At 63.6% G+C, this 55,621-nt stretch carries 56 protein-coding genes (2 of these 56 cut by a window edge); 20 read left to right on the top strand and 36 right to left on the bottom strand.

Annotated features, from left to right (window positions below):
* Both KP001_RS10480 and KP001_RS10485 read left to right on the top strand, forming a co-directional pair.
* On the top strand, positions 1-401 hold the end of the coding sequence (locus tag KP001_RS10480) for an ammonium transporter (protein WP_217289445.1). Its footprint begins 820 nt before the window's first position; 401 of the gene's 1,221 nt are visible here — the last part of the coding sequence; its start codon lies off the left edge, out of view; the stop codon is at positions 399-401.
* A gap of 134 nt (positions 402-535) precedes the next feature.
* Entirely contained in the window at positions 536-1,381 is an 846-nt protein-coding gene (locus tag KP001_RS10485; RefSeq protein WP_217289446.1) for a response regulator, read from the top strand.
* 54 nt (positions 1,382-1,435) lie between these two features.
* On the opposite strand, the gene KP001_RS10490 is transcribed toward KP001_RS10485, so the two are convergent.
* Positions 1,436-2,737 (bottom strand): aspartate aminotransferase family protein, encoded by a 1,302-nt coding sequence (locus tag KP001_RS10490; RefSeq protein ID WP_217289447.1) that lies wholly within the window; start codon positions 2,735-2,737, stop codon positions 1,436-1,438.
* A gap of 198 nt (positions 2,738-2,935) precedes the next feature.
* On the opposite strand from KP001_RS10490, the gene KP001_RS10495 reads away from it, so the two are divergent.
* On the top strand, positions 2,936-3,208 hold the full coding sequence (locus KP001_RS10495) for a PilZ domain-containing protein (protein ID WP_217289448.1): 273 nt from the start codon (positions 2,936-2,938) through the stop codon (positions 3,206-3,208).
* Positions 3,209-3,265: 57 nt separating this feature from the next.
* Here KP001_RS10495 and hypE read toward each other — a convergent pair whose 3' ends face one another.
* From hypE to KP001_RS22010, 16 genes are all read right to left on the bottom strand, one after another.
* The gene (hypE, locus tag KP001_RS10500; protein ID WP_217289449.1) at positions 3,266-4,276 is read right to left on the bottom strand and encodes a hydrogenase expression/formation protein HypE; all 1,011 of its coding nucleotides are present in this window, start codon (positions 4,274-4,276) and stop codon (positions 3,266-3,268) included.
* A gap of 43 nt (positions 4,277-4,319) precedes the next feature.
* Positions 4,320-5,411, bottom strand: a complete 1,092-nt coding sequence (gene hypD / locus KP001_RS10505) for a hydrogenase formation protein HypD (RefSeq protein WP_217289450.1) — start codon at positions 5,409-5,411, stop codon at positions 4,320-4,322.
* The gene (locus KP001_RS10510) at positions 5,408-5,638 is read right to left on the bottom strand and encodes a HypC/HybG/HupF family hydrogenase formation chaperone (protein WP_217289451.1); all 231 of its coding nucleotides are present in this window, start codon (positions 5,636-5,638) and stop codon (positions 5,408-5,410) included. Before KP001_RS10510 ends, hypD begins: the two co-directional genes overlap by 4 nt.
* A 203-nt stretch (positions 5,639-5,841) precedes the next feature.
* Positions 5,842-8,112 (bottom strand): carbamoyltransferase HypF, encoded by a 2,271-nt coding sequence (hypF, locus tag KP001_RS10515; protein ID WP_217289452.1) that lies wholly within the window; start codon positions 8,110-8,112, stop codon positions 5,842-5,844.
* A gap of 21 nt (positions 8,113-8,133) precedes the next feature.
* Positions 8,134-8,997 carry a hydrogenase nickel incorporation protein HypB gene (gene hypB, locus KP001_RS10520; protein ID WP_217289453.1) on the bottom strand — a complete coding sequence of 288 codons (864 nt, stop codon included), beginning with the start codon at positions 8,995-8,997 and terminating at the stop codon, positions 8,134-8,136.
* A 17-nt stretch (positions 8,998-9,014) separates the two neighbouring features.
* Entirely contained in the window at positions 9,015-9,188 is a 174-nt protein-coding gene (locus tag KP001_RS10525) for a twin-arginine translocase TatA/TatE family subunit (protein WP_217289454.1), read from the bottom strand.
* 219 nt (positions 9,189-9,407) lie between these two features.
* The gene (locus KP001_RS10530; protein WP_217289455.1) at positions 9,408-9,893 is read right to left on the bottom strand and encodes a HyaD/HybD family hydrogenase maturation endopeptidase; all 486 of its coding nucleotides are present in this window, start codon (positions 9,891-9,893) and stop codon (positions 9,408-9,410) included.
* Between the two features lie 286 nt (positions 9,894-10,179).
* Positions 10,180-11,859: a nickel-dependent hydrogenase large subunit gene (locus KP001_RS10535; protein WP_217289456.1), complete on the bottom strand. Its 1,680-nt coding sequence runs from the start codon at positions 11,857-11,859 to the stop codon at positions 10,180-10,182.
* 35 nt (positions 11,860-11,894) lie between these two features.
* Positions 11,895-13,232, bottom strand: a complete 1,338-nt coding sequence (hybB, locus tag KP001_RS10540) for a Ni/Fe-hydrogenase cytochrome b subunit (RefSeq protein ID WP_217289457.1) — start codon at positions 13,230-13,232, stop codon at positions 11,895-11,897.
* Positions 13,232-14,158, bottom strand: coding sequence for a hydrogenase 2 operon protein HybA (gene hybA, locus KP001_RS10545; protein ID WP_217289458.1), 927 nt, complete (start codon positions 14,156-14,158; stop codon positions 13,232-13,234). The genes hybB and hybA overlap by 1 nt, the downstream gene beginning before the upstream one ends.
* The gene (locus KP001_RS10550; RefSeq protein WP_217289459.1) at positions 14,142-15,248 is read right to left on the bottom strand and encodes a hydrogenase small subunit; all 1,107 of its coding nucleotides are present in this window, start codon (positions 15,246-15,248) and stop codon (positions 14,142-14,144) included. The genes hybA and KP001_RS10550 overlap by 17 nt, the downstream gene beginning before the upstream one ends.
* Positions 15,249-15,462: 214 nt before the next feature.
* Positions 15,463-15,795: a hydrogenase maturation nickel metallochaperone HypA gene (gene hypA, locus KP001_RS10555; protein ID WP_217289460.1), complete on the bottom strand. Its 333-nt coding sequence runs from the start codon at positions 15,793-15,795 to the stop codon at positions 15,463-15,465.
* A gap of 63 nt (positions 15,796-15,858) precedes the next feature.
* Positions 15,859-16,779, bottom strand: a complete 921-nt coding sequence (locus tag KP001_RS10560; protein WP_217289461.1) for a sensor histidine kinase — start codon at positions 16,777-16,779, stop codon at positions 15,859-15,861.
* 360 nt (positions 16,780-17,139) lie between these two features.
* A complete protein-coding gene (locus tag KP001_RS10565; protein WP_217289462.1) occupies positions 17,140-18,510 on the bottom strand; it encodes a sigma-54-dependent transcriptional regulator in 1,371 nt (456 codons plus the stop codon).
* Between the two features lie 23 nt (positions 18,511-18,533).
* On the bottom strand, positions 18,534-19,532 hold the full coding sequence (locus KP001_RS22005) for a PAS domain-containing sensor histidine kinase (RefSeq protein WP_367620611.1): 999 nt from the start codon (positions 19,530-19,532) through the stop codon (positions 18,534-18,536).
* Entirely contained in the window at positions 19,529-20,377 is an 849-nt protein-coding gene (locus KP001_RS22010; RefSeq protein ID WP_239027967.1) for an MEDS domain-containing protein, read from the bottom strand. The genes KP001_RS22005 and KP001_RS22010 overlap by 4 nt, the downstream gene beginning before the upstream one ends.
* Before the next feature lie 216 nt (positions 20,378-20,593).
* On the opposite strand from KP001_RS22010, the gene KP001_RS10575 reads away from it, so the two are divergent.
* Entirely contained in the window at positions 20,594-20,878 is a 285-nt protein-coding gene (locus KP001_RS10575; RefSeq protein WP_217289463.1) for a hydrogenase maturation nickel metallochaperone HypA, read from the top strand.
* Between the two features lie 196 nt (positions 20,879-21,074).
* Here the strand turns inward: KP001_RS10575 and KP001_RS10580 are convergent, their stop codons facing one another.
* Together KP001_RS10580 and rsgA are read right to left on the bottom strand one after the other, a co-directional pair.
* Positions 21,075-21,797: a spermidine synthase gene (locus tag KP001_RS10580; protein ID WP_217289464.1), complete on the bottom strand. Its 723-nt coding sequence runs from the start codon at positions 21,795-21,797 to the stop codon at positions 21,075-21,077.
* 18 nt (positions 21,798-21,815) lie between these two features.
* Entirely contained in the window at positions 21,816-22,736 is a 921-nt protein-coding gene (gene rsgA / locus KP001_RS10585) for a ribosome small subunit-dependent GTPase A (RefSeq protein WP_217289465.1), read from the bottom strand.
* A gap of 303 nt (positions 22,737-23,039) precedes the next feature.
* Here rsgA and KP001_RS10590 point away from each other — a divergent pair, with 303 nt between their 5' ends.
* Complete coding sequence (locus tag KP001_RS10590) at positions 23,040-23,477, top strand: GSU0071 family protein (protein WP_217289466.1); 438 nt, start codon at positions 23,040-23,042, stop codon at positions 23,475-23,477.
* On the opposite strand, the gene KP001_RS10595 is transcribed toward KP001_RS10590, so the two are convergent.
* The 6 genes from KP001_RS10595 to KP001_RS10620 form a co-directional block, all read right to left on the bottom strand.
* Positions 23,441-24,085, bottom strand: a complete 645-nt coding sequence (locus KP001_RS10595; RefSeq protein ID WP_217289467.1) for an HAD family hydrolase — start codon at positions 24,083-24,085, stop codon at positions 23,441-23,443. The genes KP001_RS10590 and KP001_RS10595 overlap by 37 nt on opposite strands.
* 41 nt (positions 24,086-24,126) lie before the next feature.
* Positions 24,127-26,307: an alpha/beta fold hydrolase gene (locus KP001_RS10600; RefSeq protein ID WP_217289468.1), complete on the bottom strand. Its 2,181-nt coding sequence runs from the start codon at positions 26,305-26,307 to the stop codon at positions 24,127-24,129.
* Positions 26,304-27,065 (bottom strand): glycerophosphodiester phosphodiesterase, encoded by a 762-nt coding sequence (locus KP001_RS10605; RefSeq protein ID WP_217289469.1) that lies wholly within the window; start codon positions 27,063-27,065, stop codon positions 26,304-26,306. Before KP001_RS10605 ends, KP001_RS10600 begins: the two co-directional genes overlap by 4 nt.
* 90 nt (positions 27,066-27,155) lie before the next feature.
* Positions 27,156-28,643 carry a phosphate acyltransferase gene (locus tag KP001_RS10610; protein WP_217289470.1) on the bottom strand — a complete coding sequence of 496 codons (1,488 nt, stop codon included), beginning with the start codon at positions 28,641-28,643 and terminating at the stop codon, positions 27,156-27,158.
* On the bottom strand, positions 28,627-29,712 hold the full coding sequence (buk, locus tag KP001_RS10615; RefSeq protein WP_217289471.1) for a butyrate kinase: 1,086 nt from the start codon (positions 29,710-29,712) through the stop codon (positions 28,627-28,629). The genes KP001_RS10610 and buk overlap by 17 nt, the downstream gene beginning before the upstream one ends.
* 22 nt (positions 29,713-29,734) lie before the next feature.
* Positions 29,735-30,199: a pyridoxamine 5'-phosphate oxidase family protein gene (locus tag KP001_RS10620; RefSeq protein WP_217289472.1), complete on the bottom strand. Its 465-nt coding sequence runs from the start codon at positions 30,197-30,199 to the stop codon at positions 29,735-29,737.
* 422 nt (positions 30,200-30,621) lie between these two features.
* On the opposite strand from KP001_RS10620, the gene KP001_RS10625 reads away from it, so the two are divergent.
* Complete coding sequence (locus KP001_RS10625) at positions 30,622-32,658, top strand: HAMP domain-containing methyl-accepting chemotaxis protein (protein ID WP_217289473.1); 2,037 nt, start codon at positions 30,622-30,624, stop codon at positions 32,656-32,658.
* 258 nt (positions 32,659-32,916) lie between these two features.
* On the top strand, positions 32,917-33,411 hold the full coding sequence (locus tag KP001_RS10630) for a chemotaxis protein CheW (protein ID WP_183347891.1): 495 nt from the start codon (positions 32,917-32,919) through the stop codon (positions 33,409-33,411).
* A gap of 324 nt (positions 33,412-33,735) precedes the next feature.
* Here the strand turns inward: KP001_RS10630 and KP001_RS10635 are convergent, their stop codons facing one another.
* The 10 genes from KP001_RS10635 to KP001_RS10680 all read right to left on the bottom strand — a co-directional run bounded on the left by KP001_RS10635 (position 33,736) and on the right by KP001_RS10680 (position 43,199).
* Positions 33,736-35,445, bottom strand: a complete 1,710-nt coding sequence (locus KP001_RS10635) for a methyl-accepting chemotaxis protein (protein WP_217289474.1) — start codon at positions 35,443-35,445, stop codon at positions 33,736-33,738.
* A 302-nt stretch (positions 35,446-35,747) separates the two neighbouring features.
* On the bottom strand, positions 35,748-36,383 hold the full coding sequence (locus tag KP001_RS10640) for a response regulator (protein ID WP_217289475.1): 636 nt from the start codon (positions 36,381-36,383) through the stop codon (positions 35,748-35,750).
* A 123-nt stretch (positions 36,384-36,506) separates the two neighbouring features.
* A complete protein-coding gene (locus KP001_RS10645) occupies positions 36,507-37,157 on the bottom strand; it encodes a response regulator (protein WP_217289476.1) in 651 nt (216 codons plus the stop codon).
* A complete protein-coding gene (locus KP001_RS22225; protein WP_217289477.1) occupies positions 37,157-38,248 on the bottom strand; it encodes a PAS domain-containing sensor histidine kinase in 1,092 nt (363 codons plus the stop codon). Before KP001_RS22225 ends, KP001_RS10645 begins: the two co-directional genes overlap by 1 nt.
* 2 nt (positions 38,249-38,250) lie before the next feature.
* On the bottom strand, positions 38,251-39,141 hold the full coding sequence (locus KP001_RS10655; RefSeq protein ID WP_217289478.1) for a Rossmann-like and DUF2520 domain-containing protein: 891 nt from the start codon (positions 39,139-39,141) through the stop codon (positions 38,251-38,253).
* A gap of 176 nt (positions 39,142-39,317) precedes the next feature.
* Positions 39,318-39,542: a hypothetical protein gene (locus tag KP001_RS10660; protein WP_217289479.1), complete on the bottom strand. Its 225-nt coding sequence runs from the start codon at positions 39,540-39,542 to the stop codon at positions 39,318-39,320.
* A gap of 189 nt (positions 39,543-39,731) precedes the next feature.
* Complete coding sequence (locus tag KP001_RS10665) at positions 39,732-40,004, bottom strand: DUF3553 domain-containing protein (protein ID WP_217289480.1); 273 nt, start codon at positions 40,002-40,004, stop codon at positions 39,732-39,734.
* Positions 40,005-40,242: 238 nt separating this feature from the next.
* Positions 40,243-41,121 carry a L,D-transpeptidase gene (locus KP001_RS10670; RefSeq protein ID WP_217289481.1) on the bottom strand — a complete coding sequence of 293 codons (879 nt, stop codon included), beginning with the start codon at positions 41,119-41,121 and terminating at the stop codon, positions 40,243-40,245.
* 179 nt (positions 41,122-41,300) lie between these two features.
* Entirely contained in the window at positions 41,301-41,942 is a 642-nt protein-coding gene (locus KP001_RS10675) for a hypothetical protein (RefSeq protein WP_217289482.1), read from the bottom strand.
* 339 nt (positions 41,943-42,281) lie between these two features.
* Complete coding sequence (locus KP001_RS10680; protein WP_217289483.1) at positions 42,282-43,199, bottom strand: PLP-dependent cysteine synthase family protein; 918 nt, start codon at positions 43,197-43,199, stop codon at positions 42,282-42,284.
* 222 nt (positions 43,200-43,421) lie between these two features.
* On the opposite strand from KP001_RS10680, the gene KP001_RS10685 reads away from it, so the two are divergent.
* Together KP001_RS10685 and KP001_RS10690 are read left to right on the top strand one after the other, a co-directional pair.
* Positions 43,422-46,142 carry a carboxypeptidase regulatory-like domain-containing protein gene (locus KP001_RS10685; protein ID WP_217289484.1) on the top strand — a complete coding sequence of 907 codons (2,721 nt, stop codon included), beginning with the start codon at positions 43,422-43,424 and terminating at the stop codon, positions 46,140-46,142.
* 72 nt (positions 46,143-46,214) lie between these two features.
* On the top strand, positions 46,215-46,958 hold the full coding sequence (locus tag KP001_RS10690; protein WP_217289485.1) for a substrate-binding domain-containing protein: 744 nt from the start codon (positions 46,215-46,217) through the stop codon (positions 46,956-46,958).
* Between the two features lie 16 nt (positions 46,959-46,974).
* Here KP001_RS10690 and KP001_RS10695 read toward each other — a convergent pair whose 3' ends face one another.
* Positions 46,975-47,421, bottom strand: coding sequence for a DoxX family protein (locus KP001_RS10695; RefSeq protein ID WP_217289486.1), 447 nt, complete (start codon positions 47,419-47,421; stop codon positions 46,975-46,977).
* 477 nt (positions 47,422-47,898) lie between these two features.
* Here KP001_RS10695 and KP001_RS10700 point away from each other — a divergent pair, with 477 nt between their 5' ends.
* The 11 genes from KP001_RS10700 to KP001_RS10750 form a co-directional block, all read left to right on the top strand.
* Positions 47,899-48,309 carry a YbjN domain-containing protein gene (locus KP001_RS10700; protein ID WP_217289487.1) on the top strand — a complete coding sequence of 137 codons (411 nt, stop codon included), beginning with the start codon at positions 47,899-47,901 and terminating at the stop codon, positions 48,307-48,309.
* 220 nt (positions 48,310-48,529) lie between these two features.
* Complete coding sequence (locus tag KP001_RS10705) at positions 48,530-49,636, top strand: enolase C-terminal domain-like protein (protein ID WP_217289488.1); 1,107 nt, start codon at positions 48,530-48,532, stop codon at positions 49,634-49,636.
* Positions 49,633-50,802, top strand: coding sequence for a DUF819 family protein (locus tag KP001_RS10710; RefSeq protein ID WP_217289489.1), 1,170 nt, complete (start codon positions 49,633-49,635; stop codon positions 50,800-50,802). The genes KP001_RS10705 and KP001_RS10710 overlap by 4 nt, the downstream gene beginning before the upstream one ends.
* The gene (locus tag KP001_RS10715) at positions 50,781-51,128 is read left to right on the top strand and encodes a hypothetical protein (RefSeq protein WP_217289490.1); all 348 of its coding nucleotides are present in this window, start codon (positions 50,781-50,783) and stop codon (positions 51,126-51,128) included. Before KP001_RS10710 ends, KP001_RS10715 begins: the two co-directional genes overlap by 22 nt.
* 18 nt (positions 51,129-51,146) lie before the next feature.
* Positions 51,147-51,806, top strand: a complete 660-nt coding sequence (locus KP001_RS10720) for a hypothetical protein (protein WP_217289491.1) — start codon at positions 51,147-51,149, stop codon at positions 51,804-51,806.
* Entirely contained in the window at positions 51,807-52,517 is a 711-nt protein-coding gene (locus KP001_RS10725; RefSeq protein ID WP_217289492.1) for a retropepsin-like aspartic protease family protein, read from the top strand.
* A gap of 17 nt (positions 52,518-52,534) precedes the next feature.
* Positions 52,535-52,981, top strand: a complete 447-nt coding sequence (locus tag KP001_RS10730) for a hypothetical protein (protein ID WP_217289493.1) — start codon at positions 52,535-52,537, stop codon at positions 52,979-52,981.
* 26 nt (positions 52,982-53,007) lie between these two features.
* Positions 53,008-53,775: a M23 family metallopeptidase gene (locus KP001_RS10735; protein ID WP_217289494.1), complete on the top strand. Its 768-nt coding sequence runs from the start codon at positions 53,008-53,010 to the stop codon at positions 53,773-53,775.
* Between the two features lie 72 nt (positions 53,776-53,847).
* A complete protein-coding gene (locus KP001_RS10740) occupies positions 53,848-54,264 on the top strand; it encodes a hypothetical protein (protein ID WP_217289495.1) in 417 nt (138 codons plus the stop codon).
* Positions 54,264-54,752: a nucleoside 2-deoxyribosyltransferase gene (locus tag KP001_RS10745; RefSeq protein ID WP_217289496.1), complete on the top strand. Its 489-nt coding sequence runs from the start codon at positions 54,264-54,266 to the stop codon at positions 54,750-54,752. Before KP001_RS10740 ends, KP001_RS10745 begins: the two co-directional genes overlap by 1 nt.
* Before the next feature lie 311 nt (positions 54,753-55,063).
* On the top strand, positions 55,064-55,621 hold the 5' end (the start) of the coding sequence (locus KP001_RS10750) for an MFS transporter (RefSeq protein WP_217289497.1). Its footprint extends 702 nt past the window's final position; 558 of the gene's 1,260 nt are visible here — the first part of the coding sequence; it begins with the start codon at positions 55,064-55,066; its stop codon lies off the right edge, out of view.

A 55,621-nucleotide genomic window follows, 5' to 3' on the forward strand; every position in this document is an offset into this window, starting at 1 on the left:
CCGTCTGCGCCGGCTCGGACATCATGCATCCCGTCTTCGCCTTCGTCACCGGCGCCATCGCCTCGGTCATCTTCGTGTACGGCTTCCACATCGAGCAGGAGAAATTGAAGATAGACGACGTCCTCGGCGTCTGGCCGCTGCACGGGGTGATCGGCTCCTGGGGGGGGATCGCCGCCGGCATCTTCGGACACGAGGCGCTGGGCGGCCTGGGGGGCGTAACCTTCGTTTCCCAGCTCATGGGTTCGCTGTCGGCCATCGTCTTCGCCCTGGTCAACGGCTTCGTGGTCTACGGCATCCTCGCCAAAACCGTGGGGATCAGGCTGAGCCAGGAGGATGAATTCGCCGGCGCGGACATCTCCATCCACAGCATCGGCGCTTACCCGGAGCAGCATATCCGCTGATCCACGACAAAGAGAGTTGCAAAAAAAAGAGGCCCCGAAACCCGGGGCCTCTTTTTTATTTTGTAATTTTCCGTGAAGAATGTATTATTTCCGATGTTAACAAATTCTCATTACACCAAAAGGCGTACCTTATCATGAAGATACCCTTGGGACAGTTGCTGGTTCGCTCCGGCATCATAACGGTAAAGACACTGGACCGGGCCCTCGCGCGGCAGCAGAGCTGCAGCATGAGGCTTGGCGGTGTGCTCCTGGAAATGGGGGTGATTACCGATGAGGAACTGCTCGAGGCGCTGGGCCAGCAGTCGGGACTCGATACGGTGCAGAGAATCCCGCAAGATCACTTCTCGCCCGAGCTTCTGTCCCTGGTTCCGGGCGAACTCGCCCTGGCGAAGCAGGTGTTTCCGCTCAGGCAGCAGGACGGCGTGCTGATCGTCGCGGTGGAGGACCCGCTGGACAAAGAGGCGCTGGGGCAGCTGGAGCGCTGCAGCTCTCGGCGGATCGTCCAGCTGTTGGCCACTCCGGAAGAGATCCGCAACGCGGTGAAGCAGTACTACCGCCAGGCCCGGGCGCTGGCTCAAATGAAGATCCTGCTGGTGGACGACCCGGCGGCCGTGAACTGCGATGTGGAAGGGGCTCTCAAGAAGGAGGGATACCAGGTTTTCATCGCGCGGGACGGGGTTGAAGGGTTACGGATAGCCTTCTCGCAGAAGCCTGACCTGATTCTTTGCGACGCCGGCGCGTCGAGGATGGACGGCTACGCCTTGATGCGTGCCGTCAAGGCCAATCCCGCCAGCGCGGGGACGCCGATGATCCTGCTCACCTCCAAGGCGTCCCCGGAGGAGGAGCACCGCGCGCTCAAGGCGGGGTTCCACGATTTCATCGCCAAGCCGGTCATGACCCTCCGCGTGGTGTCGCGCGTGAAGCGCGCCTTTGAGATCATGGATAAGGGACGTGAGCCCCAGGCCGCTCCCCCGGCCTGAAAGCGATCCACTCTGTGCACCCGGCAGCGCCTCGGGTTGCTGCCGGAGCCCTGCCTAACCTTTCCTCTTGCTGGTCAACTCGACCAGCGCGTCCGAAAAGATCCCCAAAGCCTCCTTCAGTTCCGCATCGCTCACATTCAGGGGGGGTATCAGACGGACCACGTTGCGTTTCAGGCCGCAGCCGATCAGGATCAACCCTTTCGCCAGGCACTCATCGATCAGGTTCTGGCAAAGCCTGCCGTCAGCAGCACCCACCTCGTCCACGAACTCCACGCCCACCATGCACCCCATTCCCCTGACCTCGCCGACGCTCGGGTTGTGCATGGCCACCTCCTGCAGGTAGGACATCATCCTGGCGCCAGTCACACGGGCCGCCTCCAGGAGCCCCTCTTCCTTGATCACCTGAAGGGTCGCGACCGCTGCCGCGCAGGAGACGGGATTGCCTCCGAACGTGGAACCGTGGGAGGGGGAGTCCCATTTCGACATGAGCTCTCTGGAAGCCACCACCGCCCCCAGCGGCAAACCCGAAGCCACCGCTTTGGCGGTCACGATGATGTCCGGCTGTACCCCGGCATGTTCGCAGCAGAACCACTTCCCGGTCCGGCCGATTCCGGACTGCACCTCGTCAAAGACGAGGAGGATGCCGTACTGGTCGCAGATCTTGCGTAGCCCTTTCAGGTACGTCCTTGGTGCCGGGTAGTAGCCCCCTTCACCCAGGAAAGGCTCGATGATGATGGCGGCGACCTCCTCGGGGGGAACCTGGCGCTGGAAGAGCCGGTCGATCTCCTCGAGGCATTTCCCGCCGCACGCCTCGGCGTTCATCCCGCACGAGCAGATGAAGCAGGCAGGATAGCTGACGTGGTACACGGAGGGGAGCAGCGGGTGGTAGCGCCGGCGGTACGCGGAGGAGCTGCTGGTAAGGGACAGGGCACCCATGGTGCGGCCGTGGAAGCCGCCTGTGCAGGCGATGATGGTCTGGCGACCACTGGTGTACCGCGTCAGTTTCAAGGCGCCCTCGACCGCCTCGGCACCCGAGTTGCCGAAGAAAAGCATGTCCAGCCCGTGGGGCGTGACCGAGGTCAGCTCCTCGGCAGCGGCGACCGTCGCTTCGCTGTAGTAGATGCCGCCGCCATGGAGGTAATGGCCCACCTGACTGGTGACGGCCTCGATGACCTTGGGATGGTTGTGCCCAAGGTTCAGCACCGCGAGCCCGGAGGAGAAGTCAAGAAAGCGCCTGCCATCTTTGGATACGACCTCGGTTCCCCTGCCGTGGGCGATGGTGATCGGGTAGTAGTGATGCGCCGGTGGCGCGATGACCGCCAATGCCCTTTGAACCAACCTGTCGTCTTCAGTCATGGTGCACCCCCTTACAAATCATTAACAACGGCACATGAAGACTAGATGATAGCAGAGTCATGAGGGTGCGCAAGGCGGGCGCTAATCCCGCTGGAGAACTTTTTTCGCAGTTGTTGCAAACGAAAAAGATTAGACTACACTAACGTCTGTGCCAAAACCGCCGGTCAAAAAACCAATGAAAGACGCAAAGGAGGGGCGATGTACAAGGAAAAAAGAAACTTCGCCAGACTGGCCTTACATGCGAAAGCGAACATTCACCAGGGGGATCGCACCATCGAGGGAGAGGTCGAAAACCTCAGTATGAAGGGGGTGTTCGTTACGGTGGCACGGAAGCTCGAACTTAACGATATGGTAGCCGTGACCATTTACCACACGCTGACCCCGCAAGTGCTCTGCGACTTGAAGGCGAAGGTGGTAAGGATCACCGACCAGGGGATGGGACTTCAATTTGAAAGGACCCTTCTCGACTGAGAAGGGTCCCAAATATTCCTGCCACAAAGGGGGAGTTGGTCGAGGCCGTCCAAGACCTCAACAGATGCGGGGAAGCTGCTCACCCGCCAGCATCTCCACTCCCCTCACGCCTCCAACCATGGTTTCCATCTGAACCTTGCCGGCGGAGGTCCCGGTGACCTCGCCGATGATGGCGGCGTCCTTTCCCAGCGGGTGCCGGTGCATCACCGCCAGGGCCTCCTCGGCCCGGTCCGGCGCCACGAATGCCAGCAATTTCCCCTCGTTTGCCACGTAGAGCGGGTCGAGCCCGAGGATGGAGCATACCCCCTTGACCCCCGGGTTGATGGGGAGGCTCTTTTCATCCAGGGTGATGGTCACGCCGGACTGCAAGGCTATCTCCTTCAAGGTCGTTGCCACGCCGCCTCGGGTGGGGTCGCGCAGCACGTGCAGCGCGCTGCCCAGCGGCAAGAGGGTTGCCACCATCCCGTTCAGCGCGGCCGAATCCGTCTGGATGCCGCTGTCTATCTCCAGCCCCTCACGGGCCGAGAGAACCGCGATGCCGTGGTCGCCGATACAGCCGTTGACGATGATCTTGTCGCCCACGCATGCCGAGGCGCCGTCGATCTGCAGGTTGTGCTCTACGGCCCCGATCCCCGAGGTGTTGATGAAGATGCGGTCCCCCTTCCCTTTCGGTACCACCTTGGTGTCGCCGGTGACGATGGCGACCCCGGCGGCGTCCGCCGCTTCGCGCATCGAGGCGAGGATCCTGGAAAGTTCGGCCTTGGAAAAACCCTCCTCCAGGATGAAGCCGACCGAGAGGCACAAGGGGCGCGCCCCCATCATGGCAAGGTCGTTGACGGTGCCGTTGATGGCGAGGTCGCCGATGTTGCCGCCGGGGAAGAAGACCGGGTCGACCACGTAGGAGTCGGTGCTGAAGGCAAGCTTGATGCCGCCGATGTTGAGGAGGGCGGCGTCGTTTTGCCCGGCCACCGGCACGCTGGAGAGCTGCGGGATGATCAGCTCATCGAGGAGCTGGTGCGAAAGCCTCCCGCCGCTGCCGTGGCCCAGGAGGATGAGGTCGTTATTCAAGGGGTTCTCCTTTCTTTGTCTGACAGGTCTGACTTGAAATTTTCTAGCGCCCGTACTTGAAGGCGGCCGCGCAGGTCCCCTCGGAGGAGACCATGCAGGCGCCAACCGGGGACTCGGGGGTGCACTTGCCGCCGAAGAGGGGGCAGTCGAAGGGGGAAACCTTCCCCTTCAGTATCTCGCCGCACAGGCACCCCTTGTGCTCCTTGAGCTCCTCCACCTGCACCGGGATGGCCAGCTCCGCGTCGAAGCCGGCATACTTGTCGGCGATCCTCAGGCCGCTGCCGGGGAGCACGCCGATGCCGCGCCACGGGGCGTCAAAGGGGGTGAAGACGTCGGCCAGCATCGCCTGCGCCTTGGCGTTTCCTTCCCAGCGCACCACGCGCGAGTACTGGATCTCCACCTTGCTCTCGCCTGCCAGCGCCTGGCGCACCAGCAGTTCCACGCCCTGCAGCACGTCGGTCGGCTCGAAACCGGTCACCACGCAGGGGACCTTGTACTCCTCGCACAGGAAACGGTAGGCGTCGGCACCGATGATGGCGCTGACGTGAGCCGGGCAGATGTAGCCGTCAACCTGCAAATCAGGATCGGCGGAGAGGATGGCCATCGGCTGCGGCATGGTCTTGTGCGAGGCGAGCACGAAGTAGTTGCTCACCCCCTGCGCCTTGGCCGCCAGGATGCTACCGGCGACGGTCGGGGCAGTGGTCTCGAAGCCGACACCGAGGAACACCACGCGCTTGGCCGGGTTCTTGGCGGCGAGTTGCACGGCATCCAGAGGCGAGTACACCACGCGGATGTCAGCCCCCTTGGCCCGCTCTTCCATGAGAGACGAGCTGGAACCGGGCACGCGGAGCATGTCGCCGAAGCTGGTGATGATCACGTCGGGGAGACGGCACAGGGCGATGGCGCGGTCCAGGTAGCTGTTCGGGGTGACGCAGACCGGGCACCCCGGGCCGGAGATGAGTTTCACCTCCGGCGGGAGGAGGCTTCTCAGGCCGAACTGGTAGATCGCCATGGTGTGCGTGCCGCAGACTTCCATGAAGACCAGGGGCTTGCTCAAGCCCTTGGTCATCCCGGCGATGCGCCGTGCCAGCCCCTGCACCAATTCCTTGTCGCGAAAGCTGTCCGAGTAGTTCATCCCATCAACTCCGGCGAGTAAACTTCACGCATCAGTTCCAGCGTGGCTTTGGCATCTTCCTCGTCCAGCTTGGAGATAGCGAAGCCGGCGTGAACGATGACGAAATCGCCGACCTTAATCTCCTGGTCCAGCATCATGAGGCTTGCCTCGCGCTTCACGCCGTCGATCTCGGTCATGGCGAAATCGCCGTCAATGCTGATCACCTGCATCGGTACACCTACGCACATCTTCAGACTCCTTTTTTGCAAATGGCTGAACCGGCAAAATATCGTTGTAGATCCCCCCTCCCGTCAAGGGAGGGGAGCGTGTGTCTGTAGGGGCGAATAATTATTCGCCCCCCTTGGTGGCACCTGGACCTCTGTCGGCATCTACGGAGGTCAGGCACGGGCGGCTGGGCAAATGATTATTTGCCCCTACAGCCCCTATCGTTTTATTCCCGAAAAATCCTAGCGGCGATGACCGCCTGCCCAAGGGCCACCCCCCCGTCGTTCGGGGGCACCAGCCGGTGGCAATAAACATTGAAATCGCCGGCCGCAAGCTGCCCGGCTACATCCTCTGTCAAGAGGCGGTTCTGGAACACCCCGCCCGACAGGACCACCCGCCCCAGCCCGCTTGCCGTTCTGATCCGCCCACAGACATCCACAATCCCGGCGGCAACGGTGCGATGGAAAGCGCGGGCGATGTCGGCGCGGCCTCTCCCCGCGGCAAGGTCGGCGCAGATGGCGGCGATGGCCGGCCCGAAGTCCAGCACACATCCCGCCTCCCCTGCCACCAGGTACGGGTACGGCTCGCTCGCGCTCCCCGTCTCCGCCAGCGCCTCCAGCTCGATGGCGGCCTGCCCTTCGTAGCTGATCCGGTGCCGCACCGAAAGGAGCGCCGATACAGCATCGAAAAGCCTGCCGCAACTCGAGGTGAGCGGGGCGTTGATTCCCTTCTCCAGCATCTTCAAAAAGAGCGGCCGGTCGGAGACCTGCACCTGTTCGCAGACGGCCAGCGGCTGACTGAACAGCTCAGCGCCATGCACCTGGTACAGCGCCGAAAGCGCCATGCGGTACGGCTCCTTCACCGCCGCATCGCCGCCAGGCATACGCAGTTGAGCGAAGTGGCCGCGCCGTTCAAAGCCTTGGTAGCCGCCCACCAGGAACTCACCTCCCCAGATAGTGCCGTCGCTGCCGTAGCCGGTCCCGTCAAGGATCACCCCGATAGCCTCTCCGTCCAGGCCGTTCTCGGCCATGCAGGAAGCCATGTGGGCGTGGTGGTGCTGCACCGCGACGCAGGGGAGCCCCAGGCCCTGGCCGTACACCGTGGAGAGGTAATCCGGGTGCAGGTCGTGGGCGATCACTTCCGGGGTGATTTCCAGAAGGCGCTGCAGGTGCCCCGCACTATCCTCCAGCGAGGTCATGGTCGCAGCGTTCTTCAGATCACCGATGTGCTGGCTCAGGAATCCTTGTGCGCCGCGGGTAAGGCAGAGGGTGGCCTTCAGCTCCGCCCCGAGCGCCAGCACGCTGGTCTGCTCGCCCGGAAGTGCCAGCGCACGCGGCACGTAGCCGCGCGAGCGACGCAAAAAGAGCGGCTCGCCCCGGTACAGGCGGATCACCGAATCGTCGGTCCGGGTGTGGATCTCGCGGTCGTTGGTCATGAACAGGTCAGCGATCCCCGAGAGCATCGCAAGCGCCTCATCATCACGATAGGCGATCGGCTCATCGGAGAGGTTGCCGCTCGTCATCACCAGCGGGCCGCCGAAGCCGCGCGCCAGCAGGTGTTGCAGCGGGTTCCCCGGGAGCATGAAGCCGAACCAGCAGTTGCCCGGGGCGACCAGCTCCGCTACCGGTGTCTGCGGCAGCTTCCTCATCAACACGATGGGACGTTCCACGCCGGACAGAAGCCTTGCCTCCAGTTCGGAGCAGTGGACGAAGCGGCGCACGGAGTCGAGGTCGGCGGCCAGCATGGCGAAGGGTTTCTCGTCGCGCTTCTTGCGCCGGCGCAAGAGCCCCACCGCCGCCTCGCTGCAGGCATCGACGGCGAGATGGTACCCCCCCACCCCCTTCACCGCGACGACACGTCCCTCGCAAAGCGCGGCGAGCGCCTGTCCCAGGGGATCCCCGGCGACAGCGGCGCCATCACGGTCCACAAGGTTCAGGCGCGGCCCGCAGACGGGGCAGGCATTAGGCTGGGCATGGAAGCGGCGGTCCAGGGGATCGTGATACTCGGCCAGGCAGTCGTCGCACATGGCGAAGCCGGCCATGGTGGTGGCGGGGCGGTCGTAGGGGATACCGGTGATGATCGAGTAGCGCGGGCCGCAGTTGGTGCAGTTGATGAACGGGTAGAGGTAACGGCGGTTACCGGGGTCGAAGAGTTCGGCAAGACAGTCGTCGCAAACGTCACAGTCGGGGGCTATCTCGCCCCCCTTCCCCGCCTTGGCGCTGTCCAGGATGACGAAGCCCTCGCCACCGGCCGGCGCGATCTTCTCGAACTTGAGGGACCCGATCACTGCCAGCGGGGGCGCCTCCTCACGCAAAGCGTGGCTGAAGAGAAGCAGGTCATCCCCCTCTCCCTCGGCCTCGATCTGCACGCCTTTCCCGGTGTTGCGCACCCAGCCGGAAAGCCCGAAACGCAGGGCGAGACGGTACACGAAGGGGCGGAAACCCACCCCCTGCACGATACCGTCGATCTCCAGGCTGGCGCGCTCGCGTGAGGTCATCTCGTTACCGAAAGGTCCGGACTAGGCCTTGGACCGCTCCATCCCTTTCTTGAGCCAGGCGTACCACTCGTCCATTCCCTGGCCGGTCTTGCTGGAGACCTCAAGAATATGGATGCCCGGGGAGACCCGGCGCGCCATCTCCTTGCACTTCTCGACGTCGAAGTCGAGGTAAGGGAGCAGGTCGACCTTGTTGAGCAGCATGATGTCCGCAGCGTGAAACATCTGCGGGTACTTGAGCGGCTTGTCTTCCCCTTCGGTCACGCTCAGCACCACCACCTTGTGGTGCTCGCCCAGGTCGAAGGAGGCGGGGCACACGAGGTTGCCGACGTTCTCGATCAGGAGCAGGTCCAGGTTGTCCAGGTCGAAGCTCTCCGTGGCGTGCAGCACCATGTGCGCGTCGAGGTGGCACCCCGCCCCGGTGTTCACCTGCTTCACCGGGACGCCGGTCGCGGCGATGCGCATGGCGTCGTTGTCGGTCTGCTGGTCCCCCTCGACCACCGCGCAGCGGCAGATGTCGGCCAGGTCCTTCAGCGTCCGCTCCAGGATGGTGGTCTTGCCCGAACCGGGAGAGGAAACGAGGTTCAGCACGAACAGCCCCTTCTCGCGGAACAATGCACGGTTACCCGACGCCATCCTGTTGTTCTTGGCGAGTATGTCGGTCTCGATCAACACCTTCCTGGCAGGCTGCTCCTCGCCGGGATGCTCGTGGTGATGGTGGTGCTTATGCCCCTCGCCGTGGTGATGGCCATGGTCATGGTCATGCCCGTGATGGTGGTCGTGACCGTGGTGGTGCCCATGGTCGTGTCCGTGATGGTCGTGGTCGTGGTCGTGATCATGATCATGTTCGTGGTCGTGTTTCGGGCCGCAGCCGCAGTCTACGCACATATCGGTTCAACCTCCGGCTAATCTTGCTTCTTCTCGTTGATCTGGACCACGTCCTCGCCGTTCATGGCCTTCTTGAAGCCCCTGATGCTGCTCCCCAGCGCCTGGCCGAACTGCGGCAGTTTGCTGGGACCGGCCACCACCAAGAGGATGACGGCTACGATGCACAACTCGGGCAAACCAAATCCAAACATGTCGTTCTCCTTTTCATCGCCTACCCGCTGACCGGATCAGGCGTTTGTCTTTCCTGATTAGCCATGATCTTCCGCAACATACATCCACATCCCCTCTCCCCCTGGGAGAGGGTCAGGGTGAGGGCGTTGGCACAGGGCAAATGGCCGCAGCCGGCAGAGCCCTCCCCCCCCTTCGGGCACCCTCTCCCGGAAGGAGAGGGACTAGGGGAAGATCATCCCTTAATCACTCTTTCTCTTCAGTTCCACGCCGACCTTGGCCAGCTCCTCGACGACCAGCGCCGCCACCTTCTCGAGCCCGGCCTGAAGCGGCGGGGTGAGCTGGTCGCCCGGGTCGAGCGACTTCGCCACGATACCGAAGAAGGTGAGGTCGGGTTTCGGTGCGTCGCGCATCTCGGAGATCAAGAGCATCTCCTGCAACCCGATCTGGTGCGGCGACATCTTGACCGGGATGTTTTTCAGCATGATGTCTTCGCGCTCGTAGCGGAAGATGTCCCCCGGCTCCCCCTTGGCCTGCACCACGTCCACCAGGATGACCTTGTCGGCCTCCTCGAACTTGAAATGCACCATGATGCCGAGGGTCCCGCCGTCGTAGAGTTCGACGTTGTCCGGTATCTGGTAGTGCTGCTCTAAATGTCTGACGAAATGGACGCCGAACCCCTCGTCGGAGAGGATCAGGTTGCCGGCTCCATAGATAAGGACCTGCATGTAACCTCCAGAAAAAAAGAAAGGCCGGGGGGAAAACCAGGGGCTAGGGACTAGGGACTGGGGGCTAGCAAAACCAGGCTATAAATTAAACGAGTACCGGCGGCGGCACAAGCTTTTTTCGCTGCTGCACGCCCCTATAGCCCTTCGGATTGCCGAATCTTTGCCGCCCCCAACCCAAACATCTCCAACCGCTGTTCTTCCAGTCCCGGCCCTGATTCGGAACAGGTCCAGGAGCTAGAGGCGGCTTTTGCCAGCCCCTAGTTCCCAGCCCCTAGTCCCTGCCTTGCTACAGTACCTTCACCTTGGTGATCTCGGCACCTTCCGGGTCAACGGTGTGGACGGCGCAGGCGATGCACGGGTCGAAGGAGTGGATGGTACGGAGCACCTCCAGCGGCTTGCTGGCGTCCGCGATCGGGTTGCCGACCAGCGATGCCTCGTACGGACCGAGCTCACCCTTGTCGTTTCTGGGCGCCGCGTTCCAGGTGGAGGGAACGACGGCCTGGTAGTTCTCGATCTTCTTGTTCTTGATCACGATCCAGTGGGAGAGGGTGCCGCGCGGTGCTTCGTGGAAGCCGACGCCCCTGTACTCGCCTTTCGGGATCACGGTGTGGTTCGCGTAGGTCTGGTCGCCGGACGCGATGTTGGCGATCAGCTTGTCCAGGTTATCCAGCGACAGGTCGGCCATGACGTGCGCGCGCGCGCCGCGGCAGAAGAGACGCCCCATGGTGGAGTGGATGTCCTTCAAGGAGATCCCCAGGGTGGAGACGGCGCCGTCGACGAGTTTCTTCACCTTCGGGTTGCCCGCGGCGTAGGCGGCCATGATCTGTGCCGGCGGGCCGACCTGGACCGGCTTGCCGTCGAGGGTCGGAGCCTTGCACCAGGAGTACTTGCCGTTTTCCTTGAAGTCGGTGTAGTCCGGCTTGGTCTCGCCGTCCCACGGGTGCAGGGTGCCGTTACCCTCGTACCAGGCGTGGGTGACGTTCTCCTTAATGTTCTTGATCAGGTAGTCATCGCGGTGATCCTTCACCATCCTGATGCCGCCGATGTTGCCGCCCATGACCACGCCGCCCGGCAGCATGAACTTGGTGTTCTTGGTGTCCTCCGGGAACTCGGGGACAGCCATGTAGTTGGTGACGCCCGCGCCGTACTTGAACCAGTCCTTGTAGGCGCCGGCGATGGCGAGGAGGTCCGGGTAGTAGACCTTCTGGACGAAGTCGCGGGTCTCTTCCATCAGGGTCCGCAGGTAAATCAGGCGCTCCATGTTGAGGGTCGCGATGTTCTCGGTGTTGATCGCGGTAGCGACGCCGCCGACCACGAGGTTCTGGATGTGCGGGTTCTTTCCGCCGAGGATCGCGGTGGCCTGGGACGCCTTTCTCTGGTAGTCGAGGGCCTTCAGGTAGTGGGCGACCGCCATCAGGTTCACTTCCGGGGAGAGCTTCATCGCCGGGTGGCCCCAGTAGCCGGTGGCGAAGATGCCGAGCTTGCCGCCGGCAACGAACGCCTTCAGCTTGTCCTGCACCGCCTTGAACTCCTTCTCGGAGTTGCCCGGCCAGTCGGAGATGCTCTGCGCGATCTGCGCGGTCTTCTTGGGATCGGCCTTCAGTGCGGAGACGATGTCGACCCAGTCGAGCGCCGAGAGGTGGTAGAAGTGGACGATGTGGTCCTGCACGGAGTGCTGGGCGATCATGATGTTACGGATGTACTGTGCGTTCAGCGGCACCTCGACGTCGAGGGCGTGCTCGACGGCGCGGATGGACGAGATGGCGTGCACGGTGGTGCAGACGCCGCAGAAACGCTGCACGAAGCTCCAGGCGTCCTCCGGGGCGCGCCCCTTGAGGATGACCTCGATGCCGCGCCACATCTGGGCGGAGGACCAGGCGTTGGTGACCTTGCCGCCGTTTGCTTCGACATCGATCCTCAGATGTCCTTCAATTCGGGTGATGGGATCAAGCGTGATTCTAGACATTTATTTCCTCCAAAGGCTGATTGCTTAATTAAAGATTAGTGCGCGTGGGCCTCGCCGGCCGGCAGCGTTTTGTCCGCCTCGCTCCCCTTGTGCTTCTTGGCGTGCCCCTTCTTCTTGTGGGCGCCGTGCAGGTCCATGTTGGGGAGGACCGGGAACAGCGCCACGAAGACCTTGTAGCCCAGGATCTCCAGGGCCACGATACCCACCGTGATCATCACCTCGGCGAAGGAGGGGAAGTATTTCCACCCCTGGCCCGGGTTGAAGCCGATCAGGTAGACGTTGAAGCGGTACAGGGCGCCGCCGAGGACGATCATCGACGCCGAGATGAAGAGCCAGCGCGCAGACCGTCTGCACTTCTTGACGAAGAGGATGAGCGAACCGCAGCCGACCAGCAGGAACTCGGTCATGAACCAGCCGGAATAGAAGTCGCCCTTCAACGCGGCATGGATCTGCCCGCGGTAGGAGAGGTCGCCGATGACGACGGTGAGCCAGATCACGGTCACGAACGGGATCAGCCCGGCCAGGCCGGAGAGTTCCTCGATCTCGAAGGGACGCTTGAAGGAGTAGCTCGAGATGATCGACTCCAGGATGGCGATGGAGTAGCCGATGAAGACGCAGTTAAGAAGGAACAGCAGCGGCAAGAAACCGGTGTGCCAGAGCGGATGCAGCTTGGTCGAAGCGATGAGGAGCAGGCTCCCCAGCGAGGACTGGTGCATGGTCGGCAGCGTGATGCCCAGGACGATGAAGAAAATGAGGACCTTGTTCAGGCGCGGATTGAGCCAGAGTGCGCCCAGGCGCACCATCTCCAGCTTGTCCTCCATGGTCTTCTTGTCCGGCGCGATCTTCGGGTGCAGCCAGTTGCGGATCGCGTTCATGCGCTCCCACTTGCTCTTCTCGATCGAGGTCAGGATCGCCGGGAGGAACTCCAGGATGAGAACCGTGGAGTAGGCCATGACGCAGAGGGCGACCTCGAACATGGCGGAGTTCGCCTGCCACTTGCTCGGGATGAAGAAGTTGTAGGCGTTCCAGGGACGGCCCAGGTCGACCATGACCGAGAAGCCGGCCAGGCCGTAGCCGAACATGGAGGTGAGGATCGCGGAGCGGATCATCGGGTGGTACTGCATCCTGTTCCTGATGTAGACCAGGATGGCGACCGCGTAGCCGCCGCAGGCGATGGCCGTGCCGGTGGCGACGTCGTAGGTGATCCAGATGCCCCAGGGGTAGCCGTCGCTCATGTTGGAGACGGCACCGATACCCTTGACGTAGCGCACGCCCACGAAGTAGAAGCCAAGCAGCACCACGGAGAGGAGGATGAAGAAGGATTTGGTAAAGATCTTACCTTCCAGCTTCTGGTATTCTTCACTGTGTCCCATTACTTATCCCCCTTCTTGTGATCGTCGTCGTGCCCCTGGTGTTTCTTCATGTTCTTCACTGCGATGAAGCAGAGGGTGCTGTACAGGGCCACCGGGGCGATGAAGCCCTTGTAGATGGTGTGCTGGATCTTCTCGGAGAACTCGGCCGGAGCTTCCGGCTTGATCTCGGGGAGGCCGAGCTTGTTGAACGGCATGGAGGCCAGGTAGAGGTGGTTGGTGCCCCCCCCTTCGTGCTCGCCGTAGACGTGGGCCACGTACTTGTCCGGAGCATCCTTCAGGCGCTGGTGCGCCTCCTCCAGCAGGTCCTTTCTCTTGCCGAACTTGATGGCGCCCGCCGGGCAGGTCTCGGCGCAGGCCGTGATCCCCTTCTCGCGCAGGTTGGTCGCCTTGCACAGGTCGCACTTAACGATCTGCGGCACCGCCTTTTCCCACTGGAACTTCGGGATGTTGTACGGGCAGGCGATCTGGCAGTAGCGGCAGCCGATGCAGGTGTTCTTGTTGTAGTCGACGATGCCGGAGATCTTCTCCTTGGTCATGGCGGAAACCGGGCAGACCGAAACGCAGGAGGGCTTCTGGCAGTGCATGCAGGAGTACTTCACGTAGCTCCAGCGCTTCTCGCTCTCCTTGAAGAGCTTGATGAGGGTACGGGTCGAGCCGGAGAGGTCGCTCGGCGCATCCCACAGGCCGTCCTCGTCGAACTTCGCCTTTTCATAAGAGAGTGAGCCATAGTCGGAGTTGACCCTCTTGCAGGCCGACATGCACGCCTTGCAGCCGACGCACTTGGTGGCGTCGTAGAGCATGCCGAGCTCCTCGTTGTTGACCTGGAGTCCCTCGTTGGCCAGGGCGCTGCCCGCGCCGCAGGCCAGAAGGCCCGCGCCGGTTGCACCGGCCAGCTTCAGGAAGTCGCGTCTACTTGTCTTTTTCATGGGCACCCTCCTGCGCCTCACCCGGAAGCTTCTTGGCGAGCATCGCGCCGGCGCCAAGTGCCGCACCCGCCGCGAGACCGACGAAGCCGGTGGTCAGCGGATCCGGACCCTTCCCTTTTTCCTTCAGATCGACCGGAGCGTAGCTGTCGAACGGGGTCGGCTCATGGATCTGCACCTTCTCGGCGATGGCGGTCTTGAAGAGGATGTCCGGCTCGGTGCAGCCGATGCAGGGGTGACCGATGGAGACCGGCCAGGCGCCGACGTCGTTGAAGCGCTGCACGGAACAGTTGGCGTAGGTGGCAGGCCCCTTGCAGCCCAGCTTGTAGAGGCAGTAGCCCTGGGCGTGGGTCGGGTCGCCGTAGGCCTTGGCGAAACGGCCGGCGTCGAAGTGCGGACGACGCTCGCAGTGCTCGTGGATCCTCCTGCCGTAGGCGAACTTCGGACGGCCCAACGCATCCAGCTCGGGCACCTTCTTGAAGGTCAGGTAGTAGAGCACGGTGGAAAGGAAGTTGTAGGGATTCGGGGGGCAGCCGGGGATGTTGATGATCGGCTTGTCCTTGATGATGTCCTTGACGCCGACCGCGCCGGTCGGGTTCGGGGAGACGGACTGGATGCCGCCGTAGGAAGCGCAGGTGCCGATGCTGATGATGGCGGCGGCCCCTTCGGCTGCGTGCTGCAGCGATTCGAGGGCGGTCTTGCCGGAAACCTTGCAGAAGATGCCGTTCTGCTTGGTCGGGATGGCGCCCTCTACGACGAGGATGTACTTGCCGTGGTTGGCCTTCATGGAATCATGCAGCGCCTGCTCGGCCTGGTGGCCGGCGCCGACCATGAGCGTCTCGTGGTAGTCCAGCGAGATCATGTCCAGGATCAAGGTGGAAATGGTCGGGTGGGACGAACGCAAAAGCGATTCCGAACAGCCGGTGCACTCCTGGAAGTGGAGCCAGATCACCGCAGGGTTGCCGTTTTTCTCAACGGCCTCGGCCACCTGCGTATGCATGGCGAAGGGAAGCCCCATCATCGCGGTGGCGGTGACACAGGCCTTCATGAAACTCCTGCGGGTGACCCCTTCGCAAAACATTTCTTCTTTCATAACAAGCCTCCTCGAGATAAATCAAACCGCACGTATACGGCAACACCCGTGCCAATCCGGTAAACAAAAAACTGAAATGTAATACACTGAAATGACTGAATAAAAAAAATGGCGCCCGCGGATGCTTTCCGCGCGGCGCCATTGACTGCTTCATTTTGTTGGGTACTTCTGTCCCGGTTTTGTATCATTTTGTCCCCTGGCCGGACAAAAAGGGTCAGGCGAGTTCCAGTTCCTTCACCCGCAGCTCCTCGCCCGAGATGATGGCGAGGCCGAAGGCGCCGCATCCCGGGCAGGGGGAGAAGAGGCTTTGCAGCGGGAACTCACCGTGGCAGGCGGGACAGCTCCCCCGTCCCGGCACCTCCTCGATGGTCAGCTTGGCTCCCTCCAGCAATGTTCGCTTGGTGCAGGCCTCGAAGCAGAATTCCACGCTCTCCGGTACCACCCCGGAAAGCTCCCCGATCTCGAGAACCACCTCCACCACCTTGCGTCCCGCCGCGTGCCCCTCGCAGATCTCCACCACGCTTTGGGTTATGCTCATCTCGTGCATGCCCGCCTCCGTTTTAATGTGGCGGGATCATAGCAGATCGGGGCGCGCGGCAAAAGGACCTTTTCACGTGATGCACGACTGCAGCGTGAAGAAGAAGGTGGCACCCTTGTCGATTTCCCCTTCGGCCCAGATGCGGCCGCCATGACGATTTATAATGCGCTGCACCGTGGTGAGGCCGATGCCGTTACCGGGAAACTCGCTCGAACTGTGCAGTCGCTGGAAGGCGTGGAACATCCTCTCGGCGTTGGCCATGTCGAAGCCGATGCCGTTGTCCTTCACGAAACAGGTCTTGTCCGCGTCGCTCTCCCGCGCCCCGAACTCGATACGGGCGACCTCCCGCATCTGGCTGAACTTCCACGCGTTGCGCAGGAGGTTCTTCATGGCGATCTCGAGCAGGTTGTGGTCGCCGAAGGTGCGGATCCTGGACTGGATCACGAACTCCACCTTGCGCTCGGGGCACCCCTGCGTCAGGTCGGCCGCGGTCTCGTTGACGATCTCGGAGAGATCCACCACCTCGCGTTTCAGGCTCAGGTACGAGAGCTGGGAGAGCTGTAAAAGCGCCTCGATCAGCTCGTTCATGTGCTGGGAGGACTTGAAGATCCGCTCCAGGTAATCCATCCCCTCCAGGTCGAGCCTCCCTGCGTACTGCTCCTGCAGTGCGCGCGTGAAGCCGCAGATCCTCCTGAGCGGCGCGCAGAGGTCGTGGGCCACTGAATAATTGAAGGCCTCCAGGTCCCTGTTGATCGATTCCAGCCTCTCGGTCTGTTCGGTGAGCAGGCGCTCCACCTGCTGGGTCAACAGGCTGATCTCCTCGTTGTTAGGCCTCTCCAGGAGCATGTTTCGTATGGTTTCCAGGGAGGTGTGAACCGCCGACTTAAGATCCACCGCATACGAGGCGTTCAACATGCTCGACGCTATTTCCTTGTCTATGGTCAAGTACCGGCCCTCCCCGTTGTTCCTCTTTGCCTTGTACGTTTCGGTCATGGGGCACCCCCTGTTGACCTGCCCCCCTGAAGGAGCTCACCAGGCGACGTCTTTCCCGGTGCACCTGGAAGCGGCCGTGGCACGCTTCCCCGGAACAGACGTCCCTGCTACCATGAAAACACCCCCGTCTTCGCCATTGTCGCAGGGTCCATCCTGACACTGCAGCAGCAACCGTGCCCACATCGTCTTTTCTCCGTCTTCCAAGCAATCACAGCCACTTGCCCGGGCCGGCGCCACTGCATTGCGCATTACATCGGCAACAAAGGTTTACTGTTTTCGTGGCGGATGGCGCCGAGGCCTTGCTGGGGCGGGTCACGGGTGGGCAACATTTGTGGCAGGTGCAACGTCCGTTGCAGGGGCTCAGACCGATTTCCTCCTGAGCCGGTTGTTGAGGGCTTGCCTCGAAATCCCCAGCATGCTCGCGGCCTCGCCCTGGTTGCCGTTCGACATCCGTAGCGCCTCGCTGATCAGGTGCGACTGCGCCTCCTTGATGCTGGGAAAGCCGTTGAAGATGACCGTAACGACCTCGTGTCCCTCCACGGTGAGTCCCCTTCCGGAGGGGGTGCTCATATTCGAGCGGAAGGCCGCCAGGGAAAGGGGACCCTTCTCATGCAGAGCGACCGCGTCGTACACCATGGCCTGCAGCTCGCGCACGTTCCCCGGGAAGTGGTACTGCTGCAATAGCCTCGGGAGCCCGGAGGGGTACCAGGGTCGCTTTTTCCCCATCTGCCGCGAGGCGAGCGTGACGAAATGTTCCAGCAAAAGGGGGATGTCCCCCTGCCTCTCCCTAAGCGGCGGGATGTGGAGCCGGTGGCAGCTGAGCCGGTAATAAAGATCCTCGCGCAGCTTCCCCATTTCCAGGAGCGCTTTGAGGTCCCGGTTGGTGGCCACCACGATGCCGGCGTCCGTTTTCGCCGCCACGTCGCAGCCAAGGGGAAGGTACTCGTGTTCCTGAATCAGCCTCAGGAGCTTCACCTGTGCCCCCTCGCGCAGGTCTCCTATCTCATCCAGAAACAGGGTCCCCCCCGCGGCCTTCCTGATCAGCCCCTCGCGGTTTTCCTGGGCACTGGTGAAGGCCCCCTTGCGATGGCCGAACAGGGTGTCGGAGAAGACGGCATCGTCCAGTCCCGCCACGTTGACCGTCACCAGCGACCCTTTCTTGCCGGAACAGCGATGCACAGCCTCGGCAAAGAGCTCCTTGCCGACGCCGGTTTCCCCGGTGATCAGCACCGGCTGTCCGCTGTGGGAGACCGCCTGGGCCCTTTTCATGAGCCTCAGCATCTGCCGGTCCTCGGTGACGAGGTCGGGAAAGGGCATGCGCCGCATGCGCAGCCGGCTCTCGTCCTCCGACGGCCCGAGGGCACGTTCGATGGCGGCGAGGAACAGGGCGTTGTCGATCGGCTTCAAAAGGTAGTCGCAGGCACCGGCTCGCATGCAGGAAACCGCCTGCCCCACCTCCGTCAGCCCGGTGATGATCAGCACGGGAAGATGCGGAAACTCCTCCACAAGGCGAGGCAACAGCTCCCCCCCGCCGATGTTGGGAAGCGCGAGGTCCAGAACCACGAGGGCCGCCTCGTTGCGGCGCAGGTAGGGAATCAGCGCCTCCCCTTCGTCGAAGGTCAGCACCGGCCCGATACCGTGCCCCTGCAACAGCGCCCGGTAGACCTGAAGCATCTCCTGGTCGTCATCCACCACCACGACCGGCAGCGGCGTAGTTTCGTTGCTTTTCATGACCAGCCTCTCTGCCTGTAACGCTAGACCTGGAAGTAGAGTGTCCCCCCCTTCCCTGCCTGCTCCGCGCTCCAAATCCGTCCCCGATGCAGGTTTATGATCCGCTGGACCGTTGCCAGGCCGATGCCGCAGCGGCTTCGCTCCGGCCCGCTCACGCCGGCCGCCGTCTCGCCCAGGGTGGCGGTGAGCCTGGGACCGTTGTCGCTCACGTAGCAACTGCGCTCCCCTTCTACCTGCGCCGTCCCGAACCTGACCACGGGGTGTTTCACGCCGATGGTGCTGTGCCAGGCGTTCTCCAGCAGCTGCTCCATCGCAAGGCGGAGCATCTCCCTGTCCCCGGTGACCGTCACCCCGTCCTCGATCCGGAAGTCAACCGGGTGCTGGGCGTGGTCGCGAAGCTGCGCCGCGATCTCCGACGCCATCGCGCTCAGGTCCACCTCCACCGGCTGCAGCTCCGCCCCCGTTAGCGCGGTCATGCGCTCGAGGGCGGCGATGGCCCCGGAAAGCTCCAGCGCAGCCGTCCTGATGTTCTCCAGGAGCTCGCGCACGGGAGGGTCGAGCTGGCTTTGGTTTAGCTTGTGCAACCTGCCGCAGTCCCCGCTGATCCGTGCCAGCCGCGCCCCAAAGTCATGGGACACCGCCTGACCGATCCCCTCGAGTTCGGCCGTGCGGGCTTCCAGCTCGACCTTGATCGTCCTGAGCCGGTTTTCCGCCTGCACCCTCGTGGTAAGATCCAGTCCGATGATCCAGTTCACCCACCCGGTGATGGGCACGTAATGCGAGAGGTTTGACCATGACATGAGCTTGGGGGAACCATCCTTGCAGCGGAGGTTCCATTCCCGTCCCCGGTAGTCTCCCCCCTGCGGCGGGTGCGCCGACACCACATCCTCGCGCAGTTCCCCGTCGACCTGGAGCAGTTCCAGCATCGGCTTACCCATCACCTCTTCCACCCGGTAGCCGGTCACCCGCTCGAACTCGTGGTTGCAGGCAGCCAGACGGTCGCCGTTGTCAAAGGCCATCATGACCACGGGGAGGTGCTGCAGGATGGTCTGCAGACGCCTGCGGTTGGCAAGGAGAGCCTCGTCCTTCTCGTGGATCTCCTGTTCGCTGGCCCGCAGGGTGTCCTCTTCCTGCCAGTTCTCGTAGATCTTGCGCGCCAGGGCCGCGTAGGCCTGCTCGAGTTCCTGTTTGAGCCGCCCGCTTTCCGCCTCCACCATGGCCATGCGCTGCGATGCGGCCAGGAATACGTCAAGCTCGCATACCGCCGCCTTCTTGCGCGGCTGAAGCCCCGGGGGATGAAAAGGGGGTTCTCGCACACTTTTCCGCCGCTGACCAGGCCGGGGTGCATGCGGGCCAGTTCCAGCAGCAGTTCCGGGTTGAACAGCCGCCGGTCGTACAGGCACAAAAGGGCCGTGTCCTGCTCGGAGGCGAACACGGTCAGGTCGCGCTCGAACCGGTGCAAAAGCTCAAGCGATCTCTCGTCCTTCACGGCCCAGCCCATGTCGCAGATGATGCGGGTCCCGCTGAAACCCTCGGCAGCGGCGCCGGCGCAGATGTTGCGCAACAGTTCCATGACCCGCTCCTGCTTGAAGGTCCCCCCCCTGAGCCAGGTCTGCTTGACGGGCAGCAGGATCAGCGCACCGCCGTCCTGCTTCTGCGCGTCGACTATGTTCTGCAGCAGCCGCTCCAGTTTTTGCGCGGCGGCGTGCAGGTACACGCAGCGCTCCCCGATCGCCACCCCTTTCTGGATGAACGGAAGCACCAGGTTTAACACCTCCGGGTCATCCTGGTACAACAGGCAGAGGTGATCGTGGCTGTTGACCGCTCCAATGTCCGCTATTTCGGCGCTGCGCTTCTCTTCTTCCATCTGGGGTCATCTCCTCGCTCGATGGACATTAAAAAACACCAACACAATATACTGGAACGGAACAGCATTGCAATAACGGCCGGGGCGAATTTAGCGTCTGACGGGGTCGGAAGTCGTGCGGTAAAGCGGTTTTTTTGACCGAGGTCAAGGCGGGCAGGAACGGCGCCATGCTAGCGTGCGGCACGCTGGTGATCCAAAAGGAACAAGGGAGGAAAGATGTGCGATTGCGGTTCGGGTAGTGGCTTAAGGGGCGGCGGCCCCTACGCTACGGGAAAGGAACTGGTTGAGTTTGTGCTGGCGGCACATGGCGGGCGGGTGGCCTGCTCGCCGCTGCCTAACGCGTTGCAGGTGCGGTGTCAGGAGTGCGACAAGGAGTTCGTGCTGCAAACCTTCGTGCAGGGGTGCCCCGCCTGCGGCGGCGTGCACGCGGTGTCCCCGCCGAGGGCCAATGATCCCGCGGCGGTGCAGTACGCGGGGGCTGACTTCGGCGCGGCCGCGTAAGGAATAGCGGCTGCGGTGGGCGGTGCCCCACGGCGGCCAGAAATACGTTCGCCTTCCCCCTCTCCCTCAGGGAGAGGGGCGGGGTGAGGGCGCCGCCATGGGCTCTCTTCTCGCTGCGGGGCACGCCCCCTCCCCCCCTCTCCCGTAAGGCGGGGAAGAGCCGGGGGCGGTTGGAACTGTTACTTGGAGGTACCTGTCACCGGCGGGACTGTCGTTTCGGGCGCCCTTCCGGACGCGATTCGGGACGGGACGCCAGGCGGGCCAGGTAGACCACGTGGCGCAGCCCCCCCCGGCCGGGACGGTCGCAGGTAACCGAGAAACCGGCCTGGCGCAGGCGCTTGTCGAAGCCCTGGTCGTAGTTTTCCCCCCAGACGGCGAACACGCCGCCAGGCTTTAGGGCCCCCTTGCTCATTTCGATGGCGATCTCGCCGTAGAGCGGGTCCATGACCTTGTCGGTCCTGGCATGAGGCCCGGTGTAGAGGTCGAGCACGATGGCGTCGAAGCGGCTTTTCCCCATCGCGCTTCTCCTTATGACATCGGCCACGTTGGCGATCTCCACCTCGACGCGTGGATCATCGGCCGCCCCGGCGGTGAGAGGCGCCAGCGGTCCGCGGCACCACTGCAGCACCACCGGGTTCAGTTCCGCGACCAGCACGCTCGCCTTCTCCGGCAACTGGTCCAGCACCGCCCGCAGGGTGATGGCCATTCCGAGCCCCCCCACCAGCACACGAGGCGCCGCCTCGTTTTTCAAGTGCCCGCAGGCGACCTCTCCCAACGCCACCTCCGAGCGGTGCAGCGAGCTGTTCATCAGCACGAGGCCGTTCACGGTGATGAGAAAATCCCGTTCCCCACGCTGTCTCAGTTCCAGGACCCCGTCTCCGGTAGTCACGCTTTGCAATACTTTCCAGGGTACGGCCATGTATCTCCTCTTTACTCTCTATTTCTTCCAGTTGCGCCGCTGCGCCGCCTCTTCCAGGGCCTCGACCTCGGCCAGCAGGACCAGGTAGGTGAGGTAACGCTCCTCGCTGATGGTCCCCGACCCGACCTCGTCACGCACCGCGCATCCCGGTTCCTGGCGATGGCGGCAGTCGTTGAAGCGACACCGGTGGTCCCGAAGCGCTTCGAAGCCGGGGAACCAGGCGGCGAGTTCGGGAGCGGTGATGTCCACCAGCCCGAAATCACGAAAGCCCGGGGTATCGACCAGTTCGCCACCGCCGGGAAGGGCGTGCAGGGAAGATACCGTGGTGGTGTGCCTGCCGGTCCAGTTGTAATCGGAGAGCGCCCCCACCTTCAGGTTGAGCTCGGGGCAAAGCGCGTTCATCAGCGAGCTCTTTCCGACGCCCGTAGTACCGACGAAGGCGCCGCGGTGCCCCTGGCGCAGATAGTCGCGCAACGGCTCCATGCCGGCACCGGTGGCGGCGCTCAAGGGGAAGATGGGGAGGATGCCGCCGTAGACGCTGCCGGTCGCCCTGCTCTGCTCTTCGGCCTCGGCGAGATCGCACTTGTTGCAGACGACGAAGGGGGCGAGCCCCGCGGCGCGGGCGGCGACGATGGCGCGGTCCAGGAATCCCGATGGGGTGCCGGGGGCGAGCACTATGCCGAGCACGTCGAGGTTGGCGGCCAGGAGGTGAATGCCGCCCCGGGCGTCGCGCCTGCTCAGCTCGGTCCTTCTCGCAAGCCTGGTCAGCACCTCGCCCGACACCGTGACCTGGTCCCCGACGACGTGCCCCGAGTTGCGCTTCACCTTCACCATGCGCCGCTCGCCCGTCTCGAAGAGCACCTCGACCGCCACTCCGAAATGGGAGACGACGAGTCCCTGCTCGGCCTCGTCCTTCCCGTGCTGATTTTTGTTCCCCATACCCCTCCATGACCGAGTATCGATTGCGCCGCGGCTGGCTTTCAGACAGGCTCCGAGAGTACGGCAGGAGCAGAAAGTTGTCAACTAAAGCAAGTTCGCGCCGATATATGGGACAGATGCACGAGGTGACACCCGGTTGACACACGGGCCCTTTTGCACCATAGTTTGCCTTATGTCAGACTTGACACGGCACGGTGCCAGAGTGCCGGCTTCCTACTTGAGCGAAGGGCGACTAAACGCCCCTCACATAGAGATCCGACCGGATGCAGGAACATCGCAAGAGGGCATCCAAAGGTGGCAGCCATGAGTAAAGAGACAGTCGACGAAGCGATCGAAATGTACGTGAAGGAACGGATGGCGAAAGGCAAGGAGAAGGCCATCACCCATTTCCTGGCCAGCCTCTACCTGAAGGAACAAAGCGAAGGGATCATCGAGTGCATGCGCAGGGTGCGGGGCATGACCCGTTACTACATCGATCTCACCAAGGTGATGCTGAACCCGTTCAAGGGGCCCGAGATGGCCTGGCTGTTCTCCATGATCAACATCGCCGCCTACGCCTGCTTCCTGATCTCGGTCGAGGAGCAGAGGCCCCTGGGCATCGCGCTGCTCGCGGGGACGCTGGTGAACGGAGGCTACCTGATCCACAACATGACCAAAAAGTGGTGTGACCTGCACGTAATGCTGGCCATCTACGACGAAATCGTTCAGATCGCCGACCACGAACTGGAAACGCTGGCCTGACGCAGCGCAACGGCCAACTCGGCAAGGCTCGCCACCGCGATGTCGGTAAGTTCGGGCCAGCGGAAGGCGCGGGCCGGGTCGACGTGAATGGTGCCGGCGCCGGCCGCGCGGCCGGTCTGAAGATCGAAGGCATAATCACCTACCATCACCAGTGCCGCCGGGGGGACTCCCCAGCGGCACGCCAGTTTGTGGATGCCGTCCGGGTCAGGTTTCGCCCGCGCGTCGTCCCGCCCCAGCACGTCCCCCTCCCCGATGAACGGAATGAGCCCGATGCGCGACAGGGTGGTCAGCGCGTTCTCCCTGGTGTTCCGGGTGAGTACGCCGATCCGGGTGCCGCGCTCATGCAGGAGCCGCAAAAGTTCCAGCGCCCCATCGGCAGGTTCCGTCCGCCCCGCCAGCTCTTCCTCTATGGACTGCAAAAGCGCCCGGGCCCGCATCCCCTCCGCCTCCGGCAGCCCCTCCAGGTGCCCCAGGATGTCGCTCCCATGCGGAACGCCCAGCACGTTCCTGATGTGGACGAAGTCGTGGATGGCAACGGTGAGGGTCCCGTCCAGGTCGAAGACCCAATGCCTTTTCCGCAATATCCCCTGCCGGCTGTCGTTTTCCATACCACCCTTGTAGCAGATCCCGACAGATCTGGAAAGCCCCGCTACCCCTGGACCGGGGCCTGCCCCGGCACGGGCGGCCCGGTCACGGTATCGAGGAAGGCGCCCACCGCGGCGTGCACCTCCTCGGACCCGGCTCCCGCCAGTATGCCGTGGCGCTTAAGCGGGAACCTCTGGTACGCCTTCTGTTCGCTCCCGAGCATCTCGAAGAGCCGCTGCGAACCGCGCGGGTCGACCACCGGGTCCCCCTCGGACTGCAGCACGAGGACCGGCGTCCGGATTCCTGCCAGTTTCGGTTCCAACTCGCTCATGAACCGCTCCATGGCGCGCAGCGCGCTGACCGGGATCCTCGTGTAGTTCAGCTCCGGGCGCTCCGGGACGCTCTCCACGAACTCCTTCTTGGCCCACTGGTAGCTGAAGACGTCCATGACCTGATTCCAGACCGTGACCGCGGGGGCAAAGCGGGAAGAGATGTCCAGAAGCCGCTGCGGCGGGCAGACCGCGAACACCCCCGCCGCGTCCCCCACCCGGCTGGCGCAGTCCAGCGCCACGCCGCCGCCAAAGGAAAAGCCCCCCACGACGACCCGGTCGCACAACGCCTTCATCAGGGCGTACCCCAGGTCCACCGATTCCACCCAGTCCTTCCCCTTTCTCAGGGCCAGGTCCTCGGGGGAGGTGCCGTGACCTTTAAGGCGCACCAGGTAGACCCACAGTCCCTTGCGCTGCAGGTAGCGGGCGAGATCCAGCATCTGCGCCGGGACCGAGAGGAGGCCGTGCACGAGGACGACACCGAGGTTGCGCGAGGTCCCCTTCAGCAGCACGGGCATCCCCACCTCGCTCTCCTTGCTTTCCCCCTCGCGGAAGTAGTGCCGGTAGTCGTCGTCGAACTCCTCCAGGGCCTGGTGTTCCAGGATCTGTGCCACCTTCTTGCGCACCAGCCACACCGGGAGCCACGCCGTGAGATGCACCTCGCGCTGCAGCACGGTGAGCGGGAGCACCTCGTTCGCTATGACGCCGATGGGGTTGTCGATCCTGGCCCGCTGCATCTCGAACGGTGCCGAGAACTTGGCCCGGTCCTTCACCAGTTCCCCGTTCACTTGCACGACCACCCCCTTCTCCAGCGCCAGCTCGCGGAACTCCCGGTACTTGTGATAGCGGTCATCGGTCAGGAGGGACACCTGGTCGGTGCTGAGGCTCTGGTGGAGCTTGCACTCCATGTTTCTGGGACAGAGCTTGGTCAGGAGAAAGGCTCTGCGCCGGAAGTCATCCTCGTCGATGGCCTTGAACGGGTAGGCCCGCAAAAGCGACGCGAAGAGATGGTCGTGGTTGACCGTGGTGAGGTCGTAGATGCTGCTCATGTAGCGCTGCATCAGGCGGTTCGCCTCTCTCTTCATCTCCGACAGCGACGGAAGGCGGTCGTCGAAGCCGTAGCTGGCGGTGGATACGATATCGGCCTCTACCGTCCTGCTCTTCAGGTAGGCGGAGGGGTCGATGGGGCTTCCGAAGCGGATGTCAATGTCCACGCCGGAAAGGAGCATGCTCCCCTCGGTGAGTACCTCCTCCTTCAGATGCTGGGGGGCCTCCCGCAGGAAGAGCTCGGTGAGGCGACTGAGCGCATTCTCCCGCGCGCGCAGCGGGTAGTAGGTGATGTTGACCGGTACGAGGTGGCACTTCCCCTTCTTAAGCGGCCCGAGGTCGGGGATCTGGAACATCCCCTGCAGCCGCGCGACCTCCTCCGGCGCCACCCCCTGGAGCCTCAGCATCCTCTGGCGGTAGAACTCGGTGCGCAAGGCGAGCGTGGCGGCGCCGGAACGGGGGCGCACCCCGCTTGAGGGAAGCAACATCCTCTTTCTGAACAGTTCCTTGTCCTTCACCATTCTCCCCTCGGGGAAGATGATCCAGCTCGCCTCCCCGGTGAGCAGGGTCTTGACGATGACCCGGTCGCGATCCGGGTTTTTCGTGGAGACCGCCCCCATCAGGTCCAGAAAGCGTCCCAGCGGTCCCGCGAAGAGGGACGAGTCCGCCAGGGACCAGACCGGCACCCGGGTCAGGCGGTAGATGTGGTAGGGGAGCAGCACGGTCTCGATCCGGGTGAAGTGGTTCACGACGAAGATGACCGAGCCTTCCGGGATGTTCTCCTTGCCGTGGACGTTCACCCGCAGCTTGGAGAACCCCTGCAGCATCGCGATCATCCGGCCGGTGGCGAGGTATGCCTTGCGGTTCATGCTCTCTCCCGCGGCAGGTCCAGGGAGCGGCGCAGCCATCCCGGGCGGTTGGTCATGATGGAGTCGACACCGAGGTCGCAAAGCCTGCGGGCGGATTTTGCGGAATCGACGGTCCAGACATGGATCTCCAGCCCCCGCTGCCGCAGCTCCCCTACCAGCGAGGCGTCCAGTATGGCGCGATCCCTGCTGGCCAGACCGTCGGCGCCGATCCCGGCGAGCCGGGAGAGCACCTCGGCGGCCGGGGGGTGCCAGCCGCCGCGCCAGCGATAGTCGCACAGCCAGCAGGTGCGGTAATCGGGAAGACGCTTCTTGAGCGCCGCCACCAGCAGGTGGTCGAAGGCGAGAAAGCGGATCCGGTCCGCCGGGACCCCGGCACGGGCCAGATCGGCGGCGAGGGGGTCGAGGATCTCGGCTCCGCACTTGAGTTCGATGAAGAGCCTCTTGCCGGCTGGAAGCAGCTCGAGCACCTGGGCCAGGGCCGGGATGCGCTCGCCCCGCCACCGGTCTCCCTTCCAGATCCCGGCGTCGAGGCGCTGCAGCTCGGCCAGGGTCGACGCGGCCACCTCCAGGTTGCTCCCTGCGGTGCGGAAAGCGGCGGCGTCGTGCAGGCAGACGATGTGGCCGTCACGGGTGAGCCTGAAGTCCGCCTCGATGCCGTCCGCTTCCTGCTCGAAGGCGAGCCTGAACGAGGCGAGGGTGTTTTCGGGCGCGTCACGGGAGGCGCCACGATGTCCGATGATGAGCGGGGTGCTGGGCATGCTTTCCTCGCGCGGGAGTGATGAAGCGTTCATTAGCATACCCGGCCGCCTTCGGGAAAGCAAACTGCAAAGGGGAGGTTCCCCGTCTCGCTACTCCCGGCGCAGGTAATGCCCGTAGAGGGAGCTGGCGCAGATGGTGAGAAACTTGGTGAGATCGCTGTCGCTTCTGGAGGTGAGGATGATGGGGGCGGAGGCGCCGAGCACCACGTTGGCCACCTCGGCGCCCATGGTGAAGACCCAGCTCTTGTAGAGGAAGTTACCCCCCGAGATGTGCGGCACCACGATGATGTCGGCCTGGCCCGCCACCGGGTTGCCCGCGAGCCCCTTCTTGCGGACCGATTCGGGGTAGAGGGCCAGGTCGTAGGAGAGCGGGCCGTAGACTTCGGCCTGCGGCCAGCTGCGCCGGGATAGCTCCTGTTCCAGGATAGTGGTCGGGATGTTTGCCGAGGGAACCTCGTTCGCCTCCAGGAGCGCCACCTTGGGACGCTCCACCCCCAGGGCGCGCGCCACCTGGATGGCATTGTCGATGATGTCGATGGCGGAGGCGGCGTCCTGGTGCGCGAAGAGCTCGGGGTTTATGGCCGGATCGGTCAGGAAGATGAGCCGTTCCACGCCGGGAAGCTCGAAGATGCTCACGTTGGAGAGCCTCTTGCCGGTGCCGATCCCGGTCTTCTTGGAGAGGACGGCCTTCATCAGGATGGCCGTGTTGATCCCCCCCTTCATGAGGAGATCCCCCTGCCGGGTCGCCACCAGCTCCACACCGGCACGCGCCGCCTCCCGCTCGTGGTCGGCGCCGCCGGGGACGGTGACGAAACGGTACTGCTTCTCGAAGATCAAGGTCTCGGCGCATGATTCCCGCACCCGGTCCGGATCCCCCACCAGGAATACCGTCTCCAGAATCCCCTCCTCTATCCCCTTGTTCACCGCCTTGAGGGACCCGGGGTCCGGGCAGACCAGGACCAGCTTCTGGCGCGGGGCGAGCCTCGCCGCCTCGATCAGGCTCTTCATGCCGTGCCCCTTGGTGAGCTGCAGCATGGACTCGCCCTTGTAGAGCACCGCCATCAGCCGGGAATGTTCACTGAGAGAAACCAGCACGTGCGGCAGCAGGGAGTCGAAGTACAGGGAGTCCCCTGCCTCGAGGTGGAAGGGCTCGCCGTCCACGGTGACCAGCAGCTCGCCGGAGAGGACGAACAGGAACTCCTCCCCGGGGTGCCGGCTCAGGTCCGGCTCGCTTTCCGGGGCGCGGTACAGGTCGACCACGAATGGCTCCAGGTGCCGTCCGGCAAAGGCCTGGGCCAGGCTTTCATAATGCAGGGCGTTGCGCCGGTCCACGCCGACCCGCTCGTCCCTGCCGGTCTTGACCGCCCGTTTCCGCGACTCCTGGTCCCCTCCCAGAAGCCGCGATATCCCGACGCCCAGGAAGGTGGCGAGCCTCAAGAGCTCAGAGATACCGGGCGAGAGCTGGTCCCCGAGCACCCGGTCCAGGGTCTCCCGGTCCCATCCGAGCGCCTCGCGCACCTCGTCCATCGCCACGCCCTTGGCCGCGACCACCGCCCTCAGGTTAGGTCCGATCTTCATCGGCACCTCCCGTGTAACGCCGGGCCTCTTCGGCTCCGGTGAGCACCCTGAGCGCCCCGGCGATCAGCGCCTCGATCTCGAACTCGCCGGGCCGCACGAACAGCGGCGCGATGAACGCCACCCGCTGCCGCACGCCCGCCACCACGGTCGCGCTGAAGGCGAGGCCGCCGGTCAGGACGATGCCGTCCACCTCGCCGGAAAGAGCGGCGGCGAGGGCGCCGATCTCCTTCGCGATCTGGTAGACCATCGCCTCCAGCACCAGGGCGGCCCAGCCGTCCCCACTTTTCGCGCTTTCTTCCGCCTCGCGCAGGTCCACCGTCCCCAGGTAGGAGAAGATCCCACCCTTGCGCGCCACAATGCTCTTCAACTGTTCCGTGGTGAAGGCGCCCTGCTCCACGAGCTGCAGCACCCCGACCACCGGAAGCCCCCCGGTCCTTTCGGGGGAGAAAGGGCCGTCCCCGTTGAGACCGTTGTTCACGTCCACCACCAGCCCCTTGCGATGCGCCCCCACGGTGATGCCGCTCCCCAGGTGCGCCACGATCAGGTTCAGCTCCTGGTAAGGCTTCCCAAGCTCTTGCGCCACCTCGTGCGCCACCGCCTTTTGGTTCAGGGCGTGGAACATGCTGCGCCGTTCGATCCCCGCCATGCCTGAGAGCCGGGCGACCGCCCACATCTCGTCGATGACCGGCGGGTCCACCACGTAGGCGGGCACTCCCTGGCGCGCGGCCACCGCGTGGGCCATAACGCCCCCCAGGTTCGCCGCATGCTCTCCGTTCACCCCGCGCATCAGGTCCCGCAGCAGGGGGTCCTCCACCAGGTACACCCCGCTTGGCACCGGGCGGACCAGGCCGCCCCGCCCGACCACAGCGTCCCAGCGCAGCTGGTCGGCGCCGGTCTCACGCAGGTACCGGACCAGGTGTTCCATCCGGTAATCCAACTGCTCCATCACGCCGTGAAAGCTTTCCATCTCGCGGCGGGGGTGCTCGATCGATGCCTTGACGAGCTTCCCCGCGCGCCGCACCCCTACCTTGGTCGACGTGGAGCCGGGATCGATGGCCAGGATGTTCATGCGGACCTCGCTTGTTACGCGGTCAGAGGTTGCTCTTGGCCGCCATGGAGGAGATGTCCACGGCGAAAACCGTGGTTGCGGCCAGGGTCGCCTCGGGGAACTGGAAACTTCCCGAGGCGTACTGCGCCATGATTATACTGAGCGCTTCGCATTTTTCCCGGTAACCGTCGATTACCCGCGCGGTGCCGTAGCCGACCACGCTACGGTACTTCATGGTGAAGTCGCAGGGCTTCTCCGCCGGCAGCACGGCCCCATGCTCCACCACCGTAAAGCAGACCCGGTTGTTCTGCTCGATGACCTCCAGTTTCCTCCCCGCCGCGGCGCAGTGGAAGTACAGGGTTGAATCACGGTAGCCGTAGTTCATGGTCACCAGGTAGGGCTCCCCCTGTGCCGCCAGTGCCAACTGGCAGACGGTTCCGTTTTCCAGGATCTCGTTCGCCAGCAGTGCCGAGAGCTGCCGGTCCTTCCTTCTCATCGTGTCGTCCATGTCATCCTCCGGTATTTTCTGTAACCCCATTCATGGCAGCAGGTCAATAACTTCAGCGATATCTCGTGACAAAGGCGGCTATAATGCCTGCATTGACCGGCAAAGTCTAGGGCTTTTAGACGGCCCAAAGTCCAATTCCCCTATGATTGCAGGCAAAGTTTCTCTCAATGCGCCCCGTGGGGGGCCGATATATACAGCAGACAAAACACATACCGCCCACCTCTGACATGCGCCCTCCCCCTACCGCCAACGTCCACCGACATTTTGACATTACACGAGGAGGTCCCATGGCAGTTGAGACAATCACACAGAGCGTTCAGTGCCTGACCTTCCATCTCGACCATGACCTGTCGCGCTCGATTTGGCAAGCTGTGTACCGGGTTGCACCAGCGGCCCCACCCCAAAGCACATAGGAGAGAAACATGAAATGGTTCAATGACATGAAGATCGGCGGGAAAATCCTGGCGGTCGTAGCTTCGGTACTGCTGCTTACCACGGCCGTGGGACTCTTTTCCATCTGGCAGCTCGCACGCCTGAACCAGGATACGGTCGAGGTCACCACCAAATGGCTTCCGGGCGTCAACGCGTTGGATGACATCCGCATAGGCATGGGCGACATCCGCAACGCCGAGTTCCAGCACGTCCTGGCTACCTCGCACGAAGATATGAAGAAATTCGAGAAGACCCTTGAAGAGGAACTGACCGCCTTGAGGAAGGTGACGGCACAGTACGAGAAGCTCGCCGCCTCACCGGAGGAGAAAAAGAGCCTGCAGGAGTTCAACACCGAATGGGGCCAGTACCTGGAGACCCATAAAAAGGTGATCGAGCTTTCCGCCCAGAACAAGAAGCAGCAGGCCATGGTGTTGTTGCAAGGGGAAGGGGCCAAGAGCTTCGAGGAGGGTGTCGTTTCCCTGGAAAAGGGAGTTGCCAGCAACGACAAGGGGGCTGAGGTGGCGGCGCAACGTGCCACGGCCACGTACAGCAGTTCCCGCTGGATGATCATCGTCGCCCTGGTCGCGTCGGTCCTCATCGGCGCCTGCCTGGCGCTTCTGGTGTCGCGCATGATAAGCCGCGCCCTCAACACGGGGGTCGATGTGGCGGAAAAGCTGGCACGGGGTGATCTCTCGGTGACCATCGCCGAAACCGGAAAGGACGAGACCGGCCAGCTTCTCCTGGCCATGCAGACCATGGTGGCGAGCATCAAGGCGCTGGTGGCGGATACCATGGACCTCTCCGCCGCGGCCATGGAGGGGAAGCTCGCCAGCCGCGCCGACGCCTCCCGGCACCAGGGCGCCTATCGCGAGGTCGTTGAAGGGGTGAACGGCACCCTCGACGCCGTCATCGGTCCGCTGAACGTGGCCGCCGAATACGTGGAGCGCATCTCCAAGGGGGACATGCCCCCCCAGATCGAGGAAGAGTACAAGGGCGACTTCAACGAGATCAAGAACAACCTGAACGTGCTGATCCGGGCCACCGACACCATCACCGCTGCCGCCAGCGAAGTGGCCGCGGGCAACCTCACCGTCACCATAACCGAACGCTCCGCCGAGGACGAGCTGATGCGCTCGCTGGCAAACATGGTCGGCAAACTCGCCCAGGTGGTGAACGACGTCAAGAACGCCGCGGACAACGTGGCGGCCGGCAGTCAGCAGATGTCCTCCAGCGCCGAAGAGATGTCCCAAGGAGCGACGGAACAGGCTGCGGCCGCGGAAGAAGCCTCCTCCTCCATGGAAGAGATGTCCTCCAATATCAGGCAGAATGCCGACAACGCGCTGCAGACAGAGAAGATCGCGGTTAAATCCGCGGCGGACGCACAGGAGGGCGGCAAGGCGGTGGCGCAGACGGTGACCGCGATGAAGGAGATTGCCGGCAAGATCTCCATCATCGAGGAAATCGCGCGCCAGACCAACCTCCTGGCCCTAAACGCAGCCATCGAAGCGGCCCGTGCCGGCGAGCACGGCAAGGGGTTCGCCGTGGTCGCCTCCGAGGTGAGGAAGCTGGCGGAGCGCTCCCAAAAGGCCGCGGCAGAAATCTCGGAACTCTCCTCCTCGAGCGTCGAGGTGGCGGAGACCGCGGGGGCCATGCTTTCCAACATGCTGCCTGACATCCAGAGGACGGCAGGCCTCGTCCAGGAGATCACTGCGGCCAGCAGGGAACAGGACACCGGCGCCGAACAGATCAACAAGGCTATCCAGCAACTCGATCAGGTAATCCAGCAGAATGCCTCGGCAGCCGAGGAGATGTCCGCCACCGCTGAAGAGCTCGCCTCGCAGTCAGAGCAGTTGCAGCACACTATCAGCTTCTTCAAGGTCGCCCACGTCGCCGCGACGGCCGCCCCAACGCACAAGGTCGCACCCAAGGCCGCCAAGAAGGCTGCGCCGCCTGCTCGCCCGCTCACCCATGCCTCGCGCCAGCCGATCGAGTTGAACCTGAACGACGAGGCATTCGAAAGCTTTTAGCATCCCGTGACAATCGTCGCAGTTGCTCCTGGCCCCAGGACCCGCTGCGACGCTTGCGCCCCCCCACCGAACCTGGGGCGCGGCAGCAGATTATAAGCATTTAACCATCGTTTTTTTGCCTTAATCCAGGGCACTAATGTGTCGATATAATCCATGATTCCAACTGCACAGCCAGCGGAACCGGTTCGAGCCTAGCCTGATTGGTCGTTACTCATAGCGGGGCGCACCGACAGTCAAAACTGAGAGAGGAGAGCAAACATGGCGGTCGAGACAATCACGGAAACCACCCAGTATCTGACCTTCAAGCTGGAGGACGAGTTATTCGCCCTGGACATCGGCAAGGTACGGGAGGTGCTGGATTTCACATCCATCACCAAGGTGCCACAGACGCCGGACTACATGCGCGGTGTCATCAACCTGCGCGGCAGCGTGGTCCCCGTGGTGGACCTGCGTCTGAAGTTCGGCATGGCGATGGCGGAGCAGACGGTCAACACCTGCGTCATCATCGTCGAGGTAGAACTGGAAGGCGAGAGGGTCGTCATGGGCGCCATGGCCGACGCGGTCCAGGAGGTCATGGACCTGGAGCCGGACCAGATCGAGCCGCCGCCGCGCATCGGCACCAAGCTGAACACGGACTTCATCAAGGGGATGGGCAAGCACAACGAACAGTTCATCATCATCCTGGACATCGACAAGGTCTTCACCAGCGGCGAACTGGAGCTGGTTCAGGAGTTGGAAGGGGCCGCCGCCTAAGCGGCTCCCGCCAAAGACCAACAGTCGTAAAGGGGCAGTCGCTTGATGCGACTGCCCCTTTTTTGTGCGCCATCCCAGGTCCATCCGATCCAGGTCCATCCGATCCAGGTCCATCCGATCCAGGTCCATCCGTCCCAGGTCCATCCGTCCCAGATCCATCCGATCCAGGTCCATCCGATCCTCTCCCTTCGACCTTCTCCCTCACCCGCCCTTCGGGCACCCTCTCCCATGGGGAGAGGGTATACGCAAAAAAGCGCCGTCCCGAAGGACGGCGCTGCATGGCATGGCATCACAGACGGCCCTCAGGCCGCGGAATAAGCGAAGTTAGTACTGTTCGAAGTCGGTGTCGCTCATGTTCTTGTCGCCCAGGTCGAGGTCGTGCCCCACGGCCTTCTTCACCGGCGCCGCTGTCGCGCCGTGGGGCGCAGCCTTGGCACGGGTCAGCTGCTTGCCGTGTGGCGCGGCAGGGTGGGCGGCGGGTGCCGCCTTGGCCGACGGCTGCACCTTTCTGATCCGCTCATCGCCGATATTGAAGAAGGAAACCGCCGTCTGAAGCTGTTCGGCCTGGCTGGAGAGCTCCTCGGCAGTGGAGGCCATCTCTTCGGAGGCACCGGCGTTAGCCTGAATCACCTGGTCCAGCTGCTGAATCGCCCTGTTGATCTGATCCGCCCCGGTATCCTGCTCCTTGCTGGCGGTGCTGATCTCCTGCACCAGTTCAGCCGTCTTCTGGATGTCCGGAACCATCTTGGAGAGCAGGTCACCCGCCTTAACCGCGACATCCACGCTGGTAGCGGAAAGCTCACTGATCTCAGCGGCCGCCCTTTGGCTCCGTTCAGCCAGCTTTCTCACCTCGGAGGCGACCACGGCGAAGCCCTTGCCATGCTCCCCCGCCCTCGCCGCCTCGATGGCGGCGTTTAAGGCCAGCAGGTTGGTCTGTCGCGCGATCTCCTCGATGATGCCAATCTTGCCGGCGATCTCCTTCATGGCGCTCACGGTCTCCTGGACCGCCGCCCCTCCTTCCCGGGCGTCCTGGGCCGACTTCACCGCAATCTTCTCGGTCTGCATCGCGTTGTCCGCGTTCTGGCGGATGTTGGAGGACATCTGCTCCATCGACGAAGAGGCTTCCTCGGCCGACGCGGCCTGCTCTGAGGCTCCCTGTGACATTTCCTCGGCCCCGGAGGATAACTGCTGGCTGCCGGACGCCACGTTGTCGGAGGCGCTCTTCACCTCGGCGACGATTCCCTTGAGCCGCCCGACCATGGTATTGAGGGCCGCCGCCAACTGCCCCACCTCGTCCTTCTGATCGACCTCGACGGTCTGTGTCAAGTCCCCCTCCGCCACGGCGGCCGCAAACTCGACGCCGCGCCTGAGCGGGACGCTGATCATGCGCGAGATGATGATCCCCAGCGCCAGGCCAAGCAGGACGCCACCCGCCACCAGGCTCACCATCAGCGTCAGGCTCGCCTTGTAGATCCTTGTGGTCTCAAGGGACGCGTCCTTGGCGTTCTCTTCCTTCAGGCGGGCGAGTTCGGTCAGGGTGTCGTCCACCACGCCCTGCTTGGTGCGCGCCTCGCCGAAGGAGAGTGTCACCGCGGCCGAGCTGTCGTTCAGTTTGTCCCGCGTGCCGAGCTCTATCACTTTCTGCTGCAGCGCGAACCACTCTTCGTTGGCCGCCTCCAGCTGCTTCAGGATCGCCTTCCCCTTCTCGGAATAGAACAGCGGCCTCGCCTTCTCCAGCCACTCCTTATAGCCTGCCTTGTACTTGTTGATGTTGGTGATGTACCTCTCCCGCTCTTGCTGAGTGGTGGCCAGGAGGAAGTTCTTCTCGGCTCGCGAGATGTAGATCAGGTTGATGTTGGCTTCCTTGATGTAGGAGATCCCCAGCAACTCCTTCATGTACATCTGATCAGCCATGTCGTTGATGGTCCCCATGTTGCGGATGCCGATGACGCCTACCACGGCCGTGATGACCGCTACGGCTACAAAGGCCGAAACAAGCTTGGTGCCGACTTTAAGATTGGTGAACCATTTCATGTGCGCTCCGTCCTCTGCATGTGATTGCCACTGCGCGAAGCGCCTCCCCGGGGAGCCCGTCGCGAACTGTCCCATGCCTCATCGACGGGAAGGGCGTCCGGTGAATCAGAAAAAGGCCTGTTTGGGGCGGCATTTTGGCCGAGACGGCGGCGCGACGCAAACGGCTGCGAGAGACCTGGTGCACCGAGGGTTCCGTGTAGTGGTTCGAAGCGGAGGGAGAAAGGAGTAAGGATGGAGAACGGGAGAGAAGAAGAGAGTGGAAGCGGCAGAAGGTCCATGCGGCCGCCCGGGCGGCCAGGTGCTCAATCAAGGAGCAGCAAACCTTCCCTGAGTGCGTACTTGGTGAGGCTGGCGATGCTGGTGAGATTCAACTTTTTCATGAGGTGCATGCGGTGGGTTTCCACGGTCTTGGGACTGATCTGGAGCTGAGCGGCGATCTCCCGGGAAGTCTTCCCTTCGGCCATGAGCACCAGCACCTCCTCCTCGCGGGAAGTGAGCGGCAGCCTCCCGGCCGCCGACTCGAGCTCGTGCTCCAGGACCCCCTGCAGGTGGGAGCTGAGATAGAAGCCGTTGTCAGAAACGATGCTGATGGCGTTGACGATCTCGTCCGCCGGGCAACATTTCACGAGAAAGCCCCTCGCCCCGGCATCCAGCGCCTGGCGCACCGAGCGCGCATCGCCGTACATGGAGAGCATCAGAACCTTCATATCAGGGAATGCGCTCAGGATGCAGCGGCTCGCCTCGATCCCGTTGCCGTCGGGCATCACGAGATCCATGAGCACGAGATCCGGCTGCAGTTCGTAGGCAAGACGCACGGCCTCCATCCCGCTGGCGGCCTGGGCCACGACTTCGAGTCCGGGGGATTTCTCAAGCAGCGCGATCAGGCATTCACGGATCAGCGTGTGGTCATCGGCAAGAAGGATTTTTGTAGTCCGCATCGGTCCCGGTAGTTGCTGCTTCGCGAGGGTTCAAGGTCGCAAATGAGAGGCAACTCTAACAAATAGAAACCGGTCCCGATATCAGGGTTTATATGAGACGAAACGGAGATTTTCCTTACCCGGTCAGTTGTCCAGGCTGGTGAACCCTTCCCGGATGGCGAACTTGGTAAGTTCGGCGACGGAGTGCAGCTTCAGCTTCTTCATGATCTGCTGGCGGTGGGTGTCCACGGTCTTCACGTTGATCTTGAGCAGGAACGCGATGTTCTTGGCGTTGTTCCCCTCGGCGATCAACTGCAGCACCTCCCTTTCCCGCGGGGTCAGCGCCGCCTCCCCCTGCTGGAGGGAATCCGGGATCCTCTTTATGTAGTCCTCGATGACCACGCCGATGATGCCGGAACAGACGTAAATCTCTCCCGCCGCCACGGCACGCACCGCGTGCACCAATTCGGCAGAGGTGCAGTCCTTGAGCAGGTAGCCGCGCGCCCCCGCCCTGAACGCCTGTGCCACGAAACGCTTGTCCTTGTACATGGAGAGGATCAATACCCGTGCCGACGGGCACTCCGTGCCGAGCCGCTGGGTCGCCTCGATGCCGTTCATGCCAGGCATGCTTGTGTCCATGAGAACCACGGCGGGGGACGCTTTCGCGGCCACCTCCACCGCCGATCTGCCGTTGTCGGCATCGGCGACGACCATGATGTCGGGAAACTTTTCCAGCAGGATCCGGATCCCCTCCCTGACTATGCTGTGATCATCGACAATCATCACGCGTATCATCACAAACTCCCTATTAGGTACTCATCCGCTTCGGCGAAAGGGACGCGGACCGTCACCTCGGTACCGCCGGGTCCTGAGGCCAGCTCCAGCTGGCCGCCAAGATGCTGCACCCTTTGCCGGATGTTGAAGAGACCGAACCCGGACATGGCCCGGTCCCCCTCGACCTGCGCCGGAAACCCCTTGCCGTCGTCGGAGACCTTCAGCTCGAGCCGCTGTCCCCGCTGACTGATGGTGATGGATACGCTTTTGGCCTGGGCGTGCTTGACCACATTCACCAGAAGCTCGCGCGCCACGTGGTAGAGGGCCGCCCCCAACTCCTCGTCCGGTTTGGACCGCAGGTCGCTGTCGAAGCTCACCCGCAACTTGTGCTTTGCCTGGAACTGCTCCGCCAGCCAGTCCAGCGCCGCCTCCAGGCCGACCTCGTAGAGCAGCGGGGGGCTGATCTGGAAGGTGAGGGTGCGAACTTCCTGGATGGTCCGCTCCAGCAGAAGCTCCAGTTCCCTGACCATCCGGGTCGCGGCGGCAGGGAGCTTGAAATCCTCCCGGCAATCGGTCAGCTTCAACTTCGCCAGGGCCAGGTTCTGCCCGATCTCGTCGTGCAGTTCGGCGGCTATGCGGCGCCGCTCCTTTTCCTCCGCCAGCGACAGCTCGATCGCCAGTGCCCTCAGTTGCTCCTGGTTGGCGAGCAGCAACTCCTGCGCCTGCACCTGCTCCGTGATGTCGCGGGAGATGCTGAAGATGCCGCTTACCCTGCCGCTGTCATCGAAGAGGGGGCCTTTGGTGGAGAGGAACACGCACGGTCTCCCCTGCCGGTCAACGACCCGCTCCTGCAGTGTCGAGCTGGCGGCAGAAACCAGCACCTGGTGGTCGTTTTCGCGCAGCACCTGCACTATTTCGTCCGGGAAGAGGTCACTGTCGTCCAGCCCCAGGATCTCCTCCGCAGGCTTGCCGTACCACTTGGCCGCCTCCCGGTTGATGAGGAGGTAGCGCCCCTCGAGGTCCTTGGCGTAGATGAGGTCCGGGGTCCCGTTCACCACTGCATCCAGCAGTTCCTGGGTTTTCTCCGGCTCGTCCTTTAACGGATGGGACATGGTTACGGCGCTCCCGGGGTTCCTGGTGTCAAAAGGCGTTCGATCGCCGCGAGCCCCGGCTCCTGCGCCTGCCCCCGCTCGCGGGACAGTTTGAGCGCCACTCCGCCCAGGGCCCGGTAGATGCGCGCCAGTTCTTCATCGAAGTCGTCCAGCGCCTCCAGTTGACGGGCCACCACCCCGGCGTCGCCGCGGGCGATGGGGCCGGTCAGGGCCTGGGCGGTCCCGACGCGAAAGACGTTGTCGACCGTGCCGCGCACCAGCGGCTCCATGACCTGCAGCGCGGTCTCCCGGGGCACCCCCCCCTTTTGGTAGGCCCTGAGCCCCGCCTCCATCAGCGCGGTGAGGTAATTGCAGACCAGCACGGAACCGGTGTGATACAGGGTCTTGAAGCGGGGATCCAGGGTGAAGATCTTCCCGCCGATGGCGCCGAACAGTTCTCCCAGGAGTTCCCGCGCCTGCGGGTCTCCCTCGATGCCGCACCAGGTCCCCGCGAAATCGCCTACGCACACGGCGGGGTCGGCGAAGCTTTTAACGGGATGGACGCTTGCCACCTGCGCCCCCAGGGCCGCGGCGGGAGAGAGCACCTCGCTCCCCAAAGCCCCGCTGAAGTGGCACACCGTCGTGTTCCGGTCCAGGAGGCCGGCGCGGCCAACCAGCCCCTCCACGCAGGCGGCGATGGCGTCATCGGAACTGGCCACCAGGTAGAGGTCGGCGCGCTGGAGCTCCCCGAAACCGGCGAGGGGGCGCCCCGCCCCGATGAAGCCGGCCGCGGCCTGCGCGCTGGCGATCGAGCGGGTCAATACGTCCCTGAGCTCGATGGTGCCCGAGCGGTGCAGCAGGCGCCCCACGGTCTTCCCTACGGCGCCACACCCAATAATGCTGAAGGTTTTCATCACCTCTCCCCCCTGGTCAGGACAACCTGCTCAGGGTAGCTAAATCAAACGGGGGTGTCAACGGTACCAGCGCAGGGGGATGATGAGTTGCGAAAAGGATGAGAAAAGAGACGCATAAAAAGAAGATCCCCCTCCGTGGCGGAGGGGGATCTGGTGGCAGGAGCAGGCGACGGGGGTCAGGACTTGCCGTCCATGCTCAGGCTGTAATCGTCCCCTTCGACACACTCGCTCGATGCCTGCAGGAACGATTCCGCCTGCGGGTCCCTGACGATCTCGATCACGCCGTGGTTCGCGGACCAGATCGTGCCGCAGACGCTGCACTCCGTGATCCCCTCTTTGAATCCCTCCGAATGCAGATTGGTATCGACCTGCGCATGGTTCTTACATACCGGGCATTTCATGGCTCTCCTCCTCCCGCGGCTACTGCGGTCGCTGACCTCATGAGAATGAGTATGCCGGGATTTCCCGGCGTCGCAAGTGGCAATTGTGCCGGCGCCCGCGTCCGGGCCTCGCCCGGCCCCGCGACCAGGCAGGACCGGTGCCATCCCGATGCCGGTAATGAGCCACCCATCCGCGGTCGCCCCCTTACGCTACTGCGCGGTCGCCCCGGCTGCCCCTTTCTTGGGACGGGCCGTTTTGGGACGAGGAGCCTTCCCACGCCCCTTCGGCGGCGCCTTCACCGGAGGGTGATAACCGGCGGGGTCCGCGGGGTGGAGGTCGCCGAAGTGGGAGGAGATGATCTTCCTGACCATGCCATCGCTGAAACGGATGGTGGCCCTGATGTCATTCACCTCGACCACCTTGCCGATACCCCATTGCTGCGCCATTGCGTGACTCACCACGCTGCCGCGTTTGACGATCATCTTTTTATCCTCGCTGGTGACGTATTTCGGTCCAGGGCGGACGCGCCGATTCGCTCCACCGGGAAGGTCGAGAGCGACGGCTGCTTACGTGGATCGATAGTTGGAAAGACAGATGAAGCGATAAAGAGATGTGACGACTGCCGCTGCAGGGAACGGTGTCCTGGGAACCGGGCACCTTCAGAATATACACCGCAAACGGGAAATGGACAGCGGGAGAGGAATATTTCCGGCAGGGGCGCTACGGCCGCGGTGCCCCCGGCAGGGGCGGATTGGCGACGGCCGGGGGTGCGACGGTGACCTCCGCAGCCGGCTTCAGCTGATCGGGCGGCACCTGCGGCTCGCCCATGATGATGACCGCCGGCCCGCGCAGCTTCTGCAAGGTGCCGGTATCGCGGAAACCGACCGCCCAGCGGTAGAGCGTCCTCGCGTCCATGAGCACGGGCTTGGCGGGCTCGCCGTAGTAGGCCAGTTGCATTTCCTCGTCGGTGAGCCCGATACAGCCGTGGGAGGCGGGATACCCGGGGAGGTCGCGGCCGTGGATCCAGTAGGAGGTCCAGCCGTCATCCCTTTTGTCCACGTGGAAGCGCAGACCGTAGTGCATCGGGTACGGCCGGTCGGTCCCCTCCACCGGGTAGAGGCTGGACTCGTGCCGCGGGTCGACGGTATCGACCCGGTAGGTGCCGTTTTTGAGGCGGAATTCCTCCACCCCCACCGCGACCGGAGCGGAAAAGACCAGGACGCCGAATTCATACGCGCCGAGGAACATCTCGTTCTGGTCGATGAGGATCAGCTGCGGCTCCTTCTCCGCGTCGTAGTAGAGGGGGGGCATGGGGTTGAACTCCTTGATGTCCTCCATGTGCCTGGGAACCTTCACCGACATTCCGGCTATGAAGTGACGGCGGTCCATGCGGTTGAAACGCAGGCCGTCCTGCCACTGCTTGCCGAATATCTTATAGGGTGTGTCTTTGCTGGTGACTTTGACACAGTCCCACTCATAGAGGTAATCGGTGGGATAGTGGATTTCACATAAGGATCGTATTTTGTCGGCTGCAGAACAAGGAAGGCTGGTGACAGCAAGGAGAACCAGGATGAACACAGTGTGCAGCAGGGCTTTCATTGTGCGCCTCTTCCTGAGCCAGTGAAGCGGCTGGCAGCCGGCTGTGAGACGACTTTATTGTATCAAACCACCTCATGAAAGTAAAAGACGGCGTCAGAAAGAGCGGGAGCCGGTGTCAAACCAAAAGCCCCGCGGCCTGGGCGCGGGGCTTTTGGTGCTTACAAGGCGGCAGCTGCTCGTCATACCGTCGAGCGCAGCAGGCGGTTCACCTCGCCCCACCCGCCGTTCGCGCCGGTCGCTGCCATGAATTCCTTCACCATCGGCTTCATCTCCTTCGCGATCCTGCTGACCTCGTCGTTAAGGCGGAAGACCCCTTTTCCGGTCACCGCCTGGCTGTCCGCGCCGGCCGACAGGGAGAAACTGAAGCTCCTGCTGGTCAGTTCCGCCGCGTTACCCTGGTAACTGAGGGAAAGGCCGCCGGTACCGGCCTGGAAGGTGGCGGAGTGCTGTTGTACCGAGACATGGTCGTATTGAAGCTGGAGGCCGAAGCTCACCTCTTTGCCGTCCCTGGTGGCAATGGTCCCGCTAAACGACAGCGAAGCCGACTCGGCGGCAATGTCCGTTTCCTGGTAGCTCAGTTGCTCCACCGTGCTGCCGGTGACCTGGTTCAAAAGATCACCGAGCATCAGCAAGGTGCCGTCCGAGGCGGCAGCGGAGCCGTCCGCCGCCTTGCGGGACGATGCCAGCGCCTCGTCCGAAACCTGCACCTGATCTTTACCTGCCGGAACCTGTGTCGTCTTGGCTGAAGCAGAGGCGCTTGCCGGAAGCGTCTGGGTGGCAAGGGGAAGTGCCGTCGCATTGCGTGCAGTCGAAATTTCCATACCCTACCTCCTTACGGTTTTGCGGCCAATACGGTGCGTATCGGAAAAAACCGGCCCGGCTTGAATATTTTCATCACGCCGGGGAGCCGCGGGATGCGGTCGTACAGATGAAGCGCTCTATCCCCCTCCCCTTCTCCCTTGGGGAGAAGGTGCCCGACGGGCGTATGAGGGCGTCCCTAGCAGGGGCCGCAATGCGCAACGCTGCGCCCTCACCCCCGCCCCCTCTCCCTGGGGGCGAGGGGAGAAATTGCACAGAAGGGTATCCCGTGGATCCAACAAGAAAGCCCCGCCGGCCGATGGCAGCGGGGCTTTGTCGTTTTCATCTGCGTGCTGTCCAAGCTACGGCGGGCACTGCGCGCACATCGATTTGAAGAGGTTGGTGCTCAAGTAGCGGTCGCCGCGGTCGGGGAGAATCACCACGATGGTGCCCGATTCCAGTTCCTTCGCCAGCCTGAGCGCACCGAAAACGGCGGCCCCTCCGGACATGCCGCAGAAGATGCCGTGCTGCGCCGCGAGGAGCCTCGCGGTCTCGAAGGCGTCGTCATCCTCCACCACGAGCTTTCGATGGTAGGCGCTTGCGTCGTAAATGGGGGGGACGATGGCCTCCTGCATGTTCTTGAGCCCCTGGATCTTGTGCCCGAGCACCGGTTCGACGCCCACCACCTGGACCTGCGGCGCCGTCTCGCGGAAATACCGGGACAGCCCCATGAGGGTTCCTCCGGTTCCCATCCCCGCGACCATGTGGGTGACGCGGCCGTCGGTCTGGCGCCAGATCTCGGGCCCCGTGGTCTCGTAGTGGGCGAGGACGTTGTTGGGGTTCGCGTACTGGTTGGGCATGTAGTACTTCCCGGGATGCTCCTCGAAGATCTTGTGGGCCAGCCGGATGGCGCCGTCGGTCGCCTCGCAGCCGGGGGAAAGGACGATCTCGGCGCCGTAGGCCTCCAGCACGCTGCGGCGCTCCATGCTGACGCAGGCAGGCATCACCAGCTTGATGCGGTAGCCTCGCGCCGCGGCGATCATGGCCAGGGCGATCCCGGTGTTGCCGGAGGTCGGCTCCAGGATCACCTTGTCCACGGTCAGCTCCCCGCTTTTCTCGGCAGCCAGGATCATGTGGCGGGCCGGGCGGTCCTTGACCGAGCCGCCGGGGTTGCTCCCCTCCAGCTTGGCCATGATCCGCACCGAGGGATTGTCACAAAGTGAGTCGATCTCGATCAGCGGCGTGGAGCCGATGGAATTTATCAAGCTTTGCCCTTTCAATGTGCGCCTCGCTTTCAATCAAGGTATCGAACTATACCGGTTTGCCGGACAGCTCGGGAGCATAGCACGTCAGCTCCGCATTGAACAAACAATAATTTCACCGTCTTCATCCTGTGCCGGCCCGGGGTGAGGCCGGATCATGCAACACTTTTTAATTTACATGGTCTCAACATTGCCATATATTCCGCAGCGCAGTCACGCCGTCACCGATCCGGAGGAATGATGATCAAGTTGCTGAAACTGGCAGTAGCCGTGCTGTTTTTCCTGCTCCACGTGGCCGGCGCTCACCCCGCCCCCGCCGCGCAGCAGGCGTCCCCCCCCAAGGCGACAGGCGCCATCGCGGGAAGGGTTACCGACGAGGGTGGGAACCCGATATACGGGGCCGACGCGGAGGCCTATCCCTGTGCCGCCGACGACACCCTGGCCGGCTCGGCCGTCACGGACCGGTTGGGCGAGTACCAGATCAAGGGGTTGGCCGGCGGCTGCTACCGGGTCCGCTTCAGCGGCAACGACCTGGAGTCGTCCTGGCACGGCGGAAAACAGCTCAAGGACGACTGCTCCGAGGTGACGGTCGGCGGCGACAAGGTGCAGGGGATCGACGGCAAACTCTCCGAGGCGGGGGCGGTCGTAACCGGCCGCGTGACCTCCACCGAGGGAGCCCCGCTCTCCGGCGCATGGGTGACCGTGATCCAAAACAGCGGCACGGAGCAAGGCCCGTCGGTCAGCGACGGCCGCAGCGACGAAAAGGGGGTCTTCTCGGTGCGCATCCTCCCCGGCAAGTGCATCGTGCTCTTCTCCCGCAAGGGGTACGTCACCACGCTGCACGGCAAGTCGGCGACCGAACCGGCCGTGGTGGATACGGCCAAGGGGAAGACGGCGGCGGGCATCAACGGCGTCCTCGCCAAGGGGGGTCGCATCACAGGGACACTGACCGACGGCTCCAGGGCGCTCCCCGGCATCTACGCGGTCGCCTATGCAAGTGACATGAAGGTCCTGCCGGTCTACGCGCGCAGCGACTCCACGGGGAGGTTCGTGCTCGACGGCCTCGCCAGCGGCAAATACCGGATCGCCTTCGGCGACCGCGAGCAGAAGTTCCTGCTGCAGTGGCACGACGGGAAGACCGATCCCGAGGAGGCGACCATCATCACGGTGACGGCGCCGGGAACCGTTTCAGGGATCAAGGGGGTGCTGCGCCAGTCCGGGGGGATCGCCGGCATGGTGACCGACGAGAGCGGCAAGGCCGTCCCCGAGGTCCTGGTCATCGCCGAAGGGGTGGACCGCACGGCCCGCGGCGGCAGCGCCATCACCGACCAGACCGGCTCCTACGCCATCCGCGGGCTCGATTCCGCCCCCTACCACCTTTCCTTCCGCGCCACGTCGAGCCAGCACCTCCCGGTTTACTACCGGGATGCGGCTAAAAAAGAGAGCGCGCAGGTCGTGGAGGTCGCCGCACCGGATATGGTTTTGGGCGTCAACCAGGTGCTCCGGCAGGGGGTGCTCCTGACCGGGAAGGTGACCAACAGCGCTGGAGAGCCGGTCCAGGCCGCGGTGATGGCATACCGGGCCGGGGAGAAGGAGGGCGATGACGGCGCCGGGTACGGGAGCAGCCAGCCCGACGGCACCTTTTCCATGGCGGTAGCTGACGGAAGCTACCTGGTGGAAGTCCGCGCCCCGGGCTACCTCCCCCAGTGGTCCGGCAAAGCCGCCACCAGGGACGAGGCCCTCCCGGTAGCCGTTTCCCGCGGGGAGGGGAGCCAGCCGCTGGAAGTGGTCCTGGAGCGGGGCGCCAGCATATCGGGGACGGTCAAGGATCGCACCGGCGCGGGCATCCCCCGGGTGAGGGTTTCCGCCAGGGATGGCGCGACCGGGGAAAGGGGGGAATCCGCCGTCACCGAAGAAGGAGGGAAGTTCACCATCTCCGGGCTGAAGTCGGGCTCGTACCGGCTCAAGGCCGACGGCACCGAGCAGGGGTACATGGAGTGGAAACTGCCGCAGCCGGTCCAGGTCACCGCCCCGGGGGGAGCCGACAACGTCAGCATCGTGCTCGCCCCGGGGGGCGCCGTTTCCGGGAGGGTGACCGACCCGGCCGGAGCCCCCCTGACCTCGGTCAGCGTTGCCGCCTACGACCCCGCCACCTGGGACGAGATGGGAAGCGCCTACACCGGGCTCTCCGGGGAGTACAAGATAGGCGGGCTCCCCGAGGGGAGCTACGCCATCCGCTTCGAGAAGAGCGATTCGAAGTACCCGGTGCAGTGGCACAAGGGGAAGTACCGCCGGGAAGATTCGGCACGGGTGGAGGTCATCGGCACCGCCACGGCAAGCGGCATCGACGCGGTGCTGCAGCCGGGCGTCTCCCTCACCGGCACGGTGACCGACAGCGGCGGCGCCCCGCTTGCCAACGCCAAGATCGAGGTCTACGGCGCCAACGAGGACGAACCCTTCTCCGACACCCGTACCGACTACCGCGGCTCCTTCACCATCGCCTCGCTGGCACCGGGGAGCTACCGCCTCCTGTTCAGCCACAGCGACCACGTCTCCCGGTGGTATGGGGGGAACGACCGCAGAAACGCCACCCGCCTCGCCGTCAAGGAGGGTGGGGTGCCGCCGCTGTCCGTCGCCCTCGCGCCGGCCAAGGGAAAGTTCTCCGGCAAACTCATGAATCCGGAAGGGAAGAAGATCGGCCAGGCGTGGCTTACGGCGATCGATGCCCTGAGCGGCGCCGCCGTCGCCGACGAGAGGATCTGCGAGTGCTCCGGCGAGTTCCACACCCCGGTCCCCGGCGGGATGTACCGGCTCAGGGTTGAGCGCCACGGCCAGGTGACCTGGTACGGCGGCAACACCCAGGAAGAGGCCCAGCAGCTCCCCGCGGCGGGCGAGATATCGGGACTGGAGCTGGTGATTGACGACAAGGGGGTACGCGGCAAGCAGTCGCAACGTAACTAGCTAAAAAATTATATTTTACTTTCCATTTGGAATACCATATATTCCCCAGACTCATTAGAGACTGGAGGAACGATGAAGAGGACTGTCATAGCCGCAGCGTTGAGCATCGCGTTGTCTGTCCCGGCTTTTGCCGATGAGATAAAAATCGAGGGTGGCGGTACGGCTATCAACACGGTTTTTCTTCCCATAAAGAGAAGGTACGAGAAGCTGCACGGTGATTACCTCACCATCGTGCAGTCCTCCGCCGTCAAAGGGCTGATAGCTCTCAACGATGGGAAGATCGACATAGCGACCGGCGCTCACCCCCTTGAGGACATCATCGCGGGCGCGGCAAAGGACGGGGTCGTCATGGACCCGGCCAAGTTCACCTCCACGCAGGTAGGGGACAACGAACTGGTGGTCATCGCCAGCCGGGACAGCGAGGTACGACAGCTCTCCAAAGAGCAGTTGAAAGGGATCTTCACGGGCAAGATCAGGAATTGGAAGGAGGTGGGAGGGAAGGACCTCCCGGTCGTCGTGGTCTGGGGGAAGGAAACGGAGGGACAAAACGTGCAGTTCACCCGCATCGCGCTGGATGGTGAAGCGGTCACCGCGACCAGGCGCACCGCCACCACGTACCGCGACATAGCGGAAACGGTGGCCAGGCAGCCGGGGAGCGTCGGCGTCGTCTCCCACGAAATGAGCACCGCCGCCACCCGCTCCATCGACACGATCGCCATTGCCAGCCCGATCTACGCCTTCACCAAGGGGGCTCCGAGCGCCAAGGTGCAGTCGGTGCTCGACTTCTACAAGACCGAGTACGGCTTCCTGAAGTAGGCCACTGGTTAACGGTTCACCGCCGCCGGGAGATGAGCCGGTCGAGGGACCATCTCCCCCCACCTCCTATCAGCAGCGCGAGCGACATCCCCACCACCAGGAGGTGGTACTCGAAGCCTTCTCCAGCCTGCCTCCCCGTCCAGTTCATGAAGAACCCGTTGTGCAGGTGCACAAGGAGCGCCGCCACCGCGATCTCGATCCCCATCACGAGCGCGGCGAGCCTGGTGCAAAGCCCGGCGGCGAGGAGCAGCGGCCCGACGAACTCGGTCAGCACCGCCATCAGGCCGAAGAGATACGGTATCCCCATCATCTTGGTGAACATCTCCATGGTGCCGTGAAAGCCGGGCCCCCCGAACCACCCCAGCACCTTCTGCGCGCCGTGCGGAAACATCACCAGCGCAAGAAACAGTCTGAGAACCATCAGGCTCGCCGTTTCCTCCGTCGCCAACAGTCTCGCCAACATAGCGTCCTCCTTGCCCGCCGGAATTGAAACCCGTCAACGATACCATCCTCCCCCTCCCCTGCAACCGCCCCCCTCACGTCCCGTACCGGCCGCGAACGGGTCGAATGACGACGCCCTTCTCTTCCATCAACCACTCTCAGGCGGCGTCCCCCTCTTTTTGATGTCCCCTTCCTGGATAGCGGCTACCCCGATGGCCTCTCGTGCTACTACATCACCCGGAGCTCCACATCCCCTCTCCCCCCGGGAGAGGGTCAGGGTGAGGGCGATGCCCAGGCAACATGACCGCCGCGCAGGAGCGCCCCCACCCGCCTTCGCGGGCCGGGGGTACGGCCGGCACCCCCCCTCCGGGCACCCTTTCCCGGAGGGAGAGGGGACGCCGGAGGATCATCGTTAGGCGGGTGCTTTTTAATTTACATCACATAAATATTCACATATCATTTCCGGCCATCGACCGACCGTAATTTACCGGAGGAAAAGATGGGACAGAACGCAACTGCGTTTGAGGAATACCTGCAGGGACAGGAAATCACCCTTGAGAAGAACACTCACGAGGACAATACCCTGTATGTGATCCGGGAAGAACTCGAACAAGTCGGCCCGGTTTCTCTCATGGCCCTCTTCAATGACAGCGACAGGTATGTTACCCTTATCTGCTACAAGTATTTCGCGTTCCCGTCGGAGAAGAAACCGGCGCTGCTCGAGATGATCAACACACTGAACGCCGAGTACACCATGGTGAAGTTCGTGGAAACCGGGAACGCCCTCTCCATCCAGGTGGTGGTTCCCTTCCATGACAACTTCTCAAGCGAGGTGATCGTCGACATGATCGCCCTCATCTTCCGGGCCATGAAGGAAGAACACCCGCGCATATTGAAGGCTATGCAGTAAATCGCGACCTGCCCCCCTCCCAGCCTCCCCCTCCGGGGGGAGGAGCGTTGCCGGGAAGAGACGGGCAGCATCGTCATTGGTCATTGGTCATTCCCCGTTTGTCGTTTGTCATTCGTCGTTGTCAGGTCCTTTGTCAATTGCCTTAGGCAGCCCCTGTTTTCATGTTCCGCAAAACCACGAGCTTCAATAGGAAAGCGATCGCCCCCGGAGGAACATTGCTATGGAGAAGGTCTCTTTTGTAATAGACGATGCGCAGGCTGCCATAATCCGTGCGCCGCTGGTGACGCCGTTCAGGATCTCCACCGGGCAACACGACGAGCTGGAGAACGTCTTCATCCGGCTGCGGGCCAGCGACGGCGCCTGCGGTTTCGGAGAGGCGGCAGTCGCGACGCACATAACCGGCGAAACGGTCGCCGAGACGCTGGAGAACCTGCACAGCGCGGCATCGGCGCTGCGCGGGCGCCGGATCAACGATCCCGCCGCGACCTGCCGGGAATTCGCCCCGGCTTTCGCCGGCAACCACGCGGCGCTGGCCGCGCTGGAGATGGCGCTGCTCGATCTCTCCGCGCGCGTCCGGGGGATACCGTTTTACCAGCTGTTCACGCCGGTCGCCGCGCAGCCGCTGCTGTCGTTTAGCACCGACATCACCGTGGTGATCGGAACGGTCGAGGAGGCCCGCGCTACTGCGCTCACCTTCGCGCAACGCGGTTTCAGCTCGTTCAAGATAAAGATAGGAAGGAACGAGGAAGAGGACCTGCAACGGATCCTGGCGGTGCGGGAGATGGCGCCGGGATGCGCGCTCATCCTCGACGCCAACATGGGGTTCAGCGCGACGCGGATGCTCGCCTTCCTGGACCTGCTCGACGCCAAGGGGGCGCGCCCGCTCCTTTTGGAGCAGCCGGTCCCGAAACAGGACTGGGAAGGGCTGACGGCGATCACCGCGGCGCTCGAGGGGACCGGTACCCTGGTCTGCGCCGACGAAAGCGTCGGCTCCCTCGCCGCGGCCCGGCGCGCGGTCGAGACCAACGCGGTCAGCGCCATCAACATCAAGTTCATGAAAAGCGGCATCCTCGAAGGAGCGGAGATCGCCCGGCTCGCCGTCGCCAACGGGAAGCGGCTCATGCTGGGGGCGATGATGGAAAGCGCCCTCGCCATCACCGCCTCGGCCCACTTCGCCGCGGGCCTTGGCTGCTTCGACTTCATCGACCTCGACACCACCTTCTTCCTGAAGGGGGACCTGGCCCGCTCCCCCTACCTGGACGACAGCGGCAGGTTCGACCTGACCCGTGCGGGTAGCGGCATCGGCGTGGCGCCCGATCTGCCATGATCAGCCACCCGCTGCTCATCGTCCTCTTCCTGCTCTCGGTCGAGGCCCTGGTGCTGTGGCTGTCGCGACACGAACGGACCGCGCGCTACTTCGACCTGCTGCCGGCGGTGTTCTGGATCTATTTCCTCCCCATGCTGGCGGCGACCTTCGGCGTCCTCTCCACGGAGAGCCCGGTCTACGGCCTGATCAGGACCTGGCTGCTGCCGGCGAGCCTCGTGCTGTTATTGCTGCCGGTCGACGTGAAGGCGATCCTGAGGCTCGGACCGACGGCGCTGGCTATGTTCTTCATCGGCGCGGCCGGGATCATCGCCGGCGCCGGGATCTCCTTCGCCCTGTTCCGCCCGGTGATCGGATCGCAGTTCTGGTCCGGCTTCGGCGCCCTGTCCGGGTCGTGGACCGGGGGGAGCGCCAACATGATCGCGGTGAAGGAGGCGCTCGCCATCCCCGACGCGGTTTTCGCCCCGATGGTCATCGTGGACACCGTGGTCCCCTACCTCTGGATGGGGTTCATGATCGCCATCGTGGGGCTGCAGCCCGCCTTCGACCGCTGGAACCGCTCCGAGCGCGGCGTACTTGAGCACCTGGGGGAGGAGGCGGTGCGGCACCTGGCCAGCAAAGGGGGCCGCAGGACTTTTGGCGGCGTCGCCGCCTGCCTCTGCATCGCCGTGGCAGGAGGGGTGCTGTCGCACCTTCTGGCGGGGCAGTTGCCGCAGATCCAGGACGTGATCACGCGCTACACCTGGACCATCATGATCGTCACCCTGCTGGGGATCCTGCTTTCCTTCTCGCCGGCCCGCAAACTGGAGGGGGCCGGAGCCTCCCGCACCGGGTACGACCTGCTCTATTTCGTGCTGACCGCCATCGGGGCGAAGGCCTCGGTGGCCAGCATCGGCTCGGCGCTGATTCTGATCGCGGCGGGGCTTTTGATCGTGTTCATCCACGCACTGTTCCTGCTGGTGGGCGCGCGACTTTTGAGGGCGCCCATGTTCCTGGTGGCGGCTGCGAGTCAGGCCAACGTGGGCGGGGTCGCCTCGGCGCCGGTCGTCGCCGAGGTGTACCATCCGGGGCTCGCCTCGGTGGGGCTCTTGCTGGCGATCCTGGGGAACATCGTTGGCACCTGGCTCGGCATCCTGGCGGGTCAGCTTTGCCGCCTCTTCACGTCATGACGCCGGCCCGCGCGAAACTGCCGCTTTCGGTGGCGGAGCTCCTTTGCGCCGCGACCTCGCTTGCTGCCGCGTTGCAGGCCGAGCGTTCCATGGACAAGAGCGGGATCGGCGACCTGGAGCGCTTCGCGTTCTGGAACAGCGTGGTGGCGCTCAGCGTGATGCTCTTCTTCCTGTTCTGGGTCGCGGCGGTACTGCTCGCTTTGTTCACGAGGCAGCGGGGGAATTTCCCCAGCGCCGCCCGGTACTGGAAAGACCTGATTCCCGACGTCCTGTTCCCGCCGCTCTTGCTCGCCGCGGGATGGCTCGTCTTCGTGCTGCTCGGTTGAGCCACATGAGGTGCGCACATGCACATGCTTAGAGTTCTGCTCGCTGCGTTTTCCCTGGTGCTTTTGGCGGCGACGGCTTCCACCGCGATGTGGCCGGTCTACCACGAGACCGCCTTCGACGGCAGGGTGCTCGATTTCGACACCAAGCAGCCGCTGGAGGGGGCGGTGGTCGTCGCCATCTACAACAAGAGATCGATGGGTGCCGGGAAGGGTCAATCCTCCACGGTGATCAACATCAAGGAGGCGCTCACCGACAAGGAAGGGAAGTTCCACATCCCGTCGTACACGACCATCCTGGCGCAGCCGTTCACCCGGCAGGACCGCACCAGTTTCCTGATCTACAAGCCCGGCTACGCGAGCGTGCTGCTTCCCCTCAAGAACCATTTCACCGGGAAAACGACCGCCGAGCGCGAACTCTCACCGTGGTACGATCCGGTCCTAAGCGGCAAGTACAAGATCAGGCTGCGCGGGGCAGGCATCGTTGAGATCCCAAGGCTCGTCACCAAGGACGAGAAGCTGAGGAACCTGCCGACGCTTCCGGACCAGTTGGAGAACCTGGGCAAGCAGAAGAACCTGACCACCCTCATCAACGAGGAGAAGAAGGAACTGGGCGAGCCTGCGCTCGATCCGTACAAGGTACGGCAGAACCTTTTGAACCCGCCCCAGGGGCAGAAGTAGATGAAGTGCCCGGCATCCCACGCGCTCCTGCTGGCCCTGTCGTTGTTCGCCACGGAAGCGGGCGCCGAGTTCTATTCCTACCAGGACAGAAGCGGCACCATGCACTTCGTCGACGACGCCGCGAAGATCCCCAGGGAGTACCGCAAGAAAGTACAGGTGCGCAAGGAGGAGTACGACGACCTCCCCGCCGAGGAACGCGCCCGGATGCGGCAAAGGGACCGGGAAGAGCGGGAGGAGGCCCTGACGCGGGAACAGGAGCAGTCGGAGCAGTCCCGCCGGCAGCGCCAGGCCGAGGAACGGCGGGCTGCCCAGGAGGCGCGCGCCAAGGCGCTCACGACTCAGGTGGTGATCACGGGGCGGCAGGTCTTCGTGCCGGTAAGGCTCAGTAACGGCTCCATAGAGACCGACGCGCTGCTGCTTCTGGACACCGGGGCTACCTCCTCTGTCATCTCGCCGGCGGTCGCGGAAAGGCTGCAACTGCAGGAATCCAGCAACGTGAGGATCGGCGTGGTCGGCGGCCGGGTGATGAACGCGCGCAGGGTCATCCTGAGCCAGATGGCGGTGGGGCCGGTGAAGAGGCTCAACCAGGAGGCGGTCGTGGTGCGCCAGGGGCGCGGGGAATTCGGCGACGGACTCTTGGGCATGAGTTTTCTGGCCGGCCTCAAATACACCATCGATTTCAAGACGCAGACCATAAACTGGATTCCATAAAGCAGGCACAACAAACCATGAAGAGACACGTATTTCCCGCTGCAGCGCTCGTCGCGCTCCTGGCCGCCCCGTCCTGGGCCGCCCCCAGCGTCGATCTGAAGCAGACCTCCGACTTCATCGCCGCGACCATGATGAACAGCACCTCGTCGGCGCGCAAGGAAAGCTACCAGTCGGTCAGCTTCCAGGGGTGCCGCCTCGACTACACCGTCTCCGGCACCTACCCTTCCGGCGGGCTCTACACCATTCGCTTTCGCGACCTCGATTTCGCCTCTCTCGACGCCGCCGGATCCAAGACCGGCCAGGACTACACCGACTACGTCGTCCTCAGGTTCCAAAAGCCCTTCAGCTACCAGTCGCTGACCGACACGCTCGCCGTCAGCACGACGGTCATAAACGTCGCGGACCGCGAGGCGGCGCAGAGCCTCCTCGAGGCGTCCCTGCGCCTTGCCGGCCAATGCCGCTGAAGCGCCACCATTCCAGTCCCGAACCCATGATCCGACTTCCCTTTTTGCGGCACCTGTTCGCCATCTTCATCGCCCTGATCGTATTCGCCGGGCCCGCCTCGCAGGCCCACGCGGCCGACAGTGAGAAACTGCGCGCCCTGGCGCGGGAGTTCAACGCCCTGAACACGCTCATCCGGGACAACCAGGTGGAAAGAAGCGAGGCGAAGGAGCGCTTCAAGGAACTGATCCAGGCGTTGTCGCGGGAGTACCGCGCGGCGGGGGGCGTGGAGTACCCGGAGCCCACCTGGTGCTTCCCGCTCAAGGGGTACGGCTACCGCGCCATCGGCGGGGTCCGCGGCAACGGCTACCAGCAGGGGGGCTACGACTACTTCGCCGGCAACAGGCACACGGGACACCCCTCCCACGACATATTCATCCACGATAAGAGACAGAAGGGGATCGACGACCGCACCGGCACCCCCGTGCAGGTACTCTCCATGACAGGGGGAGTAGTGGTCGCCGGGGAGAAGGAGTGGCAGCCCGGCAGCCGGCTGCGCGGCGGGAAATACCTGTGGATCCTCGATCCCGCCACCGGATCGCTGGTCTACTATGCGCACAACCGGGCGCTGCGAGTTGAGGTGGGGGACCTGGTGCGTCCCGGCGACGTCATCGCCGAGGTGGGAAGAACCGGGCTCAACGCCTACAGGAAGAGATCGCCGACACACCTGCACCTGACCGTGCTCTCGGTCGCAGGCGGCCTTCCCGTCCCCAGGAATCCCTACCGCGCACTGTCAACGAGCAGGTTGACTGACTGATACTTTCTCTGGCGCTTCTTTCACAGTATCAGGTAAAATACTACCCGGTGCAGCGCACAATGGAGGTGTCAGATGATCTCAGCACTCTCGGCGTACAAGGCGATGATACTGGAGTCACGTGGCGGCAATGACCCGCTCAGAGAGAAGAGTCCCGTTGCAGCCGGTTCCGTGCCTTACGGCGTGGAGGAACATCCGGCGGCCGACGCCGACCTGGTGAATATATCCGCGTCACAGGACGTGTTCAGCGCGGTGGACAACTTCTTCAACCTCGGCACGTCCGACCGCTTCGGCGCCTTCCACAAGCTCTCCCCAAAGGACAAGGAACAGTTCGTACAGATCGTCGCCGACCTGGCCAAGGCGGGGTACATGGGATACGAGGAGCTCGTGGTCAACAAAAAGGTCGAGCGGCACGACCTGGAGAACAAGATCGGCGACCAGCGCATCCGCGGCGCCAGGGTCTACGACAACGCCAAGGATACCCACCGCTGATGACGAAAACCGCCACGAAAAAGAAAACGTTGAAGGTTTACCTCGCCTCCCCCCTGGGCTTCAGCCTGGAGAACAACCCGTATCGCGAACGGATCAAGGAGCGCCTCGACCGCCTCGGCTGCAGCGTCTTCGATCCGTGGGAACAGGAGGAGGTGGCGCAGCGCATCGAGGAGGCAATGTCCATCGAGGATGGTGCCGGGCGGATGCGGGCGATTCAGGAGGCGGCCCGGTTCACCGGCGCGGTCAACGCACGTGGACTGAAGGGAAGCGACCTGGTGCTGGCGGTCCTGGACGGGACCGAACCGGACAGCGGCACCGTGGCCGAGCTTGGCTACGGCGCCGGGATCGGGAAAAGGTGCTACGGCCTGCGCACCGACTTCAGGGACTGCGGCGATTTCCCCGGTGTGCCGTTGAACCTGCAGGTCCTCTACTTCATCGAGGAAAGCGGCGGCCGGCTGTTCAGAAAGATAGAGGAGATCGAGCTGTAACGGTCCCCTCCTGAAGGTCTGCTCCCCTCAGTCTGCCCCCCTCTCTAGTCTGCCCCCCTCTCTAGTCTGCTCGCCTCTACCGTCTGCTCCCCTCTCCCTCCGGGAGAGGGTGCCCGAAGGGCGGGTGAGGGCTCTGCCGCACGTCCCCCATCCGCGAATAGGTGTGAGGGTCCTGCCGGCTGCTGTCATGTTCCCCTTGGCAACGCCCTCACCCTGGCCCGGGGGGAATGTGGACCCGGTATCGCGGAAGATCGTGCCTCGTCAGGTTTAATATTGACAGCGCCCATCGTTGCGGCTAGCTTGGCCGGACCATGAGCCACAACGACCTCGACAACAACCTCGCGGAGCAGTACCGTACCCCCGGCCATCGCCAGAGCGTCCAGGTACTCACCTGCTGCGTCATCGGCTTCATCTGCTTCCTCGGAGCCTACATGCGCATCCCGGTTCTGCCGCTTCTGGCCAGCAGCATCGGCGCCGGCACGGCCCAGATCGGACTCATCAACGCGGCCTTCATGCTTTCCGCCGGCATCCTCGCCGTGCCGTCCGGGCTCCTCTCGGACCGCATCGGCATCAGGCCCGTCCTCATCACCGGCCTCGCCCTCATGAGCTGCGCCTCCCTTATCATCCCCTTCTGCGACACCCCGCTGCTGCTTGGCGGCATCTATCTCTTCTTCGGGATGGGGCTGTCCGCCTTCACCCCCACCATGATGTCCTCGGTGGCCCGCGTGGTGCCGCGCTCGCACGTAGGACGCGCCTACAGCTGGTACACCACCGCCGTCTACCTCGCCATGACCTTCGGTCCCGCCACCGGCGGCTGGTTCGGCAAGGCGCTCGGGATCCGGGAGGTATTCTTCGTCTCCGGCGGCCTG

The organism is Geomonas subterranea, assembly GCF_019063845.1.
Lineage (GTDB): Bacteria > Desulfobacterota > Desulfuromonadia > Geobacterales > Geobacteraceae > Geomonas > Geomonas subterranea.

Coding starts and splice junctions, on each gene's coding strand:
- KP001_RS10485 (WP_217289446.1), top strand. CDS start 536: ATGAAGATACCCTTGGGACAGTTGCTGGTTCGCTCCGGCATCATAACG.
- KP001_RS10490 (WP_217289447.1), bottom strand. CDS start 2,737: ATGACTGAAGACGACAGGTTGGTTCAAAGGGCATTGGCGGTCATCGCG.
- KP001_RS10495 (WP_217289448.1), top strand. CDS start 2,936: ATGTACAAGGAAAAAAGAAACTTCGCCAGACTGGCCTTACATGCGAAA.
- hypD (WP_217289450.1), bottom strand. CDS start 5,411: ATGAACTACTCGGACAGCTTTCGCGACAAGGAATTGGTGCAGGGGCTG.
- KP001_RS10510 (WP_217289451.1), bottom strand. CDS start 5,638: ATGTGCGTAGGTGTACCGATGCAGGTGATCAGCATTGACGGCGATTTC.
- hypF (WP_217289452.1), bottom strand. CDS start 8,112: ATGACCTCACGCGAGCGCGCCAGCCTGGAGATCGACGGTATCGTGCAG.
- hypB (WP_217289453.1), bottom strand. CDS start 8,997: ATGTGCGTAGACTGCGGCTGCGGCCCGAAACACGACCACGAACATGAT.
- KP001_RS10525 (WP_217289454.1), bottom strand. CDS start 9,188: ATGTTTGGATTTGGTTTGCCCGAGTTGTGCATCGTAGCCGTCATCCTC.
- KP001_RS10530 (WP_217289455.1), bottom strand. CDS start 9,893: ATGCAGGTCCTTATCTATGGAGCCGGCAACCTGATCCTCTCCGACGAG.
- KP001_RS10535 (WP_217289456.1), bottom strand. CDS start 11,859: ATGTCTAGAATCACGCTTGATCCCATCACCCGAATTGAAGGACATCTG.
- hybB (WP_217289457.1), bottom strand. CDS start 13,232: ATGGGACACAGTGAAGAATACCAGAAGCTGGAAGGTAAGATCTTTACC.
- hybA (WP_217289458.1), bottom strand. CDS start 14,158: ATGAAAAAGACAAGTAGACGCGACTTCCTGAAGCTGGCCGGTGCAACC.
- KP001_RS10550 (WP_217289459.1), bottom strand. CDS start 15,248: ATGAAAGAAGAAATGTTTTGCGAAGGGGTCACCCGCAGGAGTTTCATG.
- hypA (WP_217289460.1), bottom strand. CDS start 15,795: ATGCACGAGATGAGCATAACCCAAAGCGTGGTGGAGATCTGCGAGGGG.
- KP001_RS10560 (WP_217289461.1), bottom strand. CDS start 16,779: ATGACCGAAACGTACAAGGCAAAGAGGAACAACGGGGAGGGCCGGTAC.
- KP001_RS10565 (WP_217289462.1), bottom strand. CDS start 18,510: ATGAAAAGCAACGAAACTACGCCGCTGCCGGTCGTGGTGGTGGATGAC.
- KP001_RS22005 (WP_367620611.1), bottom strand. CDS start 19,532: ATGATGGCCTTTGACAACGGCGACCGTCTGGCTGCCTGCAACCACGAG.
- KP001_RS22010 (WP_239027967.1), bottom strand. CDS start 20,377: ATGGAAGAAGAGAAGCGCAGCGCCGAAATAGCGGACATTGGAGCGGTC.
- KP001_RS10575 (WP_217289463.1), top strand. CDS start 20,594: ATGTGCGATTGCGGTTCGGGTAGTGGCTTAAGGGGCGGCGGCCCCTAC.
- KP001_RS10580 (WP_217289464.1), bottom strand. CDS start 21,797: ATGGCCGTACCCTGGAAAGTATTGCAAAGCGTGACTACCGGAGACGGG.
- rsgA (WP_217289465.1), bottom strand. CDS start 22,736: ATGGGGAACAAAAATCAGCACGGGAAGGACGAGGCCGAGCAGGGACTC.
- KP001_RS10590 (WP_217289466.1), top strand. CDS start 23,040: ATGAGTAAAGAGACAGTCGACGAAGCGATCGAAATGTACGTGAAGGAA.
- KP001_RS10595 (WP_217289467.1), bottom strand. CDS start 24,085: ATGGAAAACGACAGCCGGCAGGGGATATTGCGGAAAAGGCATTGGGTC.
- KP001_RS10600 (WP_217289468.1), bottom strand. CDS start 26,307: ATGAACCGCAAGGCATACCTCGCCACCGGCCGGATGATCGCGATGCTG.
- KP001_RS10605 (WP_217289469.1), bottom strand. CDS start 27,065: ATGCCCAGCACCCCGCTCATCATCGGACATCGTGGCGCCTCCCGTGAC.
- KP001_RS10610 (WP_217289470.1), bottom strand. CDS start 28,643: ATGAAGATCGGACCTAACCTGAGGGCGGTGGTCGCGGCCAAGGGCGTG.
- buk (WP_217289471.1), bottom strand. CDS start 29,712: ATGAACATCCTGGCCATCGATCCCGGCTCCACGTCGACCAAGGTAGGG.
- KP001_RS10620 (WP_217289472.1), bottom strand. CDS start 30,199: ATGGACGACACGATGAGAAGGAAGGACCGGCAGCTCTCGGCACTGCTG.
- KP001_RS10625 (WP_217289473.1), top strand. CDS start 30,622: ATGAAATGGTTCAATGACATGAAGATCGGCGGGAAAATCCTGGCGGTC.
- KP001_RS10630 (WP_183347891.1), top strand. CDS start 32,917: ATGGCGGTCGAGACAATCACGGAAACCACCCAGTATCTGACCTTCAAG.
- KP001_RS10635 (WP_217289474.1), bottom strand. CDS start 35,445: ATGAAATGGTTCACCAATCTTAAAGTCGGCACCAAGCTTGTTTCGGCC.
- KP001_RS10640 (WP_217289475.1), bottom strand. CDS start 36,383: ATGCGGACTACAAAAATCCTTCTTGCCGATGACCACACGCTGATCCGT.
- KP001_RS10645 (WP_217289476.1), bottom strand. CDS start 37,157: ATGATACGCGTGATGATTGTCGATGATCACAGCATAGTCAGGGAGGGG.
- KP001_RS22225 (WP_217289477.1), bottom strand. CDS start 38,248: ATGTCCCATCCGTTAAAGGACGAGCCGGAGAAAACCCAGGAACTGCTG.
- KP001_RS10655 (WP_217289478.1), bottom strand. CDS start 39,141: ATGAAAACCTTCAGCATTATTGGGTGTGGCGCCGTAGGGAAGACCGTG.
- KP001_RS10660 (WP_217289479.1), bottom strand. CDS start 39,542: ATGAAATGCCCGGTATGTAAGAACCATGCGCAGGTCGATACCAATCTG.
- KP001_RS10665 (WP_217289480.1), bottom strand. CDS start 40,004: ATGATCGTCAAACGCGGCAGCGTGGTGAGTCACGCAATGGCGCAGCAA.
- KP001_RS10670 (WP_217289481.1), bottom strand. CDS start 41,121: ATGAAAGCCCTGCTGCACACTGTGTTCATCCTGGTTCTCCTTGCTGTC.
- KP001_RS10675 (WP_217289482.1), bottom strand. CDS start 41,942: ATGGAAATTTCGACTGCACGCAATGCGACGGCACTTCCCCTTGCCACC.
- KP001_RS10685 (WP_217289484.1), top strand. CDS start 43,422: ATGATCAAGTTGCTGAAACTGGCAGTAGCCGTGCTGTTTTTCCTGCTC.
- KP001_RS10690 (WP_217289485.1), top strand. CDS start 46,215: ATGAAGAGGACTGTCATAGCCGCAGCGTTGAGCATCGCGTTGTCTGTC.
- KP001_RS10695 (WP_217289486.1), bottom strand. CDS start 47,421: ATGTTGGCGAGACTGTTGGCGACGGAGGAAACGGCGAGCCTGATGGTT.
- KP001_RS10700 (WP_217289487.1), top strand. CDS start 47,899: ATGGGACAGAACGCAACTGCGTTTGAGGAATACCTGCAGGGACAGGAA.
- KP001_RS10705 (WP_217289488.1), top strand. CDS start 48,530: ATGGAGAAGGTCTCTTTTGTAATAGACGATGCGCAGGCTGCCATAATC.
- KP001_RS10710 (WP_217289489.1), top strand. CDS start 49,633: ATGATCAGCCACCCGCTGCTCATCGTCCTCTTCCTGCTCTCGGTCGAG.
- KP001_RS10720 (WP_217289491.1), top strand. CDS start 51,147: ATGCACATGCTTAGAGTTCTGCTCGCTGCGTTTTCCCTGGTGCTTTTG.
- KP001_RS10725 (WP_217289492.1), top strand. CDS start 51,807: ATGAAGTGCCCGGCATCCCACGCGCTCCTGCTGGCCCTGTCGTTGTTC.
- KP001_RS10730 (WP_217289493.1), top strand. CDS start 52,535: ATGAAGAGACACGTATTTCCCGCTGCAGCGCTCGTCGCGCTCCTGGCC.
- KP001_RS10735 (WP_217289494.1), top strand. CDS start 53,008: ATGATCCGACTTCCCTTTTTGCGGCACCTGTTCGCCATCTTCATCGCC.
- KP001_RS10740 (WP_217289495.1), top strand. CDS start 53,848: ATGATCTCAGCACTCTCGGCGTACAAGGCGATGATACTGGAGTCACGT.
- KP001_RS10745 (WP_217289496.1), top strand. CDS start 54,264: ATGACGAAAACCGCCACGAAAAAGAAAACGTTGAAGGTTTACCTCGCC.